Below are 42,943 nucleotides of genomic sequence, written 5' to 3'. Positions count from 1 at the left end.
TGGAGACGCTGACCTGCCAACTGCCGGTGCTGGGGCATCGGTTGTTGACCCGGGTGCAGGCTGAGACGACGCCGAAGGCGTTGGGTGCGAAGTCCTGGCGTGAGGTGATGGCCGTCCGGTGGCGGATTTCGCCGAGTGAGGCGGGTCGCCGGTTGGAGGAGGCCGCGTTGCTGGCGTCCCGGCAGACGTTGATCGGGGCACCGCTGGACCCGGTGTTGGCGTGCACGGCGATCGCGCAGTCCCACGGGCTGGTCAACCGTGAACACGTGCAGGTTCTGGCGAATGCGATGAGCCGGATTCCGCCGGCGGTGGACCCCGTCACCCGCGGTCAGATCGAAGCCGATCTGGTGACGGCGGCGATGAGTGTGGGTCCCAAGCAGTTGAAGGACACCGCTGATCGGACCATCTTCCTGCTCGACCAGGACGGCCCGGAACATGATGACACTGAACGGGCCCGGCGCCGGGGTGCGACCAAGGGGCCTCAGCAGCCCGACGGGATGGTGCGTTTGACGACGACCCTGACGCCGCAGGCGTGGGCGGTGTTCGAGGCGGTGTTCGCCACGCTGGGGGCGCCGGGGATGTGCAACCCGGATGACGAGCAGCCGTGCGTGTCGGGGACCCCGACCCAGCAGCAGGTCGACGAGGACCACCGCACGTTGGGCCAGCGTCAGCACGACGCGTTGATGACGGTCGGGCGCCGGATGCTGGACAGCGGTGAGCTGGGTCGGCACAACGGATTGCCAGCCACGATCATCATCCGGACCACGCTGCAGGATCTGGAGAGTCGAGCCGGCGTGGGGGTGACCGGGGGTGGGACGGTGATGCCGATCCGCGACGTCATCGGGTTGGCGGGGCGGGCGCACCTGTTCTTGGCGGTGTTCGACGGGGCTACCGGGGCGGCGGTGAACTTGTTTCGGGCCCGCCGTACCGCCTCCCAAGCTCAGCGGTTGATGTTGATCGCCCGTGACGGTGGGTGCACGAAGCCGGGGTGCACGGTGCCGGCGTATGGCTGCCAGGTTCATCACGCCGCGCGGGATTGGGCTCAGGGTGGACTAACCAACGTCGACGACCTGGCTTTGGCGTGCGGGCCGGACAACCGGGTCGTCGGCCCGGGTGGGTGGACCACCCGGATCAACGCCGACCATGACGTCGAATGGTTGCCACCCCCGGCGTTGGACACCGGGCAGGTCCGGGTCAACGACTACCACCGCCCCGAACGGCTGTACTGGCCACCGGATGACGAGCCGGACGCACCGTCGGCCGAAGACGACCTCAGACCCGGCGGACCGGAACCGAATGCTGCTTAGCGGACGTCCTGGTACTGCGGGACGATCAGAACGGGCCGGTCGGTGTGGGCGACGACGGCCGACGCGACGCTGCCCTGCAGATGCCCGAGAAGCCCGCTGCGCCGGTGCGGCCCGAGCACGATGAGGCTGACGTCGTGGTCATCGGCGGCGGCGACGATGCCCTGCCACGTCGGTGCGGCCTCCACCGCCGCGCTGCGCGCGGTGAAACCGGCCTGGCGGGCCAGCTCTGCGCCGTGGGCGGCGGTCCGCTCGGCGGCGTGGCGCACCTCGGTGGCCCGGTCGGCGTCGAAGTGCCGCGAATCGGTGGGGGTGAAGCCGACGTCGACCGGCTGCCAGACGCACACCACCAGCGCCTCGCGTTCGGCGCCAAGCCGAGCCGCGGCCTGCGTGATGGCGAACGCGGCGAGATCGGTTCCGTCGTAGGCGATCAGCACCATTCCGGTCGGCTCGGGCACCGCCTCGGTGTGGGCTGGCTCGGGGGTCGCCACGGCGGCTGTCTCGGTCGGAGCCGTTGCCCCGGGACGGATGAGGGCCAGCAGGGGTGGCGAGTGCCAGGCCGGGTCGTCGCCGTCGAGGAACTCGTCGAGGTCGGGCTTCTGCGGTCGGGAGCCGCTCAGGGCGTAGACGGCCACCCCGAAGACGGCGCCGCCGACCGCGAGGCCGAAGCCGATCCACAGTGCGTAGCTGGTGCCCGTGCCAAGGTCGGTCGACACCGTCATCGCGAAGTGGGCAAGGATCGGCGCGACCATGAAAGCCGCCACCGCACGGAACAATTCGATGATCGCGAAGACTCGCTGGAGACTATTGGACTGCAGTGAGAAGCCGGCGACGAACAGCGCGGGCGCGACGGTGGCGCCCAACGCCAACCCCGTCAGCCCCGCGGCCACCAAGACCAGCGGCTGGTTGGCGGGCAGCGCGAACTGGAAGACCAGGATTCCCGCCGCGAGCAGCACCATTCCGACGAGCGGCAGGTAGTGCATCGCGCGCTTGGTGATGACGATTCCGAAGACCACGGCCATCACCACGGCACCACCGAGTTCGGGCAGGTACAGCAGGCCGACGTGGACCGGGCTGTAGGTCTTCAACAGCACGTTGGCAGTCAGTGCGGTTGCCGCCACAGACGCGGCGGCAGCGAACAGGGCGACGCCGACGCCGGCGACGGGGATCGAGCTGGTGAGCATCGTGCGGACGGTGAGAAGTGGCCGGCGCGAACGGAATTGATAGACCACCAGCACTACGATCAGGGCAAGGCCACCGAACATGGGCAGGGTCACCGCGACGTCGCCGAAGCCGTGGCTGGTCAGCTGCGAGGCGCCGACGAACGCCGCGGCGCAACCGACGGCGGCGAGTCCGATGGCGAGAAGGTCGCGCGGGGCGTCGAGGTCGGCAGGTGGGGCGTCCTCGAACGTGAGCGCAGCCATGATCAGGGCCAGCACCGCGATCCCGGCGATGATCCAGAAGAGCGGCCGCCACGCGTGTGCCTCGGCCTGCGCACCGCCGACGAAGGGTCCGAGCGCCACCGCGCCGAACACGCACATGTTCATGATGACGGCGGTGTTCCTGAGCTTTTCCTTCGGGAAGCCGATCGTCAGGGGCGGCGCGGCGGCGATCAGCAGCATGCTGGTGGCCAGGCCCTGCAGGACGTGTCCGCCGATGAACATGCCGGGGTTGACCGCCGCGGCGGCGACGACGGAACCGACCGCCAGCACCACGGCGTAGGACAGCAGCATGCGCCGCTGGGGGAGGTGCTGCGCGAACTGGACCGCCAGCACCGTTCCCACGGCGTACGCGGCGTTGCCGAGCCCGGAGCTGAGGCTCATCGTCTGAGCGCTCATGTGGAGCTGCTCGGTGATGATCGGCACCAGGGGGTCGATCGCCGCGGACAGCGCCAAGTACGGAATCAGGGCGAGGATGACCATGGTGGCCACGGCGGGGTAGCGCCCGGCGAGAGGTCCCTGGCGCATCAGCGGGGTCCTCGGTGATCGGACGGAATCGGGGTGGGCACGTACGTCTCCAGCTTCTTCGTGGCGGGTTTTCTTCCCGTCGCAGCGGTGTGTTGTCGCGAGCGGCTGTTCACACCCGAAGCACCATCGATCCCGGCCAACCTGATAGTGACCCTATCTAACGTTCTGGGCTGACGGCCATTCGCCCGGAGGCGTCGGGGAATAGTGCGTCTCGCCGACGGCGTTCCCCCTCCTGACCCCGACAGATGAGAGTCCTCGTGAAATTCGGCATTTCTACGTTCGTCACAGACGACGGCATCGACCCGGTCTCGCTGGCGACCGCGATCGAGGACCGGGGCTTCGACGCCCTCGTCATCGCCGAGCACACCCACATTCCGGCCAGTCGGGAGTCGGCGTACCCGGGCGGCGGAGAGCTGCCCGACTACTACTACAAGACACTGGACCCCTTCGTCACGCTCGCGGCGGCGGCAGCCGTGACGTCGCGCATCGAACTGTTCACCGGAATCGCGCTGTTGATCCAGCGGGATCCGATCGTCACCGCGAAGGAAGCCGCCAGCGTCGACCTGATCTCGGGTGGGCGGTTCGTGTTCGGCGTCGGCGCGGGCTGGAACATCGAGGAACTCCGTGACCACGGCACCGACCCGAAGACCCGCGGCGCGCTGCTCGACGAGCGCATCGAGGCCATCAAGGCGCTGTGGACGAACGATCCCGCCGAGTACCACGGCAGGTTCGTCGACTTCGACGCTTCCTACAGCCGGCCCAAACCCGTCCGGCAGCCTCCGATCTACATCGGCGGCAACTCCGATGCGACCGTCAAGCGCGTGATCCGGCACGACGCGGGCTGGATCTCCAACCCGTTCCCGCCCGAGGTGTTGGCGCCGCGCATCCAGCAGATGCGGGACGGCTTGGGTCACGACGTCCCGCTGGCGATGTTCGGCACTCCGGTGGACGCCGACTACTGGCGCGCCGTCGACGACCTCGGCTTCGGCCAGGTCGCGTTGCTGCTCCCGTCGGTGCCCCGCGACGAGAGCCTTCGACTGCTCGACGAGTACGCCGCGAAGGTGGCGCAGTACCGCGGCTAGACGAAAGGCGAGGTTTTCGCCCGCACCGCCCACCAGCCGGTGAGGTTTACCTAGGCTCGGGAGTGGACGCGCGGGCGCAACGGAGAGCCTGCTGCCAACACCGCGGGTCTGGTTGGGAAAAGCCATGAGTGGCAACCGGATTGTCGTATACAAGGGTCCTGGCAAGGTGGCGGTCGAGACGATCGACTATCCCAAGCTCGAGGTCCCGGCGGAAGTGGCGAGCGCGATGGGGATGAGCCGCAAGGCCGACCACGCCGTCATCCTCAAGTGCGTGTCGACCAACATCTGCGGCTCGGATCAGCACATGGTGCGCGGCCGCACCACCGCTCCGATTGGCCAGACGCTCGGCCACGAGATCACCGGTGAGGTCGTCGAAAAGGGTTCGGACGTACAGTTTCTCGAAGTCGGCGACATCTGCTCGGTGCCGTTCAACATCGCCTGCGGCCGTTGTCGCAACTGCCGCGAGGGGCAGACCGGGGTGTGCCTCAACGTCAACCCGGCTCGCGCGGGTTCGGCCTACGGGTACGTCGACATGGGCGGCTGGCTCGGCGGCCAAGCCGACTACGTCATGGTGCCGTTCGCCGACTTCAACCTGCTGAAGTTCCCGGACCGCGACGCCGCCCTGGCGAAGATCCGCGATCTCACCATGCTGTCGGACATCTTCCCGACCGGGTACCACGGTGCGAAGACGGCGGGCGTCACCACCGGGTCGACGGTGTACGTCGCCGGTGCCGGACCCGTGGGCTTGGCGGCCGCGTACTCGGCGCAGTTGCTCGGCGCGGCCGTCGTGATCGTCGGCGACCTGAACGCCGACCGGCTCAGGCAGGCCGAATCCTTCGGTTGCGCAACGGTTGACGTCAGCGCCGACGCCTCACTGGAGGACCAGATCGCCGAGATCCTCGGCACCAACGAGGTCGACTGCGCCGTGGACGCCGTCGGATTCGAGGCCAGCGGACACGGCCAGGGCGCGGGTGAGCAGCCCGCCGCCGTCCTCAACTCGATCATGGGACTCACGCGCGCCGGCGGATCGCTCGGCATCCCCGGCCTATACGTCACCGGTGATCCCGGCGCCGCGGACGCCGACGCCAAGGAGGGCACGCTGAAGGTCCGGCTGGGTCTCGGTTGGGCGAAGAGCCACAGCTTCGCCACCGGTCAGTGCCCGGTGCTGAAGTACAACCGCGGGCTGATGATGAGCATCCTGCACGACAAGGCGCACATCGCCGACGCGGTCAACGCCACGGTGATCACCCTCGACGACGCGCCGCGCGGGTACGCCGAGTTCGACTCGGGTGTCGCCGAGAAGTTCGTCCTCGACCCCCACGGGATGGTGCCGGCGGCCTGACCTGCGGGCAGCACCTATGGTCGAGCGGTGACGATTACCTACGACGAGGCGCTGCGGATGCGAGTTCGGAGCAACCTGGCGAGTCACCGCCGCCGCGAGGTCGTGGACCCCTCGAAACGGCATGCGGCCGTGGCGGTGGTGCTCGTCGACTCCGAAATCGGTGAGGACAGGGTCGACCCGGCGCCCGTCGACGACTGGATCGACGGGCGACCGATGGATCCCGGTCTCGACGGGCGCATGGTCGACGTGTCAGGGGGTGCTGCTTTTCTCTTGTGCCGCAGGGCATCTCGGTTGCGCGCCCACGCCGCCCAGTGGGCGCTGCCGGGCGGTCGCGTCGACGAGGGGGAGACCGTCGTCGATGCCGCCCTCCGGGAGCTGGACGAGGAACTCGGTGTCAGGTTGGCGCCGACGTCGGTGCTCGGTCTCCTCGACGACTATCCGACCCGGTCCGGTTACGTCATCACCCCGGTCGTGGTCTGGGGTGGCGGTCGGCTCGATCTGCGCCCGTCACCCGACGAGGTGGTGGCCGCCTACCGGGTGGGGCTGCACCAACTGCAACGCGGTGACTCGCCGCGCTTCGTCGACATTCCGGAGAGCCCGCGGCCGGTGGTGCAGATTCCGCTGGGCAACGATCTCATTCACGCCCCCACCGGTGCAGTGCTGCTGCAGTTCCGCTGGCTGTGCCTCGAGGGGCGCGACGATCCGGTCGACCAGCTGGAGCAGCCGGTGTTCGCCTGGAAATAGCTACCCGACGCCCGGCACACTGCGGAGCCGGGCCGCCTCCCGGGACAGGTGGTCGCGCTCGGCGAGGTTCGGTGCGGCCGCGGCAGCCTCGGCGTACAGCGTTGCCGCCGTGGCCAGGTCACCGCCCTGTTCGTGCAGAAAGGCGGCCGCCGCGGTGTAGCGAGGCACGGTGTCGTCCACGTCGGCGAGGGCGGCGAGGCCGGCGCGCGGACCGTCGGCCTGCCCGATCGCGACGGCGCGGTTCAGCCGGACGACTGGGCTGTCGGTGAGCGCCAGCAATTCGTCGTACCACTCCACGATCTGCACCCAGTCGGTCTCGGCGACGGTGTGGGCGTCTGCGTGCAGCGCGGCGATCGCCGCCTGTGCCTGATACGGCCCGAGCGCGTCGCGGACCAGCGCGGCCTGCAGCAGGTCGACGCCCTCGGTGATCAGGTCGGTCCGCCACCGGGTGCGGTCCTGCCTCGCCAACGGCACCAGGCGGCCGTCGGCGCCGATGCGGGCGTCGCGCCGCGCGTGGTGCAGCAGCATCAGCGCGAGCAGGCCACCGACTTCGGGATCGTCGGTGACCGCTGCCAGCTGTCTGGTGAGGCGGATGGCCTCGGCCGCCAGGTCGACGTCGCCGGAGTGGCCTTCGTTGAAGACGAGATAGAGGGTCGACAGGACCGTGTGCAGATCACCGGGCTGGCCGAGGCGGACGTCGGCGACGGTGCGCTTGGCCCGGCTGATGCGCTGCGCCATCGTCGATTCCGGCACCAGGTAGGCCGCCGCGATCTGCCGGGTGGTGAGTCCGCCGACCGCCCGCAACGTGAGTGCGACGGCCGAGGTGTGCGTCAACGACGGATGCGCGCACAGGAAGTACAGCGCGAGCGTGTCGTCCGCGCGTTCGGTGGGACCCGCCTCGGGCTCGGCGAGCAGACGTTCTTCTCGGCCGCGGCGGGCGACGTCGGAGCGGGTGAGGTCGAGGAACTTCCGCCACGCCACGGTGACGAGCCAGGCCTTGGCATCGGTCGGCGGCTCGGACTTCCACCGCACGACGGCTTCGATCAGTGCTTCCTGAACGGCGTCCTCGGCCGTCGCGAAGTCGGCTCCGCGGCGGACGAGGACGCCAAGCACCGAGGGAGCGACCTCCCGCAGGACGGTTTCGTCGGGGGCCACCGTCACTCGGTGACCGTTGGCGCTTCGCCGTAGAACGGCCGCAGTTCCAGCCATTCGTAGATTGGCTCGCCGTGGCGGCCGGGGGCGGCCGACAGCTCGCCTGCGAGGTCGACGGCGCGCTGGTAGTCGTCGACGTCGATGACCATCCAGCCTGCGATGAGGTCCTTGGTCTCGGGGAAGGGGCCGTCGGTGACCGGTGGTCGTCCCGGGCCGTCGTAGCGTACGAACGTGCCCTCGGCGGACAGCGCCTGCTCGTCGACGAACTCGCCGGTCTGCCGAAGTCGGTCCGCGAAGTCGTTCATGTACCGGATATGGGCGTCGATTTCCTCGGGCGTCCACTGGTCCATGGGGGCGAAGGGGCGGTCGGTGGGGATGCTCGAGCTGCGGTAGTGCTTGAGCATCAGGTACTTGGCCATGGCGTGGTCTCCCTCGATCTGTTGCGGCCCATTCTGGCCGCGTTCACTCCTGGGACGCAGCGGTGGCCGGGATCTCGACACGTGGTTCGCCTTGACTTCCGTGGAACGTCGTTCCATCCTGACTTGGAACAGTGTTCCAACGAGTGGAGGAGATGTCATGACGACGCCGGTCACGATCGTCGGTGCGGGGCTCGGCGGCCTGATGGCGGCCAGGGTGCTGCACGTCAACGGCATCGCCGCGACGGTCTACGAGGCCGAGCCGTCGGCCGAGAGGCGCACCCAGGGCGGCCAGCTCGACATCCACCCGGAGGACGGGCAGCTGGCCCTCAAGGCCGCCGGCCTCTACGAACGGTTCCAGAGCATCATCCACGTCGGCGGGGACGCACTCCGTGTGCTCGACCGGGACGGCGCCGTCCTGGTGGAGCAGCCCGACGGTGCCGACTCGGGCGGACGGCCGGAGGTGCTCCGCGGACGGTTGCGGCAGATCCTGCTGGAGTCGCTGCCCGACGGCGTGGTGCGGTGGGGCTGCAAGGTCGCCTCGGCGCGGTCACTCGGCGACGGTGCGCACGAGCTGGCCTTCACCGACGGCACCACCACGACGACGGAGCTCCTCGTCGGCGCGGACGGCGCGTGGTCCAGGGTGCGACCCCTGCTCTCGGCCGCCACGCCCGAATACGTCGGAATGTCGTACGTGGAGATGTACCTGCACGACGTGGACGCGCGGCACCCGGCGGTGGCCGAGGCAGTCGGAGGCGGCGCGATGTACGCCCCCGCTGCAGGCAAGGGCATCCTCGCCCACCGCGAGCAGGGACACGTGATCCACACCTATGTCGCGCTGCGGCGGTCGCTCGAGTGGATGGCCGCGGTCGACGCCACCGAACCCGCTGCGGCTGTCGCGCGGGTGGCGGCCGAGTTCGACGGGTGGGCACCGGAACTCACCGCGTTGATCACCGACGGATTCACCGTCGGCGGCGTCGCGCCAGTGGTGCGCCCGCTCTTCACGCTGCCGACCGGCCATCGATGGGACGCCGTGCCCGGCGTGACGCTGCTCGGCGACGCCGCACATCTGATGCCACCCTCGGGTGACGGCGCAAACCTTGCCATGCTCGACGGTGCCGAACTCGCCGCGGCGATCGTCGCGCATCCCGGCGACGTGAACGCCGCCGTCGCCGCGTACGAAGCGGCCATGTTCCCGCGCAGCGCTGCGATCGCGGAAGAGGCGTACGGGGTGACCGAGATGCTGTTCGGCGACCGCGCGCCGACGTCGCTCGTAGAGATGTTCGCCGCACCCCAACCGCAGTCGACGGGCTGACGCCCGCCGAAAAGTCTTCGACTGTACCGATCTGGCTCTCAGTCACGTCTCAGCCGGCGAGGGCACCGTGGGGTCAACACTTTGCTGCCCGACTCCAGAAGGTATGGCCCACATGACGAACTACCCGCAGTACCCGATGCAACCGTCCGGCCGGAGGCACGGCATCGATCCCGCTGCAGGACAACGCAATCCGGCGCATCGCGCCCACGCCGCGCCGCAGTCGCCGTATGACTGGCGATACGCCAGTCACCCTGCGGCCGACACGGCGCCGATGGCCGCCGTCGCGCCCCATCGGAAGCGGTCTCGGGTCGGTGCGATGGTCACCGGTGCCGCCGCGATCGCCGTGGTGTCGGCGGGCGTCGGCGCGGTGGTGATGACGAGTCAGCACGACCAGTCGGCCGAAAGTGGTCTCGCGACTGCCCTCGCCACCGCGCCGAGCCAGGCGGCTGCGGTCCCTCCCGCGGCCGATCTGCCGGGCGGCTCCGTCGAGGCGGTGGCGGCGAAGGTGCTTCCCAGCGTCGTGAAGCTGCAGATCGACATGGGCGGTCAGAGCGAAGAGGGCTCCGGCGTCGTCCTCGATCCAAACGGTCTGATACTGACCAACAACCACGTGGTGGCCGCCCTGGCGTCCGCACCGACCGGTGCGGGTGCGCAGGTCACCCCAAGTGGCCAGGAGGTCCCGGGGCCCCAGGCCATGAAGGCGACCGTCACGCTGGCCGACGGCCGCACCGCACCGTTCAGCGTGGTGGGTGCCGATCCCTCCAGTGACATCGCCGTCGTTCGCGCGCAAGGCCTTTCGGGCCTGACCCCGATCGCCATCGGCTCGTCGAAGGATCTGAAGGTCGGCCAGAACGTGGTCGCCGTCGGGTCGCCGCTTGGCTTGGAGGGCACCGTGACGACGGGCATCGTCAGTGCACTGGACCGCCCGGTCGCCACCGCGGGTGAGGGCCAGGGTCAGGCGACGGTGCTCAACGCCATCCAGACCGACGCGGCCATCAACCCCGGCAACTCCGGTGGGGCCTTGGTCGACATGAACGGTCGACTGATCGGGGTGAACTCGGCGATCGCCTCGATGGGCGGCGGCTCGAGTTCGTCCGGTGGGCAGAGCGGTTCGATTGGCCTCGGCTTCGCCATTCCGGTGGATCAGGCCAAGCGCATCGCCACCGAGTTGGTCTCCACCGGCACGGCCACCCATGCGTCGCTGGGAGTGCAGCTGAGCGACGACCCCAACGCGTCCGGCGCCACCGTTGCACAGGTGGTCGACGGCGGACCCGCCGCGGCCGCAGGCGTGCCGAACGGCGTCGTGGTGACCAAGGTGGACGGTCGTGTCGTCGACGGTCCGGAGGCGCTGGTGGCCGCCGTGCGGTCGAAGGCCCCCGGTGACGAGGTGGCGCTGACCTATCAGGATCCGTCCGGTTCCAGTGAGACGAAACAGGTCACCCTGGGGACGGCCCAACAGTAGTCGCACAGGATGTTCCCAGGGATAGTCGAGTTGGACTTCAGAGTCCAAACAAGGGGCTACAGTTGGACGATGCCGCCACCATCGAACGACGTGACGCGGCCAAGGCTCACCTCTCGAGGCGTCGCGACCCGCAACCGGATCGTCCAAGCGGCAGCGGAGTTGATGCACGTGCGCGGGGTGGCGGCCACGACGATCGACGAAGTGCTCGCGTCCAGTGCGACGAGCAAGTCGCAGTTCTACCAGCACTTCGACGACAAGACCGATCTGGTGTACGACGTGATCAGCATTCGCGCCGACGAGATTCTGTCGTGGCAACGCCTGCGACTGGAGAAGGTCGACTCGTTCCGCGGCCTCAACCATTGGCGTGACGCCATGGTGCAGCGCTGCGCGCTGCGACGGGGCCTGTGGGGATGTGAACTCGGCTCGCTCGCGGCCGAACTGTCCGACAGTGACGACAGGGCTCGCGAATCCCTTGCGGCGCACTTCGCCGAGTGGCGCGGGTTGTTGGCGGCGGCGCTGGAGCGGATGCGGGACGCGGGTGCGCTGCGGGCCGACGTCGACGCACCCACCCTCGCCACCGGACTGCTGGCTGCGGTCGAGGGCGGCTATCTGCTCTCGCAGACGGCCCACGATCCGCGGCTCATGCAGACCGCTCTGGACTCGTCGATCGCCTACATCAGGTCCTTCCAGCCCGACGGCGCGGAGCGGGACTAGCCACTTCGGACCAGCGGGTCCAAACGAACGAGGCGGGTCAGTCGTCGACTGACCCGCCTCGTGTCGTCCTGATGAAGGGACTCGTTCGGTTAACCGGTGTGGTTGGTCCCGGGAACGCCGGTCGGTGCCGGCGGCGCCTTGACCGGCGGGCTGAAGGAGTTGCCACCGGATGGGCTGATGCTCTTCTCGGTGGGCGTGACCGACGGCGCGCTGGTCGAGCTCTCCGTGCTGCTCGACGGGGCGGGCTTCTCTTCGCTGCCACCGCAGGCGGTCAGCGCCCCCATGGAGATGAACGCCGCGATGCCGAGGCCCGCGGCGACGCGGCGAGTGTTTCGACTAGTCATGAAGCAGTCCTATCCGGGTTCTCGAGATCGCCGAGATTAGTTGTTGTGGGTGCCGGGGATCGCCGTCGGCGCCGGCGGAGCCTTGACGGGCGGGGTGAACAGGTTGCCACCGGTGGGGTTGATGCTCTTCTCGGTGGGCGTGACCGACGGGGCGGTGGTGGTCTCCGTGGTGCTCGACGGGGCGGGCTTCTCTTCGCTGCCACCGCAGGCGGTCAGCGCTCCCATGGAGATGAAGGCAGCAACGCCGAGGCCCGCGGCGACACGACGGGTGAGACGACTATTCATGATCGAATCCTATCTTTGCTACCTAGAATGCGCTGGAGATACGTGAACTGAACTCTATCGTCCAGAACGGTGTCACGTCAAGGCGTCGTGTGGGAGCGGAGTGTCGTCGCCGACCAGCCGAAACCCTCTGTTCACGGCATCGGCGGACGGCCGAGCCGCCATGCGGCGGCATGGCCCGTAACAGGACTTGGTGGTCCAGAGTCCGCCCGAAAGAACCGCCTGGCGGGCCCCGGTTGCGTCCTCGTGTGTAACACCGGACGCCCATACGCACGATCAACCGACTGAACGCGGCAGCGCGACCACGTCCGTTGCCGCCAGAGTTGGAGGGGTCTTCATCGTGTTTCGTCGTTTCGGAATGGCCGTCTTGGTTGCAGGCAGCGCGCTGGCCGGCGTTGCCACGATCACAGGACCGGCAACCGCTGGCGCGGCGCCAGGGTGCGGTGACTTCCACTGGCTCGGCGCCGCCGGCTCGGGTCAGCGCGACGGAGCAGGCCTGACCGCCAACGGCGGCATGGGCCCCGTGGTCTACCAGTCGTTTCAGCAGTTGCAGGCCCAGCTGGCGGCGAGCGGGCAGACGATCACCGCCGAAGCAGTTCAGTACCCCGCGGCACCCGTCCCCCTGGGTGGCGGCCTCGGAGGCTGGATGGGGTTCATGGACAGCGTGGAGGCGGGAACCGACGCCGCCGCCGAACAGTTCGAGGCGTTCACCGAGCGGTGCCCCACGACCAAGGTGGTGCTCGCCGGCTACTCGCAGGGCGCGATGGTCATCCACCGCAACCTGCACGACCTCGCCGACGATCCCCACGTCGCGGCGGCGCTGCTGATCGCCGACGGCGACCGGCTGCCGGCCGACACCACGATCAACCTCGGGTCGACCGCGGTCGTGCCCAGTGCGGGCAAGGGCGTCGCGCAGGAGCACTCCTTCCTGGCCTCGGCCCCCACGTCGGTGCTGCCGCCCGAGATGGGGGCGCGAACCGTCAGCGTCTGCGACGTGGGCGACCCGGTCTGCGACGCAGATCCCGACACCGAGTCCGACGCGTTGTCACCGACGGCGCTCGCCATCCACACCTCGTATGCCCCCGCCAGCAGCGGGGCGCACGCCTGGGGCACGCCGCTGTATCAACTGGTGGCGAACGCCAGCACAAGTGCCGAGGCCGAACCGTCGCCGGCGACGGAGCTCGCCGCGCCCGTCAGATGATCGGGTCGTCGCCGGGGCGGACCAGCCTCAGCCACCGGTAGCCGTACGGGCCCAACTCGAGTTCAGCTCGGCCGGAGTCGTCGAACGGTTGCTCGGTGAGCCCGTCGAGCAGGTTGACCAACACCGAGCCGGGGGGTGCGTCGGACAGTTCGATCGGCACCAGGACGCCCTCGGCGCCAAAATTGTGCAGCGCCAACATCTGCCAGCCCGATTCCTCTTCGCGGCACACGCGAGCCAACACCGAGCGGTGCGGTTGCTTCAGCACTTCGGCGGTCGACCAGCCGATCTCCGGCTGTTGGCGATAGGTGTAGACGAGGTCGCGGATGAACCACCAGAACGACTGGTGGTCGCGCCGCTGGGCGGCGACGTTGACCCGATCCGGGCCGAACAGGCCGTCGGGCATGGGTCGGGTGAGCCTGCGCTTCGCCGCCGTCGAGAAGCCGCCGTTGCTGCCGCCCGTCCACTGCATCGGGCTGCGGACGGCCAATCGTCCTGGAATGTCCAGGTTTTCACCCATCCCGATCTCCTCGCCGTAGAACAGCACCGGACTGCCCGGCAAGGAGAAGGCCAGTGAGTACACCAATCGCATCCGGCGCTCGTCACCGCCGACCATGGTCGGCAACCGTCGCCGGAGTCCGCGGTCGTAGAGCTGCATGTCCGGGTCGGGACCGAACGCGTCGAAGACCTCCTGACGTTCGGCGTCGGTCAGCTTGTCGAGGGTCAGCTCGTCGTGGTTGCGCACGAAGTTGGCCCACTGACTGGTGATGTCGATACTTGGCCGTTGCCTGATGGCCTTCGCGAGCGGCCGCGCGTCGCCGCGGGCGAGCGACAGGTAGATGTTCTGCATCCCGATGAAGTCGAACTGCATGTTCAGCCCGTCGCCGTCGGGTCCGCCGAAGAACTTCTTCTGATCCTTGTATGCGACGTTGACCTCGCCGAGGAGCACCGCGTCGCCGACGCGGCGAGTGACGAAGTTCCGCACGTCGCCGAGGTATTCGTACGGGTCGAAGGCGCCCGGCTCACCGGGCACGGAATCCTTGGCGAACAGGAAGGGGACCGCGTCGATCCGGAACCCCGAGACGCCGAGCTCGAGCCAGAATCCCAGCGTCCGCGAGATCTCCTCCTGCACCTTGGGATTGGCGATGTTGAGGTCTGGCTGATGCTTGTAGAAGTGGTGGAGATACCACTCGTTCGTCTTGGGGTCCAGCTCCCAGATGCTGTCCTCCTGGTCCGGGAACACCACGTCCTTCGGGCTGGACTTCGGCTCCGTCGCGCTCCACACGTAGTAGTCGCGATATGGGTCGTCGACGCTGCGGCGGGCGGACTTGAACCACGGGTGCGCGTCGGAGGTGTGGTTCATGACGAAGTCGACGATCACCCGGATCCCGGCGGCCCGCGCGGTGCGCACCAACTCGACGAAGTCGCCGAGGTTCCCCAAGCGGGGATCCACCCCGAAGAAGTCGACGATGTCGTACCCGTCGTCCTTTTGGGCCGTCGGATAGAACGGCATCAGCCACAGGCAGGTCACGCCGAGGTCGGCGAGGTACTCGATGCGGTCCGACATCCCGCGGATGTCACCGGTGCCGTCGCCGTTGGAGTCGAAGAACGTCTCGACGTCGGCACAGTAGAAGACGGCGCTCTTCCACCAAAGGTCGCCGCCGTCAACGCTTCTCATGCCATCACCGGAGTCGTCGCTGGCGCGGTCGGGGAGAGTTGCGGCAGCACGTGTTCACCGAAGGCGTCGATGAATGCGCTCTGATGTTGGCCGACGAAGTGCAGGTACAACTCGTCCCAGCCCTGCTCGACGTACTCGGCGAGCCACTGTGCGTGCTGCCCCAACTCGCTCGACACCCGCACCGACGACCTCACCTGCTCGGGGGTGACGTGCCTGCCGATGACGTCGAAGGCCTCGACCGACTCGAGATCCCATGCCACCGGCGGACCGAATACGTTGGTGCGCCACTGGTCGCACGCAACGGAGATGGCCTCGTCGTCGGTGGGTGCCCAGCTCAGGTGGATCTGCAAGCGAGCCGGACCGCGTCCGCCCGCCCCGCGGTAGGCGTCGAGAACCCGTCGGAGGGTCTCCGCGGGCTGGTTGACGGTGATGAGCCCGTCGGCCCAGGCGGCATGCCGGGCGGCCGTCGCTTCGGTGACGGCAGGCCCGACGAGGTCGGGGACCCGATCCGGCAGCGTCCACAGCTGGGCGCGGTTGACCTGGACGAGACCGTCGTGGCTGACCTCTTCGCCCTTCAACAACCGGCGGATCACGTCGACGCACTCGACGAGTCGACGGTCGCGTACCTCCTTGCGCGGCCACTCCTGCCCGGTCACGCGCTCGTTGGACGCCTCGCCCGAACCCAGCGCCGCCCAGAATCTGCCGGGAAACATCTGCGCCAGCGTCGCGATGGCCTGGGCGACGATCGCCGGGTGGTAGCGCTGCCCCGGCGCGTTGACCACCCCGAACGGCAGCTCGGTGGTCGCCATGGCGGCCCCGAGGAACGACCAGGCGAAACCCGATTCGTTCTGCCGGGTGCTCCATGGACTGAGGTGGTCCGACGACATGCCTGCGGTGAAGCCGGCGTGTTCGGCGTGTTGGACGTCGCGGAGAAGTTGCGCGGGACTGATCTGCTCGTGCGAGCAGTGGAATCCGATGACGGTCATTGCGTCGGCATACCCGTTTGTCGGGGGACTTACGTCTACGTCAGATTTGCGGTCGCGGGGGTCCGCGGCTCGCCTTAACCTCTCAAGATCGGTAAGTTGGTCGGTGGTTGAGCTTCCAGCCTGTCGACGTCGTGCGGTCCACGACGTCGACATGGCAGTTTGATTCGTCGCGACGACGCGCCGGGAAGTGGGGACTATGGCGTTCAACCAGACGGTCCCTTGTCAACCCTCGGACCCCGCTGCAGAGCTGCGCGCCTGGGACCAGTTCGTCGAGGACATCGGCGTCGGACTGGCCGGTTCGCTGAACTTGCGCCGAACCGCCCTTCGGCTGCTGACCATGATCCGTCCCCGCCTCGCCGACTGGGCGATGGTCGTCCTTCCCGGTGACCGTCAGGGCGCGCTGACCATCGTCGGTGGCGACGACGCCGGTTTTCACGCCGTGGTCTCGGCGTCGGCCATCGCCGACACCGAGCTTGGTCGCGCACTGAGGACCGGCGGCACGGAGTTGCGGCACGTCATGACGGATGCCGAGGCGGAGGCCGATCTCGCCGGCATGATTCCGCATCCCCGACTCGCTGCCGAGGCCGCCACCATGCGGCCAGCGGATCTACTCACCGTAGGACTGACCGCGCGGGGCACCACGATCGGTGCGTTGGTGATGATCCGCTGTGAGGGAAGGGGTTTCGACGACCGGGACGTGACCGCCGCCGAGCGAGTGGCAACTCGCGCCGCGATGGCGTTGGACTCCGCCAGGCTCTACGAGGAGCGTGGCCGCATCGCGACGGTGCTGCAGCGCAGCCTCCGGCCGCCGTCGCTTCCCAGCGTCGACGGGGCCCGGTTGGCCGCCAGATACCGGCCCGCTGCCGAGCATCTGGACATCGGTGGTGACTTCTACGACGTCCACGGTCGAGGGGACGACTGGTTGCTCTCGGTCGGCGACGTGTCGGGCAAGGGTGTCGAGGCGGCCGCGCTCACTGGTCGAACTCGCCAAAGCATCCGCACCGCATGCCATTTCGATCGCCGACCAGAAGTCGTGCTGGATGCGCTGAACACCGTGCTCTTCGACGAGCACACGAAGGACTTCGTCACGTTGGTGTGCGCACGGATGCGCCGCGAAGCCGAAGGGCGGTTCGTGGTCGACGTGGCCTCGGCGGGCCACCCGGCACCAATCGTGCTGCGAGCCGACGGCCGGGTCGAGCCGGTCGGGGTCAGCGGCACTGCCGTCGGGATGGTGGCGAGAGTGCAGTACCGGCCCGTCACCGTCAACCTCGCGTCGGGTGACACCATGCTGATGTTCACCGACGGAGTGGACGAGGCGATGGGCGTCGACGGCTTGTACGGCGTCGACCGGCTGCTCGGGCTGCTGCCCCGCTATGCGGGCGCCGACCCGGAAGTGCTCTGTGAGGCCATCGAACAGGACGTCCTCGAATACCTCGACGGTCGCCAGCATGACGACATCGCGTTGCTCGCGGTGACATGCGGCGACTAGACGAGCGTCGAAATCCGTTGAAGGACTACGACGCCGCTTTTACGAGCGGAGACACCGAGACGGTCACGTCGATCGTCGAAGGACTGCTCGTCGACGGTGCGGAGCCGGTCGCGGTGCTCACCGACGTGGTGGCGGCCGCTCAGCGGGAAGTCGGTCGGCGCTGGCAGCGAGGCGAGTTCACCGTCGCGCAGGAGCACGCCGCGACGGCGACGGCCGTCTCCGCGACCAGGGTCGTCGCGAACCACGTCCGACAGGTGCCGGTCACCAGGGGCAAGGTCCTGGTCGCCTGTGCAGAGCGGGAGTGGCATGCGCTCCCGGCGATGATGATCGAATGTGCGCTGCGTGCCCATGGGTGGGACACCACGCTGCTCGGCGCGTCGACGAATCCGTTGCGCCTCAACCAATATCTGAACGATCTCGGGCCGGATGCCGTCGCGGTGAGCTGTTCGGTGCTCGGTTCCCTGTCCACCTGCCGTCGGTTCATCGAGGCCACCACGGCCAGCGGCACGCCGATCCTGGTGGGCGGCCCGGCCTTTGGTGGTGACGACGTACGTGCGGTCGCCCTTGGCGCCACCGCCTGGGCCCGCGACGCGCACGGAGCCATCGTGGCGATGGACGGGCTGCCTGCGGTCGTCGTGCCGGCAGCTCCCCTGCCCGGTGAGCGGACCGCCGAGCAGGCGGCGCTGGAATCCGATCATCGTCGGCTCGTCGCGCGGCTCCGCGAGCGGTGGACGCTGGTGGCCGCGGCCACCACTCCCGACGCCGACTGCCTCAACAGCGTGATCGACGTCGCCGACGACGTGCTGCACCAGACCCTGCATGCGGTGGAGGCGGCACTGCTCACCGGTGACGATCGGGTGTTGCCCGAGACCGCCTGGTGGATCGACGATTTACTCCGTAGCCGAGGCGCCGAGCCTCGCATGATGGACGAGCTGGTGGAGATTCTCTCCGCGGCGATGCGCGACTACCCGGTGGCGGCCTCGTTGTTGGCAACCCACTTCGTCGTGCCGGCCGAGTGGCGCCGAGAAGCGACGGTCGACGAATGACGTTTGACGAGAGGCATTTCCGTGGTCTTCCGCGATGACGACGAGATCGGTCGTGACCTGGCGGTCGTCGACTGGGGGGCGACGCCGCTTGGGGCACCGGAGGATTGGCCGCAGAGCCTCCGCACGGCGGTGAGCATCCTCTTGGCGTCCCGGTTCCCGATGTGGATGGCGTGGGGGCCGGATCTGACGTTCTTCTGCAACGCCGCGTATCGCCGCGACACCCTCGGCAGCAAGTACCCCTGGGCGCTCGGTCGGCCTGCGAGTGAGGTGTGGCAAGAGATTTGGCCCGACATCGGACCGAGGATCGAGTTGGTCCTCACGACCGGTGAGGCGACGTGGGACGAAGCGCTGTTGCTCTTCCTCGAGCGATCGGGCTACTCCGAGGAGACCTATCACACGTTCTCCTACAGCCCGCTGCGCGACGAGGACGCCCGCGTGGTGGGCATGTTGTGCGTCGTGAGCGAGGACACCGACAGGGTGATCGCCGAGCGCCGGATGGCAACGCTGCGCGACCTCGGCTCGGATCCGAGCGTCGTCCGCACCGAGCGCCAGATGTTGGACTTCGCGGCCAGCCAACTCGCCGGCAATCCGTACGACCTGCCTTTCACGCTGACCTACCTGTTCCGCGACGGACCTGATGGCGGCGAAGCGCACCTCGCCGGCGTCAGCGGCATCGCAGTCGGTCATCGGGCGGTGCCGCGCACACTCTCGGCCCATGACTCCACCATCTGGCCCGTCGCCGAGGCGGCCCGCGGCGAGACCGCGCTGGTTGAACTGGACGGCCGGATGCTCGACCTGCCGTCCGGCGCCTGGGCGGGCCCGCCGACCGCGGCGCTGGTGGTTCCCCTGCTGCAGCAGGGTGGCGCGCCAGTGGGATTCCTGGTCGCCGCCCTGAATCGCCACCGATCGCTCGACGACGGCTACCGGGGCTTCGTCGAACTCGTCGCGGGACACATCGCCGCGGGGGTGGGCAGCGCGCGCAGCTACCAGGCTCAGCAGCAGCGGGCCGAGGAGCTTGCCGAACTGGACAGTGCGAAGACGGCGTTCTTCTCCAACATCAGCCACGAGTTTCGCACTCCCCTGACGTTGATACTCGGACCGGTCGACGACTTGCGCAACCGGACGAGCGGACTGGACCAAGAAGTCCGCGACGAGCTGGACCTGGTGCACCGCAACGGTTTGCGGCTGGCCAAGCTCGTCAACACCCTGCTCGACTTCTCCCGCATTCAGGCCGGGCGAATGCAGGCCAGGTTCGAGCCCGTCGACCTCTCGGCCGTCACCGCCGAATTGGCCAGCGTCTTCCGGTCCGCCGTCGACCGGGCGGGGCTTGAGTTCGTAGTCGACGCCCCCACGCTCGACCGACCCGTCTACCTGGACCGCGACATGTGGGAAAAGGTCGTGCTGAACCTGCTGTCGAACGCCCTGAAGTTCACGTTCGACGGCTCGATCACCGTCCGGGTCCGCGGCGACGACTCGGGAGCGATGGTGACCGTCACCGACACCGGCATCGGCGTGGCCGCCGCCGAGATGCCCCGGCTCTTCGAGCGGTTCCATCGCATCGAGACCGCCCGCGCGCGGTCGACCGAGGGCAGCGGAATCGGCTTGGCCCTCGTCCGCGAACTCGTCGGGCTACAGGGGGGCACGATCACCGCCGACAGTCGGGAAGGCGAAGGGTCCACCTTCACCGTCCGCCTGCCCTTCGACGCGGGACACCTTTCCGCCGAGGACATCTCGCGATCGGGCACCGGAGCTGGCGTGGGCGCGGTAGCGCAGCCCTACCTTCAGGAGGCGCTGCGCTGGCTCCCGTCGGATCCGGACTCGCCCGGATCCGAGGCGCCGCCGACGGTCGTCACCCCCGTTGGCATCGGTGACGATCAGGTGCGGGTGCTGGTGGCCGACGACAACGCAGACATGCGGGAGTACCTCACCAACCTGCTGCGCACCTCGGGTTATCTGGTCACCGCCGTCAACGACGGCGTCGAGGCCATCGGCGCGATTCGCGAGCGGGCTCCGGACATCCTCGTCAGCGACGTGATGATGCCGCGCCTGGACGGGCTCGAGCTGCTCGCCACGCTCCGCAGGGATCCGCGGACCGTCGCGCTTCCCGTCCTGCTGCTGTCGGCAAGGGCGGGCCAGGAGGCGTCCATCGAGGGCCTCCAGGCAGGAGCCGACGACTACCTCGTCAAACCCTTTGCGGCGGCCGAGCTTCTGGCCCGCGTGCGGGCCAACGTCGAACTCGCCAGGATGCGCAACCACCACGCCCGGTGGCGCACGGCGTTGGTGGACTCCCTACAGGAGGCGTTCTTCGTCTGCGACGAGAATGGCGCCGTCATCGAGATCAACACCGCCTTCGTCGACATGCTGGGATACGGACCCGCAGGCCTGCCGTATGCACCCGTCCACCCGTGGTGGCCGGACGCCGACACCGACCCAGAAGCGCACCAGTTCGTGCAGACGGCCTTCGCGGGACTGCTCAGCGAGACCCACGGCGCGTTCACCATTCCCGTGACCCACCGCGACGGTCATCGCCTGTGGGTCGCCGTCAACTTCAACCACGCCGAGGATCCCGACACGGCCCGACGGGTCATGGTCGGCACCTTCCGTGACGTTACGTCCGAGCACTACAACGTCCAACGCCAGACCGCGCTGGCAGCGCTGAATCAGCAGCTGGCTCAAGCTGATTCACTCGACGACGCGCTCGTTGGTGCCATCGAGGAGTTGCAGCGGGTGTGGCGGGCGCGGCGCGTCTTGGCCGTGACGTTCCTCAGTGCCTCGGGCGACGACGGCGCGCCCGAACTGGTGTGCGTGGGTGACCCGGTCGAATGGGCCGAGCTGTCCGCCGACCAGCGTGCGTCGATCGAGAGTGTGCGCGACGCGGGCCTGCTCACCACCGGGACCGCGACCACGGGGTCCGGTGGCATTTCGCTGCAGCATCCGCGGGGAGTGCTCGTCGTCTGGGTCGACTTGTCCGAACGCCGGCCGTTCGGTCCGCGGGACCACACTCTGCTTGCGGTGCTCGCCGGGCGGCTGGGCCAGGGGCTGCACCGGGCGTACCAACTGGACGAGCAGCGTGAGACCGCGGTGGCGCTGCAACACGCCATGTTGGGGCCTGCGGACCTGCCTGCGGGCTTCACGGTGCGATATCACCCCGCCAGCCGACCGCTGCAGGTCGGCGGCGACTGGTACGACGTGGTCGACCTCGACGACGGGCGAGTGGCGCTCATCGTCGGCGACTGCGTCGGCCACGGCCTCGGAGCCGCCACCGTGATGGGTCAGCTGCGCAGTGCCTGTCGCGCGCTGTTCCTCGAACAGTCCTCCCCGAGCGCCGTTCTCGCCGGAATGGACCGCTTCGCGGCTCGACTTCCCGGTGCCCGGTGCACCACCGCCTTCTGTGCGGTGCTGACTCTGCAGAGCGGCGAGCTCGTCTTCTCCAGTGCCGGGCACCCGCCGCCGATTCTGGTGCAGGCCGACGGTACGACGGAGATGTTGGACGGCGGGCGCGGGCTCCCACTGGCGTTGCAGCTCGGTCGTTCTCGGCCCGAGGTGCGGATGACGATGCCCGCCCGTGCCACGCTGCTGCTCTACACCGACGGTCTGGTGGAGCGTCGCGGCACCTCGATGGACGATGGAATGGTCCACGCCGCCGACCTCGTACGGCGCGGTCGGATGGACGTCCTCGACGACGTCGCCGACCACCTGATGTCCGAACTCGAACCGCTAGGCGGCTATCCCGACGACGTGGCGCTCCTGCTGTATCGGCGACCGGGACCCCTGAACGTGACGTTTGCCGCCGACTCAAACCAGCTGGCACCGATCCGGGACACGTTGCGCGGCTGGCTGACTCAGGCGGGAGTCGACGACGAGCGGATGCAGGACGTCCTCATCGCCACCGGCGAAGCCGTGTCGAACGCCATCGAACACGGCCATCGGGATCGCCCCGACGGCGTGGTCTCCCTGCGCGCGACGGCCGTCGTCGACCGGCTCCAGGTCACCGTCGTCGACACCGGTACCTGGAAGTTGCCACGGACCGTCGCCGACATCAGTCGCGGCCGAGGCATGGCCCTCATGCAAGGCTTGATGGAAGACTTCACCATTCACTCCGACGACAACGGCACCACAGTGTGCATGCACGCGAGGATTAGCCAATGGCCACACCGCTGACCCTGAGCACCGACCGGGACGCCGAAGGGGCGCCCCGGCTCGTGGCGGAGGGCGAGATCGACCTCAGCAACATCGCCATGTTCACCGAGGCGCTCACCGAAGCCAGTGCCGGCACCCGACGGCCGATCACCGTCGACATGAGCGCGGTGAAGTACCTCGACAGCGCGGGCATCAACGCCCTGTTCAACCACGCCGACGAGGTCGACCGACTTCACCTGATCGTGCACCCGTTTCTGATCCGCGTGCTGACGATCAGCGGGCTCAGCGAAGTCGCGGTGGTGGAGGCGGCCACCCCGCCGACGGACGGCGGCTAACTCGGCACGGGTACCGGCGCGGTGTCGGTCTCGTCGCTCGCCGGCGGTGGCGTCGAAGGCTTCTTGAAGTGGTTGTCGCCCCGCGGGTAGACCACCAGCGGCCACCAGAACCAGCGGCCCAAAAGTGTTGCGATGGACGGCATCAGCAGCGATCGCACGATGAAGGTGTCGACCAGCAGACCGATGGCGATCGTGGAGCCCATCTGCGCCAGCACCACCAGCTTGCTGAACATCATCGCCGCCATGGTCGCGGCGAACACCAGACCGGCCGATGTCACCACGCCGCCGGTGCCCGCCATCGAGCGGATGATGCCGGTCTTCAGCCCGGCGTGGATCTCGTCCTTGAACCGGGAGACCAGCAACAGGTTGTAGTCCGAACCAACGGCCAACAGGATGATCACCGACATCAGCATGACCAGCCACTGGATCGGCTTGCCAAAGAGGTCCTGCCACAACAGAACCGAGATGCCGAACGACGCGGCGATCGAACTGGCGGCCGTGGTCACGATGACGAGAGCGGCCACTGCGCTGCGGGTCAGGATGATCATGATCATGAAGATCAGCGTCAGCGCCGACACCACGGCGATCATCAGGTCGTACTTGGCGCCGTCGGCCATGTCCCGGTAGGTGGCCGCGACGCCACCGAGGTAGATCTTCGCGTCGGACAGCGACGACATCTTCAGTGCGTCCTGCGCGGCCTTGCGTTCGGAGTCCACCCTGGCGATGCCGTCGACGGTGGCGGGGTCACCCTCGTGGGTGATGAACATGCGCGCGGACTTGCCGTCCGGGGACAGGAACATCGCGAGGCCGCGCTTGAAGTCCGGGTTGGTGAAGGCTTCCGGCGGCAGGAAGAACAGATCGTCGTTCTTGGCGTCGTCGAACGCAGCCCCCATCGCCAGGGCGGTGTCGTTTGACGCCTGCATCTGGTCGAGCAAGGCCTTCTGCGAGTTGTACGACGCCAGAGCCAGATCGCGGCTCTGCTTCATCGTGGCGATCGTCTGCGGCAGCAGTGCCGTCAACTTCGGTGCGAGCGCGGACAGTTGGTCGGTGTTGTTCTGGACCGCCCCCGTGCGGTCGGTCAATTCGTCGATCCCGTCGAGGGAGTCGAACAGCGAACGGATGGCGGCGCACAGCGGAATGTCGAAGCAATGCGGCTCCCAGTAGAAGTACGCGCGCATCGGCCGGAACGTGTCGTCGAAGTTGGCGATGTTGTCCCGGAGCTTCTCGGTGGTCCCGAGCAGCTCCCGCGACTTCTCGGCCGAGTCCTGGGTGAGTGCGGTCTGCTGCAGTGACAGTTGGTACTGCTGCTCGAGGATGGCGATCGAGGCGTTCGTCGAATCGATCGTCCGGAGCTGATCGGCCAGCTGGGCACGTTGGAACGGCAGGTTCATGTTGCTCGTCTGACCGGAGACGCTCGTCTGAAACGGAATCGAGCTGTGCTGGATCGGGATGCCGAGCGGGCGGGTGATGCTCTGCACCATGGCGATGCCGTCGGTGTGCATCACGTTGCGCGCCACGGCGTTGAGCACCAGCATGTCGGCGGGATTTCGCATGTCGTGCTCGGAGTTGACCATCAGGATGTCGGGGTTCATCCGGGCCTGGGAGAAGTGCCGGTCGGCGGCGGCGAACCCGACGTTGGTCGGCGCGTCGTCGGGCAGGTAGTACTGGTCGTTGTACGCCGGCTGGTAGCCGGGAATCGCCACGATGCCGATCAGCACCACGAACAGGCTGACGACGAAGATCGGTGCGGGCCAACGGACTACCGCCGTTCCGACCTTGCGCCAGAAGCGGCTCTTGGCGGGTCGCTTCGACTCGTAGAGTCCGACCTTGCTGCCGAGGAAGAGCACCGCTGGGCCGAGGGTGACGGCGATGATCACGACCACGACCATGCCGATCGCCACGGGTGCGCCCATGGTGCTGAAGTAGGGCAGCCGGCAGAAGCTGAGGCAGAAGGTGGCACCGGCGATCGTCAGGCCAGAGCCAACGATGACGGGGGCGACGGACTTGAAGGTGGCGTAGTAGGAGTCGTCCCGGTCCAGTCCCATGGCGCGGTCTTCGCGATAGCGACCGAAGATGAAGATGCCGTAGTCGGTGGCCGCGGCGATCGCCAGCATCGTCAGGATGTTGCCTGCGAACGTCGTCAGGCCGAACGCCCCGTTGGTGGCGAGCACCGAGACCACGCCGCGCGCGGTCAGCAGCCCGAGAAACGTCAGGAAGAGCTGAACCAGCGTCGTGCGGATCGACCGGTAGACGATCAACAGCATGAGGGCGATCGCGGCGAGCGTGATCAACGTGATCTGGGCCAGGCTGGCGTTGCCGATGACGTGCAGGTCGTCGGTGAGGGCGGCCGGGCCGGCGACGTAGGCCTGCACACCCGGTGGGGCCGTGGTCTCGGCAATCACCTTGCGGACGAAGTCGACGCCTTCGTTGGCCTCCGTCTGCCCCTGCTCGCCTGCCAGGTTGATCATCACGTAGGACGCCTTGCCGTCGGCGCTCTGTGCACCGGCCGCGGTCAAGGTGTCGCCCCAGAAGTCCTGGATGTGCTGGATGTGCTGGGGATCGGTCTGCAGCTTCTTGATGATCGCGTTGTAGTAGTCGTGCGCGGGCGGGCCCAGCGGCTGCTGGCCCTCGATCACGACCATCACGGTGCTGTTGGAGTCGAACTCCTTGAAGTTTCCGCCCATCAACTTCATCGACGTCATCGACGGGGCGTCCTCGGGCGCCATTGGCGCAGAGTGCAACTCGCCGACGACCTCCAGCTGAGGCGCAAGCACGTTCACCAAAACCGCGACCACGATCCAGAACAGGACGATCGGGATCGAGAAGATCCGGATGGCGTGTGGCAGGTAGGGCCGCTTGGGCCGCTGCACGTCACCGGACGGGGTTTCGGCCGGTGCTTGTCCGGGCATCGCGTGGGTCATGCCGACTTCACCAGGCAGTAGGTCTGGGCTTCGATTCCGTTCGCTGACTGTTCTTCACGGACGATTCCGTTCACGGTGACGCGGCATCCAATCTGATCTCCGTCGGCCCGCGCCATCAGGTTCGCGCTGACCGTGGGCAACGTGGTCGACAGGGTGACCGACCACGGCAGCGACGCGGTGATCGTGTGGACTTTGGCGTCCGGGTCGAAGTAGCTGATGAGGGCCGTGTCGCCCGGTGAGCCGTAGACGTCGTACACCATGACCTTCGGGTTGAACTGGACGATTTCGATGCCCGAGCCGGCGTTGGCGTTGAGGTCCTGGGAAGCGAATTGGCCGTGCAAGCGATAGACCACCAGACCGGAGACCGCCAGTACGACGACCAAGACCAGGGGGATCCACAGCTTCTTGACCCCGCGACCGATCGGATTGTTCTTCACATCGACGCCTTCCGGTGATCGTCGTCGGGCGGGCAACCCGCATTGGCGGCGAGCCTGCGCAGGATGGGAAGCGCAACGTTGGCCGAGAGCTGCAGCGCGTGCCGCTCGTCGGGCGTCAGCGTCTCCAACAGTTCGCCGAGGCGTTCCCTGCGCAGGCGTCTGCGGTCGTCCAGGGCATCCTGGCCCACCTCGGTGATGCCGACGAGAGTGACCCGCCCGTCCTCGGGATCGGCGGTGCGGGTGACGAATCCCTGCCGCTCCAGCCGTGTGATCAGCTGAGTCATCGACGGTTGACTGATGCCCTCCTTGGCGGCCAGGGTGGTCAGCCGGAGCGGACCTTCCCGGCACACCCTGTTGATCGCGAACAGGGCGGAGACCCCCAAATCGGTTCTGTCGGTCAGGAACCGGGCGGTCAGATCGACGGCCTGATCGAGGAAGCCGCCGACGCACTCACCGGCGACTCGTTCGCCCGACTCGTCGTTCACCCGCTAGGTATATCACCCAGCCTATGCAGTGGCGAATCGGCGGTGGACGCAGGACCTTGACAGAAAGTTCACAGAAAAGACGCCATGGCTTGGTGCCCCCGATTGCGGCGCGCCGGTTGAACTTTCAGTCCCGGGAATTCGACGCCGCACCGGTGGCCAAAGCTCTCTGCAAGGCGCTTCCCCTGGCTGTGCATAACGTGCGCTATGTATCTGGGGCGCGCTCGCCGGGACGTCAGCGCAGCGCGTCGCCGAGCACCCGGAGCAACCGGTCGACGTCGGCGGCGGTGTTATAGGGCGCCAGACCGATCCGCAGCCCGCCCGCGTCGCCGAGGCCGAGCAGCCTCGCCGCCTCGTAGGCGTAGAACGACCCGGCCGGTGCGTTGACGTCGTGCTCGGCGAGCGCGGTGCTGATCTCGGCGGCGTCGCGGCCCTCGAAGGTGAGCAGCAGCGTCGGGGTCCGTCGACTGGCCTTCGAGTGAATGCGCACTCCCGCAAGCGCTCTCAGGCCCGACTCGATCCGTTGACGCAGCGCGTCCTCGTGGACCTCGAGGGCGCCCAGGCTCGCGACCAGCCTCTCGCGGCGTGAGCCGGCGGCACCGGTCATGCCCGCGAGGAAGTCGACCGCGGCCGTCGCGCCCGCCATCACTTCGTATGGCAGCGTGCCCAGTTCGAAGCGCTCCGGAACCCGATCGGAGGACGGCAGCAGCTTGGCGGGTCGCAGCTCGGCCAGCACGTCGGCCCTGCCGGCCACCACTCCGCAGTGCGGGCCGAGGAACTTGTAGGGCGAACACGCGAAGAAGTCGGCGCCGAGGTCGCGGACGTCGACGGCCCCGTGCGCGGTGTAGTGCACCCCGTCGACGTAGAGCAGCGCGCCCGCGGCACGAGTCAATTCGGCGATGCCCCGCACGTCGGGCATCGTGCCGATCAGGTTCGAGGCTGCGGTCACCGCGACGAGGCGCGTGCGGTCGGTCAGCTGCGCCGCGACGGCGGCCACCGGGAGCTCGGAGGTGTCGGGGTCGAAGTCCACCCACCGGACGGTCGCACCCGCCGCTGCCGCCGCGATCACCCACGGTCGCACGTTGGCGTCGTGGTCGAGCCGCGTCACGACGACCTCGTCGCCAGGGCCCCACCCGGCCGCCAGCGTGCGCGACAGGTCGAAGGTCAGCGCGGTCATGCTGCGCCCGAAGATCACCTCGTCGGGGTCGGCGTTGAGCAGATCGGCAAGTGCGGCACGGCATTCGACGACGATCGCCTCGGCGTTGCGCGCGGCGGCCGTGGCGTTCCCGCGGTTGGACAGCGGCCGCAGCATCGCGTCGCGAACGGCGTCGGCAACGGCGGTCGGCGTCTGCGAGCCGCCCGGCCCGTCGAAGAACGCGGTTCCGCCGGCGAGGGCGGGGAAGTGGGCGCGGACCGCCTCGGCGTCGAAGGCGGTTGTGGTGTCGCGTTGACCGGTCACCAACGAAGTCTGACCCACGCCAAGCGCGCCCGCAGCGGGCGGCATACTCGTGTCGTGGACACCAAGCAGTTCTGGACCGACGCCGATCGACACGTGGTGCGCTACGGGGCGGCCTTCGTCCCGCGGGTCATCAAGCGGGCCAATGGAAGTCATGTGTACGACGAGAACGGGGCCGCGATTCTCGACTTCACCTCGGGGCAGATGAGCTCGGTGCTCGGGCATTCGCACCCCGACGTCGTGTCCACGGTGTCGACGGCGGTCGCCACCCTCGACCACCTCTACAGCGGAATGCTCAGCGAGCCGGTGGTGGAACTGTCGACCAAGCTCGCAGCCACCCTGCCTGACTCGTTGAGCAAGGTGCTGCTGCTGACCACCGGCGCCGAGTCCAACGAGGCCGCCATCAAGATGGCCAAGCTCTACACCGGCAGGTACGAGGTGGTGTCGTTCGACCGGTCGTGGCACGGCATGACCTCGGGTGCGGCGTCGGCGACGTTCAGTGCGGGGCGCCGCGGCTACGGCCCGCCGATGCCTGGCAACCTGACCCTGCCGACGCCGAACGCGTACCGGTCACCGTTCCGGCATTCCGACGGCAGCTACGACTGGCGCACGGAGCTGGAGTACGGCTTCGCGGCGGTCGACGCGCAATCCTCTGGCAGCCTCGCCGCCTGCCTCGTCGAGCCGATCCTGTCCTCGGGCGGCATCATCGAACCGCCGCCCGGTTACCTGGCCCGCCTCTCCGAACTCTGCGTCGAACGCGGGATGCTCCTGATCGTCGACGAGGCGCAGACCGGAATCGGCCGCACGGGAACGATGTACGCACTGGAACGCGACGGCGTCGTCCCGGATCTTTTGACGCTGTCGAAGACTCTCGGCGCCGGTCTGCCGGTGGCCGCCGTCGTCACCACCGACGAGATCGAATCCGTCTGCCACGAACGGGGTTTCCTGTTCTTCACCACCCACGTGTCGGATCCGCTCGCCGCGTCCGTCGCACTGACGGTGCTGACGGTCGTGGAACGCGACGGGCTCGTCGACCGGGCCGCCATCCTCGGTCGGCACCTGGGAACCAGGCTGGCCGCGCTTCACGAGCGGCACGAGCAGGTCGGCGACGTGCGTGGCCGGGGGCTGTTGCAGGGCATCGAGCTGGTCGCCGACAAGGTGAGCAAGGCGCCCGCCGACGACCTCGGAGCCAAGGTCACCGCCGAGTGCCTTCAGCGGGGGCTGCACATGAACATCGTGCAGCTGCCCGGCATGGGTGGCATCTTCCGCATCGCCCCGCCCCTGACGATCACCGACGCCGACCTCGACGCGGGACTGGACATCCTGTCCGACGCGCTGGCGGCCTGCCTGTAGTCAGGAGCCCAGCCGGGCGGCGAGAGCCGACCCGAGCCGGTGCCCGGACAGCCACGCCGACTCGATGCGCGGCGCACCGGACGGGCACCACGAGTCGCCGGACAACCCGAGCGGGCGCCCGGCGTGGTCGGTCAGGCCGAAGGCGTCTTCGCCGTGAGTGGCAACGGGTTTCGCGAACGTCCAGCGGTGGGCGTGGGTCCACACCGGGGGTGCGGTGACGTCCATGACCCGGCGGAGCGCGTCGAGGACCGGTGCCACCGCGTCGTCGGGATTCTGCAGATGGGCGCTGGCGCGGTCGGCGGTGGTGTGCACGACGAGGACCGCGGCGCCGTCACCGCGTCGCGAGCCGTCGTCGGCGACGGTGGTGACGTCGGCGTCGTCGTTGACGAAGGCCGCGTCAGGAAAAGGCCAGCAGCGCTGCTCCCAGCCCGCCACGACGGTGATCACGGGTTCGTAGTCGACCCAGTCGGCGGCGTCCGGTGCCAGGCGGGCGGCCTGCGGATCGGGCATCGCCAAAACGATTGCGTCATGGTCCAATTCGTCGAGGGAGTCGACGACTCGTTCGCACCGCACGTCGTCGGGCAGCGCCGCCCGCACCAGGGACCGAAGCCCGCCGGGTGTGGCGTACCGCATTGGGCCCGAGGTGCTCCTGCGGCCGTCGGCGGAGAACACGTCGAGCGTGTCGGTCCAGTCCCGCACCAGCTTCTGGGCCGACCATCGCTCTACGGCGGCGACGAAGTCGGGCTCCTTCGCCGTGAAGTACGCGGCACCCAGGTCGACCCGGCGGCCGTGCAGCTCCGGCGACGCCATCCGCCCACCCGGCGCGCGGCCCCGTTCGATCAGGTCGGCCGAGATGCCGTGCTCGCGAAGGACGCGGGCGCACACCGCGCCGGAGATACCTGCACCGACGACTGCGACTCGCGAGGACATGGCTTCCAACCTAGTTCGGGACGACTAGCTCGGGACCACGACGGCGTTCGGCGGCCGACCGCCGTTGGCGAAGACGTCGATCTGGTCCATGGCGATGCGCAACGCCCGGTCCCACGCACCTTCGGTGCTTCCGGCGACGTGCGGTGTCAGCAGGAGGTTGGGCGCGGACCACAGCGGGTGCCCCGGCGGCAGCGGTTCCGGGTCGGTGACGTCGAGCGCGGCGCGGAGCCGGCCCGAGGTCAGCTCCGCGATCAACGCTTCGGTGTCGACGGCATTGCCGCGGCCGGCGTTGACGACCACGGTGCCGTCGCGCAGCCGGCTCAGGAACGCGGCGTCGAGGAGGCGATAGGTCTCCTTCGTCGCAGGAAGCATCGCGACCACGGCGTCGGCGTCGGGAAGCAGTGCGTCGACGTCGGCGAGCGCGACGACACCGTCGCGGGCCCGTTGGCCGACGAGCGTCACCTCGACCTCGAACGGTGCGAGCCGCGCAGCCAGGTTGACGGCCAGATCGCCTGCGCCGAGAACCACGACGCGCTTGCCGATCAGCGTCTCGGTGTCCTTGAAACCCCAGACACCGTCGGCCTGCAGGGCGCGAAACGCCGGCAGGTCGCGATAGATGGACAGCAGCACCGCCACCGCCCACTCCGCCGTCGAGCCGCCGTGCGCGCCACGCCCGTTGGAGAGCATCACGCCGTCCGGCAGGTGGGGCACCCACTGCTCATAGCCGGCGTTGAGGGTCTGGACGAGGCGCAAATTCGGTAGGTCGACGAACCGGGCTCCGGTCGCCGCGGCGTCGTCGAACCCCACCACGACGACGTCGGCGTCGAGGTGCTCGGACGGCCACGGATCGCCGGGCCGGTAGAACGCCGTCGTCAGGCCCTCCGATGGGGCGGGAAGTTCGAGGCCGAGGTCGTCTGGGACGAGCACTTTCACGGTGTCCACGCTAGTTCTGTCCGGGCTACAGATACGGGTCGGCCCACGCGCTGATGATTCGTGCCGCCCTGGCGGCCTGGTTCTTGCCGGTCAGCAGGTGGTCGGCGCCCTCGAGGGAGACGAAGCTGCGCGGGTGCCGCGCGGTGCGGAAGATGTCGCTGGCGTTTTCGATGCCGACGGTGTTGTCGGTGGGGGAGTGCATCACCAGCAGCGCCCGGCGCAGGGTGCGGATGCGCTCGCGCAGGTCGGCGGCGCGGACGTCCTCGATGAAGTGCCTCTTCAGGGTGAGCGCCTTGCCGCCGGCGAGGAACGGCGCCTCTCCGTCGGCCTCGATGAGGTGGACGAGGGCGTCGTAGTTGTGCTCGACGTGCGCGGGTTCGTACGGCGCCCCGATGCTGGCCACCGCGGCAACGGTCTCGCATTCGTGGGCACCGGCGATCGCGGCGGCGCCGCCGAACGAGTGCCCGACGAGCACGCGGACCTCCCGGCCGGTCCCGTTCATGAACTCGACCGCCCGCACGGTGTCGGCCACCTTGTGCGAGAAGGACCCGTCGCCCCAGTCGCCGTCGGAGTCGCCGAGGCCCAGGTTGTCGAAGCGGAGCATCCCGATGCCGTCTGCGGCCAGCTGCTTGCACATCCGGCTCGCCGCCGGGCTGTCCTTGCCGAGGGTGAAGCCGTGGGAGAAGACGCCCCACCCGCGGGGCTCGCCGACGGGGACGTCGACCAACCCTCGCAGGATGGGTCCGGTGCTGCTGGGGAAACTGACGGGCTCGGCCACCCTCGAGATCTTGTCATCGACGGGGGCGCCGAGTGCCGACATCGAGCAGGAGTGAGATGGATGCCACGCGGGGCGGTCATTCCGCGGCGGCGAGTTCCTTCTCGGCGACCTCATCCGTGTCGTCCTGCGCAAAGTGGCCTTCGTTGAACTTCCGGACGGCCCTGATCTTGTTCATCACGTCGAGTGCGGCGACCTTGTAGGCCTCGGAGAACGTCGGGTAGTTGAGGATCGCGTCGACGAGGTAGTCGACGGTGCCGCCGCAGCCCATCACCGCCTGACCGATGTGCACCAGTTCGGTGGCGGCCGTGCCAAAGATGTGGACTCCGAGCAGCTTTCGGTCCTCGGTCGACACCAGCAGTTTCAGCATGCCGTAGGAGTCACCGGCAATTTGGCCGCGCGCCAACTCACGGTAGCGGGAGACTCCGAACTCGTAGGGGATCGAATCCTTGGTCAGCTCGACCTCGGTGGCGCCGACGAACGACAACTCGGGAATCGTGTAGACGCCGATCGGTTGCAGCGCGGTCATGTCGTTGGCCGGCTCGCCGAACGCGTGATAGGCAGCCAGCCTGCCCTGGTCCATCGACGTTGCCGCGAGCGCGGGAAAGCCGATCACGTCTCCAACGCTGTAGATGTGGTCGACCTTGGTCCGGAAGTGTTCGTCGACCTCGATGCGCCCGCGATCGTCGGTGGCCAACCCAGCCGCGTCAAGGTTGAGCCCGTCGGTGCGCCCGATGCGTCCCGCCGAGTACATGACGGCCTGGGCGGCGATCTGCTTGCCGCTGGCCAGGGTGGTCAACGTGCCGTTCGGCGAGACGTCGACGTCGGTGACCTCCTCGCCGAACCGGAACGTGACGGCGGAGTCACGGAGGTGGAAGCGCAGGGCCTCGACCACCTCGGGGTCGCAGAAGTCGAGCATGGTGTCGCGCTTCTCGACCACCGTGACGTGGCTGCCGAGCGCGGCGAAGATCGACGCATACTCGATGCCGATCACGCCAGCGCCGACGACGACCATGGACGTCGGGATGAAGCCGAGGTTGACGATCTCGTCGGAGTCGAGCACCCGTTCCTCGTCGAAGTCGACTCCGTCGGGTCGTCGCGGGGTGGTGCCAGTGGCAATGACGATGAAATCGCCTGTCAGCGTGCGATGTTCGGCGGCTTGGGCGCCCTCCACCCTGACGGTGTTGGCATCGACGAAGCTGCCGTTGCCGATGTGCAGGTCGACGTGGTTGCGCATAAGCTGGTTGCGGATGACGTCGACCTCGCGGTCGATCACGTGCGAGGTCCGCTGGTGCAGATCGGCGGGCGTGATGTTCTCCTTGACGCGATAGCTCGCGCCGTAGAGTTCGCGCTGGTTCATCCCAGTCAGGTGCAGCACCGCCTCGCGCAGCGTCTTCGACGGGATGGTGCCGGTGTTGGCGCACACGCCTCCGACCATGTGGCCGTGCTCGACGATGGCCACCTTCTTGCCCAATTTCGCCGCAGCCAAGGCCGCCTTCTGCCCGCCAGGGCCAGAGCCGATCACGATCAGGTCGTACTCAGTCTCACTCGCCATGAGTGGGGCATACCCACATATCGACATTGGATCGCGAGATGAGGACACGGTTTCGCCAGGACTGCCGGCATGTTTCGAGTGCTACGACTGGGTAAATTTTGGGATCCCAAAATCGGGCCGACGGCACGTGGGGTGGCCCTCGTGTGCGCGCTGAGCTGTGCCGATCCCGATTGCGCGACGGATTCTGGTTCGTGCCCGTTGCGTTGACATCGACCTCCCGCCGGATCAGTCTCTTTTGGGATCCCAAATTGGGACCGCAGCGAGGAGGCCGGAGTGACGCACGACGCGATACGACTGGGCTTCATCTGCCCGTCGTCGAACACCGCGTTCGAGCCCGCCGCCTGGGCGCTACTCGCGGACCGGGCGGCGATGCACGTCACCCGGGTCGGGGTCACCCGAATCGCCCTTGGGCCGGACTCCGACGACCAGTTCGACGTCGCGGGCATGGAAGCCGCCGCCCTACTGCTGGCCGAGGCCAGGGTCGACGTCGTCGCCTGGGCAGGCACGTCGGGCTCGTGGCTCGGCGTCGACCGCGAGCGGGCCCTGTGCGACGCGCTGTCGGCCGCGGCCGGGGTGCCCGCGACGACATCGACGCTCGCCGTCCTCGAGGCCTGCCGGACCTACGGCGTCGAGCGCCTCGGGCTGGTGAGCCCATACACTGCCGACGTCTCGGCGCGCATCGCAGAGGAGCTGGGCCGCAACGGCATTGAGGCGGTGAACCAGCAGTACCGCGGTCTCGCCACCAACTACGACTTCGCATCGGTCGGACCCGCCGACGTCGCGTCGATGATCGCCGCGGCGGCCCACGGCGCCGACGCCGTGACCGTGATGTGCACGAACGTCGACGGGGTGGCGCCCGCGGCGCGGGTAGGGGCGCAGCTCGGCACGCCGGTGTTCGACTCGATCGGCGCGACCGTGTGGCATGCCGCCGGCCTGGCCGGCGACGACGCCCCGATACCGGCGCTTGGGGAGCTCGGCGTCAGCGGCCAACTGCGCGCGAAGATGCAGGCCCTCACCGAGCGACTGCGCCACCAGACCGGGGGCGACCGCACCACGCTGCGCATCGATCTGCCTGCGGCCGGCTGCTCGGTCGGCACGTGTGCGGCCGAATCGCACGGCACCAAGGTGCGCTCGATCCGCCGCGACGCCACGCTGCCGCAGCGCGATCTCGAGACCGTGCGCTGGATCGAGCAGCACCGCCGAACGCTGGTGCAACCCGACTTCGCGACCGCGCCCAAGCCACCCCAGGCACTCGTCGACGTGTACGGCGTTCGGGCGCAGATGCTGGCACCGGTGCAGCACGGCGCCGACATGGTCGGGTGGTTGTCGGTGCACAGCCTTGCAGAACGCCCATGGACCGACGCCGACCAGCTCGCCGTCGAGGTGGCGGCTCGCGAGACAGAGGCATTGCTGGCCGCCCACCCCCACCTGGTCACGGTGTGACGTGGCGACCCCGATACTGAAGCCCATGACGGGCACTGGCCGACAGAACGGCCGACCGCTGCGCGAGTTCATCCGCGACGCCATCCGGGATCGCATCTCCGACGGCACCTATCCGCCCGGCACCCGGCTGGTCGAACGCGATCTCGCGACCGACTTCGAGGTGTCCCGGCTGCCGATCCGCGAGGCCCTGCGCATGCTGAACACCGAGGGCTTCGTGGAGATGCTGGCCACCAGGGGCGTCATCGTCCGTCAGCTCTCCCGCGTCGACGTCGAGGAGCTGTTCGACGTTCGCGAAGCCCTGGAGTCCACGGCCTTCGGCAAGGCGGCCGAGCGCGCGACCAAGGACGACGTCCGGCGCTTGGAGGCGTTGGCGCGCAAGGCCGAGCGGGCCGTCGAGACCGGCGACCGTGGCACCGTGTACGCCTGCAACGTCGAATTTCACGACCTGGTGCCGGAGATGGCGCGCAACAAGTTTCTGGTGCAGATGCTCGAGCCGATCGAGGGACGCCTGCACTGGATCAACCTGCAGAACGACGAACCCGACGTGCTGTGGGCCGAACACCGAATCATGCTGGAGGCCTTGATCGCCGGTGACGCCGGTCGCGCCCGCCAGCTGTCGTACGAGCACATCGAAGTGAATCGTGCCCGGGTGCTGCACCACCTCTTCGGCGCCCCGTAAGTCCGCCTAGCCCGTCACACACAGCACGTCAAGCACACCCGGCGACCTGCCGGGTGCCGCCCCGTCACGCCCAACACCGTTGCAGGAGAAACATGTCCACGACCACCCACGAGCCACACCTCGACCTCGCGCAGGAGTACGAACACGAACCGGTGCCTCAGTCGGCCCGCCGCAGCCTGACCTCGATAGCCGCCGTCTGGTTCGGCTTCCCGATGAACCTCGGCAACGCCGTGTTCGGCGGGGTGATCGTCTACAACCTCGGCACCGTGGCGGGACTCAGCGCCATCCTGATCGGCAACGTCGTCCTGTTCGCCTACGTCGGCGCCCTGAGCTTCGTCGCGGGGCGCACGGGTAAGAGCTTCTCGCTGCAGGCCGCCGCAACGTTCGGCGACCGCGGCAGGGTGATCGCCGCGGCGTTCCTCGCGACGGTGGTCCTCGGCTGGTTCTCCTTCCAAATCGGCTTGACTGGCACCACTTTGCAGGGTGCCCTCGGGTGGTCGGCCGTCCTCGGCGCGGTGATCGGCGGAGTGCTGTACACCGCCGTCACGATCGTCGGCATCCGAGCCCTTTCGTGGCTCGGGATGGTGGCCGCACCGCTGTTCATCGTGTTGGCGATCGTCGCAATCATGTTGGGCAGCAGTGACTCCGGCACGTCCTTCGGTGACGTCATGTCCTACCACGGTGCGGGGACCGCACTGTCCTTCGGCGCGGCCGTCAGCATCGTCATCGCCGGGTTCGCCGACTCCGGCACGATGACCGCCGACTTCACCCGATGGTCCACCAGCGGTCGCTCGGCGGTGGCCGCCACGTTCACGGCGTTTCCGGTGGCCAACTTCATCGCCTATGCGGTCGGCGGTCTCGTCGTCGCGGTCGGCGGATCCAAGGATCCGGCCACCGAGGGTGGTGGGTTCCTGAACCTGTTGACGGGCCACGGCGTCCTGCTGTCCGCCATCGCCGTGGTGTTCGTCTTCATCAACCTCGGTTCGGTCGCCTCGCATTGCCTGTACAACGGCGCCGTCGGCTGGTCGGGGATCACCCGAGCGGGCATGCGGCCCATCGCCATCGGCCTCGGCGTCGTCGGCCTGGTCGTCGCGGCCACCGGAGTCTGGGCGTACTTCCTGGACTGGCTCAACCTGCTCGGCATCTTCGTACCCCCGATCGGAGCGGTGCTGATCGTCGACCAACTGGTGCTGCGCAGGGTCGACGCCGGCCTCCTCGCCTATCGCCCAACGGCGTTCGCCGGGTGGATCATCGGCGCCGCAGCCGCAACGGCCTCGCACTACCTCGTCCCCGGGTCGATCGACGCCTTGGTCGGAATCGTCGCGGCCGCAGCGGGATACGCGGCAATGGAGGCCGTCCGCCAGTACGCGAGCCAGCGCAGCGCCGGAACGGAGGCGGCGTGACCGTCGTCGAACTCCTCGACGCCATCGCCGCGGGCGACTCGTCGCCGGTGGACCTGGTCGACACCGCGCTCAGCCGGCTGGCCGCGGCGGATCCGTCGCTGCACGCCTTCTGTACCCCGACCCCGGAGATCGCCAGGGCGCGGGCGGTCGAGGTCCAGCGCCAACTCCGCGACGGCGTGGCCGGACCGCTGGCCGGGATTCCCTACGCCGTCAAGGATCTCATCTGCACCAAGGGAATTCGGACCACGTCGGGCTCGGTGGCGTACGCCGACTTCGTCCCCGACACCGATGACGTCTCGGTGGAACGCCTCGACGGTGCCGGCGCGATCAGCCTCGGCAAGACCAATGCCAGCGAGTTCGGCTACTCCGCGACGGGGGCGAATCCGCTGTTCCCGGAGACCAGGAATCCGTGGGACCTCAGCAGGACCCCCGGCGGCTCCAGTGCAGGCACCGCGGCGGCGGTGGCCGCCGGGATCGTGCCGTTCGCCCTCGGCAGTGACGGCGGCGGCTCGATCCGCATCCCCGCCGCCCTGTGCGGGCTGGTCGGCTTCAAGGCGTCGATGGGGCGGGTACCCGTCTACCCCGGCTGCCGCGACCACCGTCATCCAGGCGTATCCGGTTGGGAGAGCATCGAACACATCGGTCCGCTGGCCACCACGGTGGACGACGTCGCGGTGGTGATGGCAGCACTCGCCGGACCCGATCCGCGCGACCGGCACACCATCCCCGCCGGCGACGTCGACTGGCAGACCGCCACGGCCCGGACCGACCTGCGCGGATTGCGCATCGGCTACACGCCCGACTTCGGCTACCTCCCCGTCGACCCCGAGGTCAGGGCGGCAGCCGACCGCGCCGCCGAACTGTTCGCCGCCGAGCTCGGGGCCGAGGTCGAGACGTTCGTGCCCACCTGGCCGAACCCGGCGCCGCACTTCACCGCGCTGATCATGAACGAGACCGACCTCGTCGGCATGCGCCGGATGGTCACCGAGTTCGGCGGGCGAATGTCACCCCGACTGGTCGAGATGCTCGAAACCGATTGGACGGCAGAGGACTTCACGCAGGCGCTGATGATGCGCAAGGCCGTCGTCAACGACATGGCGGCGACGATGCGCCGATTCGACCTGATCCTCTCCCCGACGAGCGCGGTACCCGCGTTCCCGCTCGACTGTGATGGCCCGACCGAGATCGACGGCGTCACGGTCGCGCCGACGACCTGGCAGGGCTTCACGCCGATCGCCAACCTCACCGGCCAACCGGCCATCAGCGTGCCGTCGGGGTTGACGGAGTCGGGGCTTCCGGTCGCGATTCAGCTGATCGGCCCACACCTCGGCGACGGTGTCGTCCTTGCCGCCGCGGCCGCCTACGAACGTCATGCCAGGGCCGCGGGGCACTGGCCGGCGCTGCGCGGACTGGTCCCGTGAGCACGACCGTGATCACGGGCGGCACCGTCGTCACCGCTGCGGAACGGTTCGCGGCGGACCTGTACATCCGCGACGGCGTGATCGTCGGACTCGGGCACGGCCTGGACATCGCGGCCGACACCGTGATCGACGCCGCGGGATGCCTACTGCTGCCCGGCGGCGTCGACCCGCACGTGCACCTGGACTTCCCGTCGCTGACCACCACGACGGCGGACACGTCGCACTCCGGCACCGCCGCCGCGGCGCGGGGCGGTACCACGACGATCGTCAACTTCGCCATGCAGGAATTCGGGGAACCGCTGCCCGCCGCGCTCGAGCGCTCGGTCCGCCAGGCCGAAGGCCAGGCGGTCGTGGACTACGGATTCCACGTCGTGGTGCGTGATCTCGGCGCCGACAGGGTTCGTGGCATCGACGAACTCGTCGACTCCGGGGTCAGCAGCATCAAGCTGTTCATGGCCTACCCCGGCGAGTTGATGGTCGACGACGCCACCCTGCTCGTCGCGATGGAACGCATGGCGGCGGCCGGTGGGCTGACCATGGTGCATGCCGAAAATGGTTCGGCGATCGACGTTCTCACCTCACGTGCCCTGCGGGCGGGCCGGACGTCGCCGCAATGGCACGGCAAGACACGTCCGACGATCCTCGAGGCCGAAGCCGTCCATCGGGCCACCGTGCTCGCCGAACTGGTCGAGGCGCCCACCTATTTCGTGCACATCAGCTGCGAGGAGGCCCTCGCCGAAGTGGCGGCCGCCAAGGCGCGGGGCCTGCCCATCCATGCGGAGACGTGCCCGCACTACCTGACACTGGACGACTCGGTCTACGACGGCGACTCCTTCGAGGTGGCCAAGTACGTCATGACGCCACCACTGCGCGCATCCCATCACCAGGATCGGCTGTGGCACGGCATCCGCCGCGGCGACGTCGACGTCGTGTCCACCGACCACTGCCCGTTCTGCATGGTGGGCCAGAAGGACGCCGGGGTCGAGGACTTCCTCAAGATCCCCAACGGCGTCGGCGGCGTCGAGTACCGGCTGCTGCTGCTCTTCGACCGCGGCGTGGCCGCCGGCCGCATCTCCCTCGAGCAGCTGGTGGCGATCACGGCCACCAACCCGGCGAAGCTCTTCGGGTTGTATCCCGCCAAGGGCAGCCTGATGGTGGGCGCCGACGCCGACGTGGTGATCTTCGACCCGAACGGCGAGACCAGGCTGTCGGTGGACTCGTCGCCGTCGCTGGTGGACTACAGCATCTACGAGGGCTGGAGCGTGGCAGGCGCCATCCGTCGGGTGCTGAGCCGGGGGACGGTCGTCGTCGACGACGGCGTGGTGCAGGACCGCAAGGGGCACGGGCGGTTCGTGGCCCGCGGCGCCACCACGGCGTGAACCGGTGGTGAACTAAATGTGCGCAAGCTTCTCGAACGCGACTTCGGCGCCGATGATGGATGGATGACCCTTTCATCTGACGCACCCGTGCGCACCCGACGGCCCCATTGGTCGCTCGCGCGGACGTGGCTGCTGCAGCCGGGCACCCCCGACGGGCACGACGCCTTCGACGCCGCGGTCGCAGGCAACGCGGACGCGGTCGTGCTCGACGTCGAGGACGGGCTGCCCGATGCGCGCAAGCCCGCCGGTCGTCAGTCTGTGGCGGAGTGGCTGTTCGCCGGTGGGCAGGGCTGGGTACGGATCAACAGCACGACCTCGCCGTTCTGGTCGGCCGATCTGAACGCGCTGTCCGGCGCGCCGGGGCTGCTCGGCGTCATGCTCGCCAAGACCGAGTCCGCAGACGACGTCGCCGCGACGAGCTCCCGGTTGCCCGCGGACACCCCGGTGGTCGCGCTGGTCGAGTCGGCCGTCGGCGTCGAGTCGGTCTCCGACATCGCCAGGGCACCCGGCTGTGCACGAATTGCCTTCGGAGTCGGTGACTTTCGTCGCGACACCGGCATGTCCGCCGACCCGATGACGCTGGCCTACCCACGCGCCCAGCTGGTGATCGCCAGTCGCGCGGCGGGACTGCCTGCCCCAGTCGACGGGCCGACGCTGCGGGCCCACGCCGCCGACCTGGCCAGGGACACCGCGGTGACGAAGGCCGCCGGGATGACCGGGCGGCTGTGCCTGGACTCCGCGCACGCCGAGACGGTCAACGCACTGCTCAGCCCGTCACCGCTGGAGATCGACGAGGCGCGTGCCACGCTCGCCCGCCTCGACGCGCCTGCCGGACCGTACGACGGAAGCGTCGGCCCCACCCGCGCCCGCGCCGAGGCCGTGCTCGACTACGCCGCGAAACTCGGCCTCGTCGACTGATCTCATCCGGCACACTGACGTGCCGTGAACGTCGACCGGGACCTCACCGCCCTGAGCTGAGCTCACCGAGACTTCACTTGGTGACGGGAATTCGCGAAACCGCGTCATCAAGTGAAGTCTCGGCGGTTGACCTCAGTTCACGTAGCCGTCGGCCACCGTCAGCGCGGCGTCGAGGATCTTGAGCCCCTCGGCGACCTCGGCGTCGGAGATGTTGCACGCCGGCACCGCGTGGATGCGGTTGAAGTTGGCGAACGGCAGCAGGCCACCGGACTTGCACGCCGCGATCACCGCGTTCATCGCGGGGCTGGAACCACCGTAGGGCGCCAACGGTTCCCGCGTCTGCGGGTTGGCGACCAGTTCGATCGCCTGGAACACGCCGAGCCCACGCACCTCGCCGACTGACGGGTGCCGCGCCGCGAGGTCCGCCAGACCGGGGCCAAGCACCTCGGAGCCGATGCGGGCGGCGTTGGCCACCATGCCCTCGTCCTCCATCACGTTCAGCGTCGCGACGGCGGCAGCGCATGCCAACGGGTGACCGGAGTAGGTCAGCCCGCCCGGGTAGGCGCGGTCGGCGAACGTCGAGTAGATCGCGTCGTTGATCGCCACGCCGCCCAGGGGCACGTAGCCCGAGGTGACACCCTTGGCGAACGTGATGAGATCCGGCACCACGTCGAAATGCTGGATGGCGAACCATTTTCCGGTTCGTCCGAAGCCGGCCATCACCTCGTCGGCGATCATTACGATGCCGTACTTGTCGCAGATCTCGCGGACGCCAGCCAGGTATCCGGGCGGCGGCACCATGATGCCCGCCGTGCCGGGCACCGACTCCAGGATGATCGCCGCGAACGAGTTCGCGCCCTCGTGCTGGATCAGCCGCTCAAGGTACTCCAGCGCGCGCTCGCTCTCCTGCTGCTCGTTCTCCGCGTAGAAGGACGAGCGGTACAGGAACGGGCCGTTGAAGTGCACGACGCCGCTGCTGGCGTAGTCGTTGGGGTAGCGGCGCGGGTCGCCCGTCAGGTTGACCGCGGTGTCGGTGCCGCCGTGGTACGAGCGGTAGCGCGAAAGCACCTTGTACCGGCCGGTGTGCAGCCGCGCCATGCGGACGGCGTGCTCGACGGCGTCGGCGCCACCGTTGGTGAAGAACACCCGGTTGAGGTCACCAGGGGTGCGCTCGGCGATCAGCCGGGCCGCCTCCGAGCGGGCGGCGTTGACGTGCTGCGGCGCCACCGTGCACAGCTTGGCCGCCTGCTCGGCGATGGCCTTGACCACCGTCGGGTGCTGATGGCCGATGTTGGTGAACACCAGCTGCCCCGAGAAGTCGAGCAGCTTGTTGCCGTCGCCGTCCCAGACATACTGGCCGTCGGAGGCCACGATCGTCATCGGCGTGATCTGGGCTTGCGCCGACCAGGAGTGGAAGACGTGCTTGCGGTCGAGCTCGTAGGCGTGGGCGGCCTCGGCCTTGGCGGTGGCCAGGTCTTGGCCGCTGGGCAGCAGAGTGCTGTCGAAGGTCGTCATGTCGTCAGTCTCCCTCGTCAGTCGTTCTGCGGGAAGCCGAGGTTGATTCCACCATGGCTGGGGTCGAGCCAGCGCGTCGTGACGACCTTGCCGCGGGTGAAGAAGTGCACGCCCTCGGTGCCGTGGGCGTGGGTGTCGCCGAACAGCGAGCTCTTCCAGCCACCGAAGCTGTAGTACGCGGTCGGGACGGGAATCGGCACGTTGATGCCGACCATGCCGACCTCGACCTCGTTCTGGAACCGCCGGGCCGCGCCGCCGTCGTTGGTGAAGATGGCGGTGCCGTTGCCGTAGGGGTTGGCGTTGATCAGGTTCAGGGCCTCGTCGTACGAGCTGACCCGGACGACCGA

The 42,943-nt window shown here is 68.6% G+C and carries 35 protein-coding genes and 1 pseudogene (1 of these 36 running past the window's edge); 19 read left to right on the top strand and 17 right to left on the bottom strand.

All coding sequences use genetic code 11. The features are described 5' to 3' along the window. Positions 1-1,307 (top strand): HNH endonuclease signature motif containing protein (locus B1790_RS15205; protein WP_079924077.1); only part of this gene is annotated, 1,307 nt, incomplete at its 5' end. On the opposite strand, the gene B1790_RS15200 is transcribed toward B1790_RS15205, so the two are convergent. After that, positions 1,304-3,271, bottom strand: a complete 1,968-nt coding sequence (locus tag B1790_RS15200; protein ID WP_079924060.1) for an MFS transporter — start codon at positions 3,269-3,271, stop codon at positions 1,304-1,306. The two genes, B1790_RS15205 and B1790_RS15200, sit on opposite strands and share 4 nt — an antisense overlap. 257 nt (positions 3,272-3,528) lie before the next feature. Between B1790_RS15200 and B1790_RS15195 the strand changes: the two genes are divergently transcribed. The 3 genes from B1790_RS15195 to B1790_RS15185 all read left to right on the top strand — a co-directional run bounded on the left by B1790_RS15195 (position 3,529) and on the right by B1790_RS15185 (position 6,439). Beyond that, positions 3,529-4,353, top strand: coding sequence for an LLM class F420-dependent oxidoreductase (locus tag B1790_RS15195; RefSeq protein WP_079924076.1), 825 nt, complete (start codon positions 3,529-3,531; stop codon positions 4,351-4,353). Between the two features lie 124 nt (positions 4,354-4,477). After that, positions 4,478-5,695 (top strand): formaldehyde dehydrogenase, glutathione-independent, encoded by a 1,218-nt coding sequence (gene fdhA, locus B1790_RS15190; RefSeq protein WP_079924059.1) that lies wholly within the window; start codon positions 4,478-4,480, stop codon positions 5,693-5,695. A gap of 27 nt (positions 5,696-5,722) precedes the next feature. Beyond that, the gene (locus B1790_RS15185) at positions 5,723-6,439 is read left to right on the top strand and encodes a CoA pyrophosphatase (protein WP_079924058.1); all 717 of its coding nucleotides are present in this window, start codon (positions 5,723-5,725) and stop codon (positions 6,437-6,439) included. On the opposite strand, the gene B1790_RS15180 is transcribed toward B1790_RS15185, so the two are convergent. Beyond that, a complete protein-coding gene (locus B1790_RS15180; protein ID WP_233165138.1) occupies positions 6,440-7,600 on the bottom strand; it encodes an RNA polymerase sigma factor in 1,161 nt (386 codons plus the stop codon). Continuing rightward, positions 7,597-8,010 (bottom strand): YciI family protein, encoded by a 414-nt coding sequence (locus B1790_RS15175; protein ID WP_079924056.1) that lies wholly within the window; start codon positions 8,008-8,010, stop codon positions 7,597-7,599. Before B1790_RS15175 ends, B1790_RS15180 begins: the two co-directional genes overlap by 4 nt. Positions 8,011-8,167: 157 nt before the next feature. Here B1790_RS15175 and B1790_RS15170 point away from each other — a divergent pair, with 157 nt between their 5' ends. The 3 genes from B1790_RS15170 (at position 8,168) to B1790_RS15160 (ending at position 11,498) form a co-directional block, all read left to right on the top strand. Continuing rightward, a complete protein-coding gene (locus B1790_RS15170) occupies positions 8,168-9,322 on the top strand; it encodes an NAD(P)/FAD-dependent oxidoreductase (protein ID WP_079924055.1) in 1,155 nt (384 codons plus the stop codon). A 112-nt stretch (positions 9,323-9,434) separates the two neighbouring features. After that, on the top strand, positions 9,435-10,784 hold the full coding sequence (locus B1790_RS15165; RefSeq protein ID WP_079924075.1) for a S1C family serine protease: 1,350 nt from the start codon (positions 9,435-9,437) through the stop codon (positions 10,782-10,784). A gap of 69 nt (positions 10,785-10,853) precedes the next feature. Beyond that, positions 10,854-11,498, top strand: a complete 645-nt coding sequence (locus B1790_RS15160) for a TetR/AcrR family transcriptional regulator (protein WP_079924054.1) — start codon at positions 10,854-10,856, stop codon at positions 11,496-11,498. 89 nt (positions 11,499-11,587) lie between these two features. On the opposite strand, the gene B1790_RS15155 is transcribed toward B1790_RS15160, so the two are convergent. After that, on the bottom strand, positions 11,588-11,842 hold the full coding sequence (locus B1790_RS15155) for a hypothetical protein (RefSeq protein ID WP_079924053.1): 255 nt from the start codon (positions 11,840-11,842) through the stop codon (positions 11,588-11,590). A gap of 36 nt (positions 11,843-11,878) precedes the next feature. Beyond that, on the bottom strand, positions 11,879-12,127 hold the full coding sequence (locus B1790_RS15150; protein WP_079924052.1) for a hypothetical protein: 249 nt from the start codon (positions 12,125-12,127) through the stop codon (positions 11,879-11,881). Between the two features lie 355 nt (positions 12,128-12,482). Between B1790_RS15150 and B1790_RS15145 the strand changes: the two genes are divergently transcribed. Further along, complete coding sequence (locus B1790_RS15145; protein WP_079924051.1) at positions 12,483-13,325, top strand: cutinase family protein; 843 nt, start codon at positions 12,483-12,485, stop codon at positions 13,323-13,325. Here the strand turns inward: B1790_RS15145 and B1790_RS15140 are convergent. Together B1790_RS15140 and B1790_RS15135 are read right to left on the bottom strand one after the other, a co-directional pair. Further along, positions 13,318-15,000 (bottom strand): alpha-amylase family protein, encoded by a 1,683-nt coding sequence (locus B1790_RS15140; protein ID WP_079924050.1) that lies wholly within the window; start codon positions 14,998-15,000, stop codon positions 13,318-13,320. The genes B1790_RS15145 and B1790_RS15140 overlap by 8 nt on opposite strands. Then, entirely contained in the window at positions 14,997-15,986 is a 990-nt protein-coding gene (locus B1790_RS15135) for a TIGR03885 family FMN-dependent LLM class oxidoreductase (protein ID WP_079924049.1), read from the bottom strand. The genes B1790_RS15140 and B1790_RS15135 overlap by 4 nt, the downstream gene beginning before the upstream one ends. A 196-nt stretch (positions 15,987-16,182) precedes the next feature. Here B1790_RS15135 and B1790_RS15130 point away from each other — a divergent pair, with 196 nt between their 5' ends. From B1790_RS15130 to B1790_RS15115, 4 genes are read left to right on the top strand one after another with little or no spacing between them, the layout of a single operon-like run. Beyond that, positions 16,183-17,475 carry a PP2C family protein-serine/threonine phosphatase gene (locus B1790_RS15130; RefSeq protein ID WP_079924048.1) on the top strand — a complete coding sequence of 431 codons (1,293 nt, stop codon included), beginning with the start codon at positions 16,183-16,185 and terminating at the stop codon, positions 17,473-17,475. Beyond that, the gene (locus tag B1790_RS15125) at positions 17,463-18,521 is read left to right on the top strand and encodes a B12-binding domain-containing protein (protein ID WP_079924047.1); all 1,059 of its coding nucleotides are present in this window, start codon (positions 17,463-17,465) and stop codon (positions 18,519-18,521) included. Before B1790_RS15130 ends, B1790_RS15125 begins: the two co-directional genes overlap by 13 nt. 21 nt (positions 18,522-18,542) lie before the next feature. Then, positions 18,543-22,682, top strand: coding sequence for a SpoIIE family protein phosphatase (locus B1790_RS15120; protein WP_233165137.1), 4,140 nt, complete (start codon positions 18,543-18,545; stop codon positions 22,680-22,682). After that, on the top strand, positions 22,667-22,996 hold the full coding sequence (locus B1790_RS15115; RefSeq protein ID WP_079924045.1) for an STAS domain-containing protein: 330 nt from the start codon (positions 22,667-22,669) through the stop codon (positions 22,994-22,996). The genes B1790_RS15120 and B1790_RS15115 overlap by 16 nt, the downstream gene beginning before the upstream one ends. Here the strand turns inward: B1790_RS15115 and B1790_RS15110 are convergent. From B1790_RS15110 to B1790_RS15095, 4 genes are all read right to left on the bottom strand, one after another. After that, positions 22,993-25,905: an RND family transporter gene (locus tag B1790_RS15110; protein ID WP_079924074.1), complete on the bottom strand. Its 2,913-nt coding sequence runs from the start codon at positions 25,903-25,905 to the stop codon at positions 22,993-22,995. The two genes, B1790_RS15115 and B1790_RS15110, sit on opposite strands and share 4 nt — an antisense overlap. 8 nt (positions 25,906-25,913) lie before the next feature. Then, positions 25,914-26,354 carry an MmpS family transport accessory protein gene (locus B1790_RS15105; protein ID WP_079924044.1) on the bottom strand — a complete coding sequence of 147 codons (441 nt, stop codon included), beginning with the start codon at positions 26,352-26,354 and terminating at the stop codon, positions 25,914-25,916. Then, positions 26,351-26,839 carry a MarR family winged helix-turn-helix transcriptional regulator gene (locus B1790_RS15100; protein ID WP_233165136.1) on the bottom strand — a complete coding sequence of 163 codons (489 nt, stop codon included), beginning with the start codon at positions 26,837-26,839 and terminating at the stop codon, positions 26,351-26,353. Before B1790_RS15100 ends, B1790_RS15105 begins: the two co-directional genes overlap by 4 nt. A 232-nt stretch (positions 26,840-27,071) precedes the next feature. Beyond that, a complete protein-coding gene (locus B1790_RS15095) occupies positions 27,072-28,295 on the bottom strand; it encodes a cysteine desulfurase-like protein (RefSeq protein ID WP_198952016.1) in 1,224 nt (407 codons plus the stop codon). Positions 28,296-28,349: 54 nt separating this feature from the next. Between B1790_RS15095 and B1790_RS15090 the strand changes: the two genes are divergently transcribed. Further along, positions 28,350-29,645, top strand: coding sequence for an aspartate aminotransferase family protein (locus B1790_RS15090; protein ID WP_079924043.1), 1,296 nt, complete (start codon positions 28,350-28,352; stop codon positions 29,643-29,645). On the opposite strand, the gene B1790_RS15085 is transcribed toward B1790_RS15090, so the two are convergent. From B1790_RS15085 to sthA, 4 genes and pseudogenes are all read right to left on the bottom strand, one after another. Further along, positions 29,646-30,575 carry an NAD(P)/FAD-dependent oxidoreductase gene (locus B1790_RS15085; RefSeq protein ID WP_079924042.1) on the bottom strand — a complete coding sequence of 310 codons (930 nt, stop codon included), beginning with the start codon at positions 30,573-30,575 and terminating at the stop codon, positions 29,646-29,648. A gap of 24 nt (positions 30,576-30,599) precedes the next feature. Continuing rightward, positions 30,600-31,508 (bottom strand): 2-hydroxyacid dehydrogenase, encoded by a 909-nt coding sequence (locus tag B1790_RS15080; protein WP_198952015.1) that lies wholly within the window; start codon positions 31,506-31,508, stop codon positions 30,600-30,602. 25 nt (positions 31,509-31,533) lie between these two features. Further along, complete coding sequence (locus tag B1790_RS15075) at positions 31,534-32,286, bottom strand: S9 family peptidase (protein WP_079924070.1); 753 nt, start codon at positions 32,284-32,286, stop codon at positions 31,534-31,536. 145 nt (positions 32,287-32,431) lie between these two features. Next, a pseudogene (sthA, locus tag B1790_RS15070) lies at positions 32,432-33,838 on the bottom strand (Si-specific NAD(P)(+) transhydrogenase); the annotation flags it as partial. A gap of 273 nt (positions 33,839-34,111) precedes the next feature. On the opposite strand from sthA, the gene B1790_RS15065 reads away from it, so the two are divergent. The 6 genes from B1790_RS15065 (at position 34,112) to B1790_RS15040 (ending at position 41,081) form a co-directional block, all read left to right on the top strand. Next, positions 34,112-35,281 (top strand): GAF domain-containing protein, encoded by a 1,170-nt coding sequence (locus B1790_RS15065; protein WP_079924040.1) that lies wholly within the window; start codon positions 34,112-34,114, stop codon positions 35,279-35,281. Between the two features lie 25 nt (positions 35,282-35,306). Further along, positions 35,307-35,960, top strand: coding sequence for a GntR family transcriptional regulator (locus B1790_RS15060; protein WP_142271322.1), 654 nt, complete (start codon positions 35,307-35,309; stop codon positions 35,958-35,960). A 92-nt stretch (positions 35,961-36,052) separates the two neighbouring features. Then, entirely contained in the window at positions 36,053-37,363 is a 1,311-nt protein-coding gene (locus tag B1790_RS15055) for a cytosine permease (RefSeq protein ID WP_079924038.1), read from the top strand. Further along, on the top strand, positions 37,360-38,784 hold the full coding sequence (locus B1790_RS15050) for an amidase (protein WP_079924037.1): 1,425 nt from the start codon (positions 37,360-37,362) through the stop codon (positions 38,782-38,784). Before B1790_RS15055 ends, B1790_RS15050 begins: the two co-directional genes overlap by 4 nt. After that, positions 38,781-40,163: a dihydropyrimidinase gene (gene hydA, locus B1790_RS15045; protein WP_079924036.1), complete on the top strand. Its 1,383-nt coding sequence runs from the start codon at positions 38,781-38,783 to the stop codon at positions 40,161-40,163. The genes B1790_RS15050 and hydA overlap by 4 nt, the downstream gene beginning before the upstream one ends. A gap of 63 nt (positions 40,164-40,226) precedes the next feature. Beyond that, the gene (locus B1790_RS15040; RefSeq protein ID WP_079924069.1) at positions 40,227-41,081 is read left to right on the top strand and encodes a CoA ester lyase; all 855 of its coding nucleotides are present in this window, start codon (positions 40,227-40,229) and stop codon (positions 41,079-41,081) included. 132 nt (positions 41,082-41,213) lie between these two features. Here the strand turns inward: B1790_RS15040 and B1790_RS15035 are convergent, their stop codons facing one another. Both B1790_RS15035 and B1790_RS15030 read right to left on the bottom strand, forming a co-directional pair. Continuing rightward, positions 41,214-42,596, bottom strand: a complete 1,383-nt coding sequence (locus tag B1790_RS15035; RefSeq protein WP_079924035.1) for an aspartate aminotransferase family protein — start codon at positions 42,594-42,596, stop codon at positions 41,214-41,216. A gap of 17 nt (positions 42,597-42,613) precedes the next feature. Then, positions 42,614-42,943, bottom strand: the 3' portion of a protein-coding gene (locus B1790_RS15030) for a CoA-acylating methylmalonate-semialdehyde dehydrogenase (RefSeq protein ID WP_079924034.1). 1,179 nt of this gene lie beyond the right edge of the window; 330 of the gene's 1,509 nt are visible here — the last part of the coding sequence; the start codon falls outside the window, past its right edge — the gene reads right to left on this strand; its stop codon occupies positions 42,614-42,616.

It is taken from the genome of Mycobacterium sp. AT1 (genome assembly GCF_002043095.1).
Taxonomy (GTDB): Bacteria; Actinomycetota; Actinomycetes; order Mycobacteriales; family Mycobacteriaceae; genus Mycobacterium.
Note: the sequence above shows the minus strand (reverse complement) of the source record. Positions and strands in the feature narration are given on the sequence as shown.

Coding starts and splice junctions, on each gene's coding strand:
- B1790_RS15125 (WP_079924047.1), top strand. CDS start 17,463: ATGCGGCGACTAGACGAGCGTCGAAATCCGTTGAAGGACTACGACGCC.
- B1790_RS15085 (WP_079924042.1), bottom strand. CDS start 30,575: ATGTCCTCGCGAGTCGCAGTCGTCGGTGCAGGTATCTCCGGCGCGGTG.
- B1790_RS15140 (WP_079924050.1), bottom strand. CDS start 15,000: ATGAGAAGCGTTGACGGCGGCGACCTTTGGTGGAAGAGCGCCGTCTTC.
- B1790_RS15175 (WP_079924056.1), bottom strand. CDS start 8,010: ATGGCCAAGTACCTGATGCTCAAGCACTACCGCAGCTCGAGCATCCCC.
- B1790_RS15055 (WP_079924038.1), top strand. CDS start 36,053: ATGTCCACGACCACCCACGAGCCACACCTCGACCTCGCGCAGGAGTAC.
- B1790_RS15165 (WP_079924075.1), top strand. CDS start 9,435: ATGACGAACTACCCGCAGTACCCGATGCAACCGTCCGGCCGGAGGCAC.
- B1790_RS15145 (WP_079924051.1), top strand. CDS start 12,483: ATGGCCGTCTTGGTTGCAGGCAGCGCGCTGGCCGGCGTTGCCACGATC.
- B1790_RS15115 (WP_079924045.1), top strand. CDS start 22,667: ATGGCCACACCGCTGACCCTGAGCACCGACCGGGACGCCGAAGGGGCG.
- fdhA (WP_079924059.1), top strand. CDS start 4,478: ATGAGTGGCAACCGGATTGTCGTATACAAGGGTCCTGGCAAGGTGGCG.
- B1790_RS15170 (WP_079924055.1), top strand. CDS start 8,168: ATGACGACGCCGGTCACGATCGTCGGTGCGGGGCTCGGCGGCCTGATG.
- B1790_RS15035 (WP_079924035.1), bottom strand. CDS start 42,596: ATGACGACCTTCGACAGCACTCTGCTGCCCAGCGGCCAAGACCTGGCC.
- B1790_RS15110 (WP_079924074.1), bottom strand. CDS start 25,905: ATGCCCGGACAAGCACCGGCCGAAACCCCGTCCGGTGACGTGCAGCGG.
- B1790_RS15160 (WP_079924054.1), top strand. CDS start 10,854: ATGCCGCCACCATCGAACGACGTGACGCGGCCAAGGCTCACCTCTCGA.
- B1790_RS15040 (WP_079924069.1), top strand. CDS start 40,227: ATGACCCTTTCATCTGACGCACCCGTGCGCACCCGACGGCCCCATTGG.
- B1790_RS15150 (WP_079924052.1), bottom strand. CDS start 12,127: ATGAATAGTCGTCTCACCCGTCGTGTCGCCGCGGGCCTCGGCGTTGCT.
- B1790_RS15060 (WP_142271322.1), top strand. CDS start 35,307: ATGACGGGCACTGGCCGACAGAACGGCCGACCGCTGCGCGAGTTCATC.
- B1790_RS15130 (WP_079924048.1), top strand. CDS start 16,183: ATGGCGTTCAACCAGACGGTCCCTTGTCAACCCTCGGACCCCGCTGCA.
- B1790_RS15155 (WP_079924053.1), bottom strand. CDS start 11,842: ATGACTAGTCGAAACACTCGCCGCGTCGCCGCGGGCCTCGGCATCGCG.
- B1790_RS15135 (WP_079924049.1), bottom strand. CDS start 15,986: ATGACCGTCATCGGATTCCACTGCTCGCACGAGCAGATCAGTCCCGCG.
- B1790_RS15200 (WP_079924060.1), bottom strand. CDS start 3,271: ATGCGCCAGGGACCTCTCGCCGGGCGCTACCCCGCCGTGGCCACCATG.